The sequence below is a fragment of the Acidaminococcus timonensis genome (assembly GCF_900106585.1).
Classification (GTDB): Bacteria; Bacillota; Negativicutes; order Acidaminococcales; family Acidaminococcaceae; genus Acidaminococcus; species Acidaminococcus timonensis.
The window spans coordinates 1-56,211 of the sequence record NZ_FNWH01000005.1 but is presented as its reverse complement, the minus strand read 5'-3'; the positions used below and the strand labels follow the sequence as shown (position 1 = coordinate 56,211).

General features: G+C 56.2%; 57 protein-coding genes, 2 tRNA genes, 1 other RNA gene and 1 other annotated feature (1 of these 61 only partly in view). Of the genes, 43 read left to right on the top strand and 17 right to left on the bottom strand.

The window, feature by feature from the left end; translation table 11 throughout:
* Window positions 1-1,145, bottom strand: the 5' portion of a protein-coding gene (gene recQ, locus BQ5462_RS02210) for a DNA helicase RecQ (protein WP_143038005.1). It extends 709 nt beyond the left edge of the window; 1,145 of the gene's 1,854 nt are visible here — the first part of the coding sequence; it begins with the start codon at window positions 1,143-1,145; the stop codon falls past the left edge of the window.
* Between the two features lie 213 nt (window positions 1,146-1,358).
* Here recQ and BQ5462_RS02205 point away from each other — a divergent pair, with 213 nt between their 5' ends.
* The gene (locus tag BQ5462_RS02205; RefSeq protein ID WP_071141820.1) at window positions 1,359-2,597 is read left to right on the top strand and encodes a Glu/Leu/Phe/Val family dehydrogenase; all 1,239 of its coding nucleotides are present in this window, start codon (window positions 1,359-1,361) and stop codon (window positions 2,595-2,597) included.
* A gap of 83 nt (window positions 2,598-2,680) precedes the next feature.
* On the opposite strand, the gene BQ5462_RS02200 is transcribed toward BQ5462_RS02205, so the two are convergent.
* Window positions 2,681-3,643 carry an MATE family efflux transporter gene (locus tag BQ5462_RS02200; protein ID WP_205407919.1) on the bottom strand — a complete coding sequence of 321 codons (963 nt, stop codon included), beginning with the start codon at window positions 3,641-3,643 and terminating at the stop codon, window positions 2,681-2,683.
* A gap of 177 nt (window positions 3,644-3,820) precedes the next feature.
* Here BQ5462_RS02200 and BQ5462_RS02195 point away from each other — a divergent pair, with 177 nt between their 5' ends.
* Entirely contained in the window at window positions 3,821-4,342 is a 522-nt protein-coding gene (locus tag BQ5462_RS02195) for a transcription repressor NadR (protein WP_071141819.1), read from the top strand.
* Between the two features lie 169 nt (window positions 4,343-4,511).
* On the opposite strand, the gene murI is transcribed toward BQ5462_RS02195, so the two are convergent.
* Entirely contained in the window at window positions 4,512-5,384 is an 873-nt protein-coding gene (gene murI, locus BQ5462_RS02190; protein ID WP_083378040.1) for a glutamate racemase, read from the bottom strand.
* Window positions 5,385-5,672: 288 nt separating this feature from the next.
* Here murI and BQ5462_RS02185 point away from each other — a divergent pair, with 288 nt between their 5' ends.
* Window positions 5,673-6,017 carry a DUF3870 domain-containing protein gene (locus BQ5462_RS02185; protein ID WP_071141818.1) on the top strand — a complete coding sequence of 115 codons (345 nt, stop codon included), beginning with the start codon at window positions 5,673-5,675 and terminating at the stop codon, window positions 6,015-6,017.
* A 49-nt stretch (window positions 6,018-6,066) separates the two neighbouring features.
* On the opposite strand, the gene BQ5462_RS02180 is transcribed toward BQ5462_RS02185, so the two are convergent.
* A complete protein-coding gene (locus tag BQ5462_RS02180; RefSeq protein ID WP_071141817.1) occupies window positions 6,067-6,903 on the bottom strand; it encodes an EamA family transporter in 837 nt (278 codons plus the stop codon).
* 186 nt (window positions 6,904-7,089) lie between these two features.
* On the opposite strand from BQ5462_RS02180, the gene BQ5462_RS02175 reads away from it, so the two are divergent.
* From BQ5462_RS02175 to BQ5462_RS02165, 3 genes are read left to right on the top strand one after another with little or no spacing between them, the layout of a single operon-like run.
* Entirely contained in the window at window positions 7,090-7,788 is a 699-nt protein-coding gene (locus BQ5462_RS02175; RefSeq protein WP_083378039.1) for a TetR/AcrR family transcriptional regulator, read from the top strand.
* Between the two features lie 35 nt (window positions 7,789-7,823).
* A complete protein-coding gene (locus BQ5462_RS02170; RefSeq protein WP_071141816.1) occupies window positions 7,824-9,233 on the top strand; it encodes a YfcC family protein in 1,410 nt (469 codons plus the stop codon).
* 12 nt (window positions 9,234-9,245) lie between these two features.
* Window positions 9,246-10,727, top strand: a complete 1,482-nt coding sequence (locus BQ5462_RS02165) for an aminoacyl-histidine dipeptidase (protein ID WP_071141815.1) — start codon at window positions 9,246-9,248, stop codon at window positions 10,725-10,727.
* An 83-nt stretch (window positions 10,728-10,810) separates the two neighbouring features.
* Here the strand turns inward: BQ5462_RS02165 and BQ5462_RS02160 are convergent, their stop codons facing one another.
* Window positions 10,811-11,707, bottom strand: a complete 897-nt coding sequence (locus BQ5462_RS02160; RefSeq protein WP_071141814.1) for a hypothetical protein — start codon at window positions 11,705-11,707, stop codon at window positions 10,811-10,813.
* 161 nt (window positions 11,708-11,868) lie between these two features.
* Here BQ5462_RS02160 and BQ5462_RS02155 point away from each other — a divergent pair, with 161 nt between their 5' ends.
* Entirely contained in the window at window positions 11,869-12,405 is a 537-nt protein-coding gene (locus BQ5462_RS02155; RefSeq protein ID WP_071141813.1) for a nitroreductase family protein, read from the top strand.
* Between the two features lie 63 nt (window positions 12,406-12,468).
* Here BQ5462_RS02155 and BQ5462_RS02150 read toward each other — a convergent pair whose 3' ends face one another.
* Complete coding sequence (locus tag BQ5462_RS02150; protein ID WP_071141812.1) at window positions 12,469-13,302, bottom strand: 4Fe-4S binding protein; 834 nt, start codon at window positions 13,300-13,302, stop codon at window positions 12,469-12,471.
* 173 nt (window positions 13,303-13,475) lie between these two features.
* On the opposite strand from BQ5462_RS02150, the gene BQ5462_RS02145 reads away from it, so the two are divergent.
* The 4 genes from BQ5462_RS02145 (at window position 13,476) to BQ5462_RS02130 (ending at window position 16,866) form a co-directional block, all read left to right on the top strand.
* Entirely contained in the window at window positions 13,476-14,048 is a 573-nt protein-coding gene (locus BQ5462_RS02145) for a GNAT family N-acetyltransferase (protein WP_071141811.1), read from the top strand.
* Between the two features lie 10 nt (window positions 14,049-14,058).
* Complete coding sequence (locus BQ5462_RS02140; RefSeq protein WP_071141810.1) at window positions 14,059-14,889, top strand: oxidoreductase; 831 nt, start codon at window positions 14,059-14,061, stop codon at window positions 14,887-14,889.
* A gap of 12 nt (window positions 14,890-14,901) precedes the next feature.
* Window positions 14,902-15,822: an AEC family transporter gene (locus tag BQ5462_RS02135; RefSeq protein WP_071141809.1), complete on the top strand. Its 921-nt coding sequence runs from the start codon at window positions 14,902-14,904 to the stop codon at window positions 15,820-15,822.
* Window positions 15,823-15,921: 99 nt separating this feature from the next.
* Window positions 15,922-16,866, top strand: a complete 945-nt coding sequence (locus BQ5462_RS02130; RefSeq protein WP_071141808.1) for an alpha/beta hydrolase — start codon at window positions 15,922-15,924, stop codon at window positions 16,864-16,866.
* A gap of 125 nt (window positions 16,867-16,991) precedes the next feature.
* On the opposite strand, the gene BQ5462_RS02125 is transcribed toward BQ5462_RS02130, so the two are convergent.
* The 3 genes from BQ5462_RS02125 to BQ5462_RS02115 form a co-directional block, all read right to left on the bottom strand.
* Window positions 16,992-18,554, bottom strand: a complete 1,563-nt coding sequence (locus BQ5462_RS02125; RefSeq protein ID WP_071141807.1) for a nitrite/sulfite reductase — start codon at window positions 18,552-18,554, stop codon at window positions 16,992-16,994.
* 109 nt (window positions 18,555-18,663) lie between these two features.
* Window positions 18,664-18,885, bottom strand: a complete 222-nt coding sequence (locus BQ5462_RS02120; RefSeq protein ID WP_071141806.1) for a hypothetical protein — start codon at window positions 18,883-18,885, stop codon at window positions 18,664-18,666.
* A 50-nt stretch (window positions 18,886-18,935) separates the two neighbouring features.
* Window positions 18,936-20,414 (bottom strand): putative sulfate exporter family transporter, encoded by a 1,479-nt coding sequence (locus tag BQ5462_RS02115; protein ID WP_071141805.1) that lies wholly within the window; start codon window positions 20,412-20,414, stop codon window positions 18,936-18,938.
* Window positions 20,415-20,970: 556 nt separating this feature from the next.
* Here BQ5462_RS02115 and BQ5462_RS02110 point away from each other — a divergent pair.
* Window positions 20,971-21,585: a hypothetical protein gene (locus tag BQ5462_RS02110; RefSeq protein ID WP_071141804.1), complete on the top strand. Its 615-nt coding sequence runs from the start codon at window positions 20,971-20,973 to the stop codon at window positions 21,583-21,585.
* Window positions 21,586-21,966: 381 nt separating this feature from the next.
* Here the strand turns inward: BQ5462_RS02110 and rlmD are convergent, their stop codons facing one another.
* Window positions 21,967-23,346, bottom strand: coding sequence for a 23S rRNA (uracil(1939)-C(5))-methyltransferase RlmD (gene rlmD / locus BQ5462_RS02105; protein WP_071141803.1), 1,380 nt, complete (start codon window positions 23,344-23,346; stop codon window positions 21,967-21,969).
* A gap of 258 nt (window positions 23,347-23,604) precedes the next feature.
* Between rlmD and BQ5462_RS02100 the strand changes: the two genes are divergently transcribed.
* Both BQ5462_RS02100 and BQ5462_RS02095 read left to right on the top strand, forming a co-directional pair.
* Window positions 23,605-23,997, top strand: a complete 393-nt coding sequence (locus BQ5462_RS02100; protein WP_071141802.1) for a fluoride efflux transporter FluC — start codon at window positions 23,605-23,607, stop codon at window positions 23,995-23,997.
* 18 nt (window positions 23,998-24,015) lie between these two features.
* Complete coding sequence (locus BQ5462_RS02095; protein WP_071141801.1) at window positions 24,016-25,101, top strand: metallophosphoesterase; 1,086 nt, start codon at window positions 24,016-24,018, stop codon at window positions 25,099-25,101.
* Window positions 25,102-25,104: 3 nt separating this feature from the next.
* On the opposite strand, the gene BQ5462_RS02090 is transcribed toward BQ5462_RS02095, so the two are convergent.
* Window positions 25,105-25,713 carry a uracil-DNA glycosylase family protein gene (locus BQ5462_RS02090; RefSeq protein ID WP_083378038.1) on the bottom strand — a complete coding sequence of 203 codons (609 nt, stop codon included), beginning with the start codon at window positions 25,711-25,713 and terminating at the stop codon, window positions 25,105-25,107.
* Between the two features lie 206 nt (window positions 25,714-25,919).
* On the opposite strand from BQ5462_RS02090, the gene BQ5462_RS02085 reads away from it, so the two are divergent.
* Together BQ5462_RS02085 and BQ5462_RS02080 are read left to right on the top strand one after the other, a co-directional pair.
* On the top strand, window positions 25,920-26,324 hold the full coding sequence (locus BQ5462_RS02085) for an HTH domain-containing protein (RefSeq protein ID WP_071141606.1): 405 nt from the start codon (window positions 25,920-25,922) through the stop codon (window positions 26,322-26,324).
* 11 nt (window positions 26,325-26,335) lie between these two features.
* Window positions 26,336-27,334 (top strand): IS3 family transposase, encoded by a 999-nt coding sequence (locus BQ5462_RS02080; protein ID WP_071141607.1) that lies wholly within the window; start codon window positions 26,336-26,338, stop codon window positions 27,332-27,334.
* Between the two features lie 282 nt (window positions 27,335-27,616).
* Here BQ5462_RS02080 and BQ5462_RS02075 read toward each other — a convergent pair whose 3' ends face one another.
* Window positions 27,617-28,297 (bottom strand): Crp/Fnr family transcriptional regulator, encoded by a 681-nt coding sequence (locus BQ5462_RS02075; protein ID WP_235819548.1) that lies wholly within the window; start codon window positions 28,295-28,297, stop codon window positions 27,617-27,619.
* Between the two features lie 131 nt (window positions 28,298-28,428).
* Window positions 28,429-28,661: a binding site (T-box leader), on the top strand.
* 44 nt (window positions 28,662-28,705) lie between these two features.
* On the opposite strand from BQ5462_RS02075, the gene BQ5462_RS02070 reads away from it, so the two are divergent.
* The 4 genes from BQ5462_RS02070 to BQ5462_RS02055 all read left to right on the top strand — a co-directional run bounded on the left by BQ5462_RS02070 (window position 28,706) and on the right by BQ5462_RS02055 (window position 31,779).
* Complete coding sequence (locus BQ5462_RS02070) at window positions 28,706-29,629, top strand: homoserine O-succinyltransferase (RefSeq protein ID WP_071141800.1); 924 nt, start codon at window positions 28,706-28,708, stop codon at window positions 29,627-29,629.
* Entirely contained in the window at window positions 29,626-30,096 is a 471-nt protein-coding gene (gene tadA / locus BQ5462_RS02065; RefSeq protein ID WP_071141799.1) for a tRNA adenosine(34) deaminase TadA, read from the top strand. Before BQ5462_RS02070 ends, tadA begins: the two co-directional genes overlap by 4 nt.
* Window positions 30,097-30,121: 25 nt before the next feature.
* Window positions 30,122-30,210 (top strand) — tRNA-Ser (locus BQ5462_RS02060).
* 168 nt (window positions 30,211-30,378) lie between these two features.
* Window positions 30,379-31,779, top strand: coding sequence for an FAD-binding oxidoreductase (locus tag BQ5462_RS02055; protein WP_071142114.1), 1,401 nt, complete (start codon window positions 30,379-30,381; stop codon window positions 31,777-31,779).
* Window positions 31,780-31,865: 86 nt separating this feature from the next.
* Here BQ5462_RS02055 and ffs read toward each other — a convergent pair.
* An RNA gene (gene ffs / locus BQ5462_RS02050) (signal recognition particle sRNA small type) lies at window positions 31,866-31,965 on the bottom strand.
* A gap of 54 nt (window positions 31,966-32,019) precedes the next feature.
* Window positions 32,020-32,109: transfer RNA gene (locus BQ5462_RS02045), tRNA-Ser, on the bottom strand.
* 186 nt (window positions 32,110-32,295) lie between these two features.
* Here BQ5462_RS02045 and dnaX point away from each other — a divergent pair.
* From dnaX to BQ5462_RS02005, 8 genes are all read left to right on the top strand, one after another.
* A complete protein-coding gene (gene dnaX, locus BQ5462_RS02040; protein ID WP_071141798.1) occupies window positions 32,296-34,275 on the top strand; it encodes a DNA polymerase III subunit gamma/tau in 1,980 nt (659 codons plus the stop codon).
* A gap of 31 nt (window positions 34,276-34,306) precedes the next feature.
* Window positions 34,307-34,639: a YbaB/EbfC family nucleoid-associated protein gene (locus tag BQ5462_RS02035; protein ID WP_071141797.1), complete on the top strand. Its 333-nt coding sequence runs from the start codon at window positions 34,307-34,309 to the stop codon at window positions 34,637-34,639.
* A gap of 12 nt (window positions 34,640-34,651) precedes the next feature.
* Window positions 34,652-35,248: a recombination mediator RecR gene (gene recR, locus BQ5462_RS02030; RefSeq protein WP_071141796.1), complete on the top strand. Its 597-nt coding sequence runs from the start codon at window positions 34,652-34,654 to the stop codon at window positions 35,246-35,248.
* A 16-nt stretch (window positions 35,249-35,264) separates the two neighbouring features.
* Window positions 35,265-35,507: a pro-sigmaK processing inhibitor BofA family protein gene (locus tag BQ5462_RS02025; protein ID WP_071141795.1), complete on the top strand. Its 243-nt coding sequence runs from the start codon at window positions 35,265-35,267 to the stop codon at window positions 35,505-35,507.
* A 4-nt stretch (window positions 35,508-35,511) separates the two neighbouring features.
* Complete coding sequence (locus BQ5462_RS02020) at window positions 35,512-35,910, top strand: GtrA family protein (protein WP_071141794.1); 399 nt, start codon at window positions 35,512-35,514, stop codon at window positions 35,908-35,910.
* A gap of 20 nt (window positions 35,911-35,930) precedes the next feature.
* On the top strand, window positions 35,931-36,875 hold the full coding sequence (locus BQ5462_RS02015; protein ID WP_071141793.1) for a diacylglycerol/lipid kinase family protein: 945 nt from the start codon (window positions 35,931-35,933) through the stop codon (window positions 36,873-36,875).
* Between the two features lie 10 nt (window positions 36,876-36,885).
* Entirely contained in the window at window positions 36,886-38,922 is a 2,037-nt protein-coding gene (locus tag BQ5462_RS02010; RefSeq protein WP_071141792.1) for an LTA synthase family protein, read from the top strand.
* A 259-nt stretch (window positions 38,923-39,181) separates the two neighbouring features.
* Entirely contained in the window at window positions 39,182-40,543 is a 1,362-nt protein-coding gene (locus BQ5462_RS02005) for an MATE family efflux transporter (RefSeq protein WP_235819546.1), read from the top strand.
* Between the two features lie 75 nt (window positions 40,544-40,618).
* Here the strand turns inward: BQ5462_RS02005 and BQ5462_RS02000 are convergent, their stop codons facing one another.
* Complete coding sequence (locus BQ5462_RS02000; protein WP_071141791.1) at window positions 40,619-41,563, bottom strand: DMT family transporter; 945 nt, start codon at window positions 41,561-41,563, stop codon at window positions 40,619-40,621.
* A gap of 111 nt (window positions 41,564-41,674) precedes the next feature.
* Here BQ5462_RS02000 and BQ5462_RS01995 point away from each other — a divergent pair, with 111 nt between their 5' ends.
* Entirely contained in the window at window positions 41,675-42,601 is a 927-nt protein-coding gene (locus tag BQ5462_RS01995) for a LysR family transcriptional regulator (RefSeq protein WP_071141790.1), read from the top strand.
* On the opposite strand, the gene BQ5462_RS01990 is transcribed toward BQ5462_RS01995, so the two are convergent.
* Entirely contained in the window at window positions 42,570-43,142 is a 573-nt protein-coding gene (locus tag BQ5462_RS01990) for a chromate transporter (RefSeq protein ID WP_071141789.1), read from the bottom strand. The genes BQ5462_RS01995 and BQ5462_RS01990 overlap by 32 nt on opposite strands.
* Entirely contained in the window at window positions 43,142-43,681 is a 540-nt protein-coding gene (locus BQ5462_RS01985; protein ID WP_143038003.1) for a chromate transporter, read from the bottom strand. The genes BQ5462_RS01990 and BQ5462_RS01985 overlap by 1 nt, the downstream gene beginning before the upstream one ends.
* Window positions 43,682-43,927: 246 nt before the next feature.
* Here BQ5462_RS01985 and BQ5462_RS01980 point away from each other — a divergent pair, with 246 nt between their 5' ends.
* From BQ5462_RS01980 to mreB, 14 genes are all read left to right on the top strand, one after another.
* Window positions 43,928-44,941 (top strand): glycosyltransferase family 4 protein, encoded by a 1,014-nt coding sequence (locus BQ5462_RS01980; protein WP_071141787.1) that lies wholly within the window; start codon window positions 43,928-43,930, stop codon window positions 44,939-44,941.
* A gap of 17 nt (window positions 44,942-44,958) precedes the next feature.
* The gene (gene wecB, locus BQ5462_RS01975) at window positions 44,959-46,125 is read left to right on the top strand and encodes a non-hydrolyzing UDP-N-acetylglucosamine 2-epimerase (RefSeq protein WP_071141786.1); all 1,167 of its coding nucleotides are present in this window, start codon (window positions 44,959-44,961) and stop codon (window positions 46,123-46,125) included.
* Window positions 46,126-46,131: 6 nt separating this feature from the next.
* Window positions 46,132-46,548 (top strand): hypothetical protein, encoded by a 417-nt coding sequence (locus tag BQ5462_RS01970; RefSeq protein WP_071141785.1) that lies wholly within the window; start codon window positions 46,132-46,134, stop codon window positions 46,546-46,548.
* A gap of 51 nt (window positions 46,549-46,599) precedes the next feature.
* Complete coding sequence (atpB, locus tag BQ5462_RS01965) at window positions 46,600-47,307, top strand: F0F1 ATP synthase subunit A (RefSeq protein WP_071141784.1); 708 nt, start codon at window positions 46,600-46,602, stop codon at window positions 47,305-47,307.
* A gap of 26 nt (window positions 47,308-47,333) precedes the next feature.
* The gene (gene atpE, locus BQ5462_RS01960) at window positions 47,334-47,591 is read left to right on the top strand and encodes an ATP synthase F0 subunit C (RefSeq protein ID WP_071141783.1); all 258 of its coding nucleotides are present in this window, start codon (window positions 47,334-47,336) and stop codon (window positions 47,589-47,591) included.
* A 41-nt stretch (window positions 47,592-47,632) separates the two neighbouring features.
* Entirely contained in the window at window positions 47,633-48,130 is a 498-nt protein-coding gene (gene atpF / locus BQ5462_RS01955; protein ID WP_071141782.1) for a F0F1 ATP synthase subunit B, read from the top strand.
* Window positions 48,131-48,177: 47 nt separating this feature from the next.
* On the top strand, window positions 48,178-50,031 hold the full coding sequence (gene atpA, locus BQ5462_RS01950; RefSeq protein WP_071141781.1) for a F0F1 ATP synthase subunit alpha: 1,854 nt from the start codon (window positions 48,178-48,180) through the stop codon (window positions 50,029-50,031).
* Between the two features lie 16 nt (window positions 50,032-50,047).
* Window positions 50,048-50,956 (top strand): ATP synthase F1 subunit gamma, encoded by a 909-nt coding sequence (gene atpG / locus BQ5462_RS01945; RefSeq protein WP_071141780.1) that lies wholly within the window; start codon window positions 50,048-50,050, stop codon window positions 50,954-50,956.
* Between the two features lie 36 nt (window positions 50,957-50,992).
* Window positions 50,993-52,444: a F0F1 ATP synthase subunit beta gene (gene atpD / locus BQ5462_RS01940; protein ID WP_071141779.1), complete on the top strand. Its 1,452-nt coding sequence runs from the start codon at window positions 50,993-50,995 to the stop codon at window positions 52,442-52,444.
* A 4-nt stretch (window positions 52,445-52,448) separates the two neighbouring features.
* Window positions 52,449-52,889, top strand: a complete 441-nt coding sequence (gene atpC, locus BQ5462_RS01935) for an ATP synthase F1 subunit epsilon (RefSeq protein ID WP_071141778.1) — start codon at window positions 52,449-52,451, stop codon at window positions 52,887-52,889.
* 56 nt (window positions 52,890-52,945) lie between these two features.
* Complete coding sequence (locus BQ5462_RS01930) at window positions 52,946-53,137, top strand: hypothetical protein (protein ID WP_071141777.1); 192 nt, start codon at window positions 52,946-52,948, stop codon at window positions 53,135-53,137.
* A gap of 272 nt (window positions 53,138-53,409) precedes the next feature.
* A complete protein-coding gene (locus BQ5462_RS01925) occupies window positions 53,410-53,838 on the top strand; it encodes a hypothetical protein (RefSeq protein WP_071141776.1) in 429 nt (142 codons plus the stop codon).
* 55 nt (window positions 53,839-53,893) lie between these two features.
* Window positions 53,894-55,153 carry a UDP-N-acetylglucosamine 1-carboxyvinyltransferase gene (gene murA, locus BQ5462_RS01920; RefSeq protein ID WP_071142112.1) on the top strand — a complete coding sequence of 420 codons (1,260 nt, stop codon included), beginning with the start codon at window positions 53,894-53,896 and terminating at the stop codon, window positions 55,151-55,153.
* 4 nt (window positions 55,154-55,157) lie between these two features.
* On the top strand, window positions 55,158-56,192 hold the full coding sequence (mreB, locus tag BQ5462_RS01915; RefSeq protein WP_083378036.1) for a rod shape-determining protein: 1,035 nt from the start codon (window positions 55,158-55,160) through the stop codon (window positions 56,190-56,192).
* Window positions 56,193-56,211 lie beyond the last annotated feature (19 nt).

Below are 56,211 nucleotides of genomic sequence, written 5' to 3'. Positions count from 1 at the left end.
ATGGTCATGCGAAGGCAGGCCGTGGTGGTGCAGTACTGCTCCATGGCGCTCAGTTTGCGCCGGTTGTTCTCCTCCACTTCCTCCAGTTCTTCTGTGACCGGCTGGTCCTTGTGCTCCAGCAGGAATTTCTGGATCATCACATCCTGGGCAGCGTAGAGCAGGATGCATTCGGAAGGCTCTCCGTCCCGTCCGGCCCGGCCGGCTTCCTGGTAGTAGTTCTCCAGGCAGGAGGGCATATTGTAATGGAGCACGTAGCGCACATTGGATTTGTCGATGCCCATGCCGAATGCATTGGTGGCGATGATCACCGGAGTCCGGTCGTACAGAAAATCCTCCTGGGCTTTCTGCCGTTCCTCCTGGCTCAGTCCTGCGTGGTACCGGCCTACGGAAAAGTGCTGATCCTGGAGCCAGCTGTACAGTTCGTCCACATTTTTCCGGGTGGAGCAATAGATGATGCCACTGTCTTCCGGATGGCGTTTCAGGTAGGCCAGTACGAATTCATCCTTGCTGCGGGGCCGTTCCACTCCAAAATACAGATTGGCCCGGTCAAAACCGGTGACCAGGCGCTGGGGATCCTGCAGCTGCAGGCTTTCCAGGATGTCCTCCTGGACCTGCTGGGTGGCCGTGGCGGTAAAAGCTCCCACCACCGGCCGCCTGGGCAGGAATTCCAGAAAGTCCAGGATCCGGGTATAGCTGGGACGGAAATCCTGCCCCCACTGGGAGATGCAGTGGGCTTCATCCACTGCCACCAGAGAGATTTCCGCCTCCTGGGCGAAGTTCCGGAACAGTTCCGTCTCCAGCCGTTCCGGAGCCACATAGAGCAGCTTGTAACTCCCTTTCCGGGCGGCATCCAGGGTGGCAAAGAACGCCTGGGGGGACAGGGAACTGTTGATGTAGGCAGCCGGGATGCCTGCCTGTTCCAGCGCCTGCACCTGATCCTGCATCAGGGAGATCAGCGGGGAAATCACCAGGGTGATCCCTGGAAGCAGCAGGGCCGGGATCTGGTAGCAGAGGGATTTGCCGGCGCCGGTGGGCATGACCCCCAGTACATCCCGGCCCTTCAGCAGGGCATCGATGAGAATCTCCTGACCGGGACGGAAACTCTTGTATCCAAAATACTTTTCCAGGGCTGTATATCGGTCCATGGGTGGAATGACCTCCTTCAGGCAGTAAATCAAACTGTTGTTTGTTTCAATCATAACGAAAAAATGGGGAAATTGCAAGGTATAGGGAAATTCATGAATTGTATACAAAATACAAAAAAATAAACAGTTATTTCTGAATCATGCTATAATGTGCTTGTAAGGGTTCAAAGATAAGAGTTTTAGGAAAGTTGAAAATTTTAGGAGGCGTTACAAATGAGTTTGTTTGAAATGGCAAAAATCCCTATGGAAAAAGCTAGCAAGCTGATCAACCTGGATCCCAACGCTGAGGCTGTCATCTCTCAACCTGAACGTACTCTGGAAGTCAGCATCCCTGTGAAGATGGATGATGGTCATGTGCAGGTATTCACCGGCTATCGTTCTCAGAACAGCACCATCCTGGGACCTGCCAAAGGCGGCGTACGGTATCATCAGAACGTTTCCATGGACGAAGTAAAGACCCTGGGCTTCTGGATGACCACGAAATGCGCCATTGCCGGCCTGCCTTACGGCGGTGGTAAAGGCGGCATCATCGTGGATCCCCGGAAAGTTTCCAAGACGGAACTGGAAAAGATCACCCGTGGGTACATCGATAAGATTGCACCGGTAATCGGCGAAAAGAAAGATATCCCGGCACCTGACGTGAACACCAACGCCCAGATCATGGCCTGGATGTGCGATGAATTCTCCAAGATCAACTGCCAGTTCGCTCCTGGTTTCATCACTGGTAAAGCCGTATGCATGGGTGGTTCCCTGGGCCGTACTTCTGCAACGGGCCGTGGCGTGATCACCGCAACCCTGGAACTGCTGAAGAGAGAAGGAATCAAACCGGAAGAAGCAACCCTGGCCATCCAAGGTTTCGGTAACGTAGGTTCTTGGACTGCCAAATGCGCAGCGGACAAAGGCCTGAAGATCGTAGCCCTGAGCGATATCAGCGGCGGCATCTATGATGCAAACGGCTTCGATCCGTACAAAGTGGAAGAATACGCCAAGAACAACGGCGGCGTGATCAAAGGATATCCTGGTGCAAAAGCCATCAGCAACGAAGAAGTCCTGGAACAGGATGTAACGGTACTGATTCCGGCAGCCCTGGAACTGCAGATCACTGCCAAGAACGCCGACAAGATCAAAGCCAAGATGATCGTGGAAGCTGCAAACGGCCCGACCGATGCAGAAGCCGATATCATCCTGGAAAAGAGAGGCATCCCTGTAGTGCCCGATGTGCTGGCCAACGGCGGCGGCGTAACCGTATCCTACTTCGAATGGGTACAGAACCTGTACAGATACTTCTGGACGGAAGAAGAAGTTGTGGACAGACAGGAACAGATGATGGTGAAAGCCTTCGCAAATGTATATGATGCAGCCAAGAAGTACAACACCACCATGCGTGTAGGCGCCTACATCGTAGCCCTGAACGCTCTGGCTGAACCCATGAAACTGAGAGGCATTATCTGATAGAACCCTACAAACGGATTCTGTACCAGGACGGTACAGCAAAAATCCCCGGACAGTGGTTGTCCGGGGATTTTTGTATGCTGTTATATGACGGCTTTCCTCCACACTCCCTGGTGCCAGCGCCAGAAGAATACCAGGCCCCGGCTGCATTCGTCCAGGGCCATGGCAATCCAGATGCCCACCAGGCCCCAGAGCAGATGGATGCCGAAGAACCAGCTTCCCAGCACGGAGACGGACCACATGAAGATGATCCCGATGGTGATGGGGGCCTTTACATCACCAGCTGCATTGAGAGCCATGACCATGCACATATTCACGGCCCGTCCAATTTCCAGGAAAATATCCACAAACAGGATCATTTTGCCCAGGGCATGGACTTCCGGATCCTCTGTGAACAGGGAGAAGATGGCATCACTGTGGAAGTAGACCAGGATGGCCAGGGTACCGGACAGCAGGATGGAAATCAGGATGGTGAACTTTACCCGTTTGTCCACTTCGCTGTTTTCGTCCGCTCCCTTGAAGTATCCTACCAGGATCTGGGTGGCCATGGCCAGGGCCTGGGAATACAGGTAGCTGATCATGGCGATGATATAGGCATAGACTTTGGTGGTGATCACGGCAATCCCGAACAGATTCACAAAGGTCATGATGGTGGTCTGGGAAAGCTGGTAGGAAAAGGTTTCCCCGGCGGAGGGAATCCCCAGATACAGCAGATTCTTCAGGGTTTTCTTCGGGAAGGGGCGCAGGTGGCGGAGAGAAAGCCGCAGGGGTGTTTTCTTCCGCAGCAGGTACATGACCAGCAGCAGCCCCAGGACTTTGGCTGTATTGGTGGAGATGCATACCCCGGCTACCCCCAGGGAGGGAATGGGGCCCAGACCATGGATCAGGATCATGTTGCCGTTTCCCACGGCTGCCACTGCATCCTGGGAATAATGGCTCAGCATGAACTGATCCATATTGGGAACCAGCATCTGCAGACCGATTTCGATGAAGATGGGCAGGGACATGGCAAACACCGACCAGCGGCTTTGGTATTCTTTCGTCACAGCAAGGACCTCCTGTGCAATGTTTCAAGGGATACAAAATCATGACTTTTGTACTATGCTAAAATAGGGAAAGTTCCTTGACAATACGAGAAAAATATTCGGGGAAAGTGGAATTTTATGAAAGCTTCGTTTATAATAGAAATAGATTGAATATTGGGAACCAAGGAGGCAGTTGCCATGGAGAACCAGGAACGGAGAAAAAAAATCCTGGAAATGCTGAAAGAAGCCACCAAACCGGTTACCGGGACGGAAATGGCCCAGGTCTGCCAGGTCAGCCGTCAGATCATTGTGGGAGATATTGCCCTGCTGCGGGCCAGCGGGACGCCGGTGATTTCCACCCCCCGGGGCTACCAGTTGCAGCAGGTCAGTCCCTACGGCGTGCAGGAATCCTTTTTGTGCAAACATGGGCCGGAGAAAGTGGAGGCAGAACTGAATTCCATTGTGGATAACGGGGGAGTTGTCCACAATGTGGTTGTGGAACACGAGGTCTATGGATTCCTGGAAGGAGAACTGAACCTGAAATCCCGCCGGGATGTGCAGCTGTATCTGCAAAAGATGAGAGCCACCCGGGCTCCTCTGCTGTCCAGCATATCGGAGGGTGTCCATACCCATCTGGTGGCGGCTTCCACCCCGGAAGACATGGAAGCGGTACGGAAGGCCCTGGAGACGCTGGGAGTGCTGTACGAAGAAAAAAAGTGAGAAAACCAGGCATGTGGAAACGGGGTGTGAAAAAATGCTTTTTCACACCCCGTCACTAGTCACTAGCCACTAGCCGATGGAAGCCAGCTGACGCTAGCGAAATAAAGGCGCTGTGGATGATTTTTTCACAGCGCCTTTTGATGATGCAGCACTTTTTGTTTTTCCAGGTTCAGACCGTTTGGTTACCAAGAATCCCCTGGGCCTGAGACTTGAGAGGGGAGATGTCACCGGGAAGTCCGGGGTCCTTCTTCAAATCGATCAGGCGGAAATCGCATTTGTTCAGGTCCAGCATACGGGCAGCCAGGCGCTTGCCCCGTTCCAGGTCGGCGGTGAAGCACACTTCGGCCCGGCCGATGCCGGTGGTCAGGGCCAGATGCCGTTTTTGGAGGGATTCCAGGGCGTCCTGGGCCGTCCGTTCCGCCGGATCCAGTACCGTTACAGAGGGACCGAATTCGTCTTCGATCTCTTTCCGCACGAAAGGATAGTGGGTACAGGAGAGCAGCACCGTATCCACATGGTGGGCCTTCAGCTTTTCTGCATATTCATGGATGGCGGCTTTCAGTTCCGGGCTGCCGAATCGTTCTCCTTCGATCAGCGGTACGAATTTGGGACAGCCCTGGCCGAATACCTGGATCTGGGGGCACAGTTTCTGGATTTCCCGTTTGTGGGCTCCGGTAGAAACGGTGAAGTCCGTGGCAAAGAAACCCACCCGGTTGTTCTTCGTGACCAGAGGCACCATGCGGGAACCTTTGGCCATCCCAATCACGTCGAAGGGATAACTGCCCCTGATCGTATCCGTGCCCAGCACCGTAATGGTATTGCAGGCCACCACCAGCTGTTTGATGTTCCGCTTGTTGAGCCAGGCTGTCATATCGGCTACAAAGCGGGTGATTTCTTCCCGGCTGCGGTTGCCGTAGGGGGTACGGGCTGTATCGCCGATGAAGATGAAGTTTTCGTGGGGCATTTTGGCCTGGAGCCATTTAAGGACGGTCAAGCCGCCTACGCCGGAATCGATGACACCAATGGGTTGTGCTGTCTGCATGAGTAAGACCTCCTGTATCAATAAAAATAAGGCCTGAAAAAGACAAACATCCAGGAGAGATGTCTTTATCAGGCCTTATCGATGGGCAGGAACAGGGGGAAATCTGTTCCCAAATCCATAAGGATCTTCAGTTGTATGCTGCCCTTATCGGCAACAAAACCAGTATAGCAGATAAAAACGGATTCTACAAGGAAATTTATGAATTTTTCCTGTTTTCCGTCAAATTTTATTGACCCCTTCGGGTACACTGTGGTACCCTTGCATAAGAGAGAAAAGGAGTCTGATTCTATGGAAAAACACTACCCGTCCGATTCTGTTTTCGTCACCGGGGTGGCCAAAGTATCCCGGGACGATGTGATCAATTCCATGTATGGTGGGACCTTTTCCCTGAGCCTGGTCATCGACCGGAATACAGGGACCATCATCCATTGCAGTGCCAACATGATCATGGCCGATACCATTGCCTTCCTGCAGGATATCCTGATTGGAAAGAACCTGCTGGCCGACATGGAAACAATGGTGCAGGAGCTGCGCCGACGGTTCCTGGCTCTGTCCCAGAAAGCGGTGATTGCCGCCTTGAAGGATGCCCAGAACCATTACCTGAACGTCTATCCAACGGCCGGCAACCAGTGACTGGCAGCTGGTGACGGGGTGTGAAAAGGATTTTCGCACCCCTGTTTTTTTATGTCATTTTTGCATCCAGCAGCATTCCCCCCAGGATGATGGTCAAACCGGTGAGTACCATGGGATTGGGGTACTGGTGCAGGAACAGGGCTACCCAGAGAGGTCCCAGGATCATTTCCCACAGGGCCAGTACCGAAGCTTTCCGGGCCGGGATTTTCTGGACGCCCAGATTATAGAAACTGTAGCCTCCGGCCACCTGGACCACGCCCAAAAGCAGCATCAGGACCCATTCCTGGCCGGTCATGGCGGTCAGTCCCAGCCGGGCGGAAGGGAACAGGCTGAACACCAGGGCTCCGGTGAACAGGTTCCCCAGAGCGGTCAGTCCCAGCACATTTTCTCGGGTGGCCTTCCTGGAGACCAGGCTCATTCCTGCAAAGAAGATCCCCTCTGTGAGAGCGATGGCATTTCCCAGGGAATCCGAATCTCCACTGCCTCCGGAAAGCATGAAGCAGACCACACCGGCCATGATCACCAGTACCGGCAGGAAGGCCCTGGGATTGAAGTAGCCGGTCCGGTACCACAGCAGCAGGAACAGCCAGACGGTGGCCGTGTACTGCATCCCCACCCCGATGGCCGCCGATGTCCGGGAAAGGGAGGCAATCACGCTGAGGCACAGGGCACAGTAACTCAGGCAGTAGGCGATCAGCCACCGGTTCCAGTGGATCCTGCGGGGACGCAGGAAGGGCAGCAGGACCAGCCCGGCAATGACAGAACGCAATCCGCAGATCAAAAAGGGATCCAGGGGAAGGTATTTTACCAGGGGGGAGTTCAGGCTCCAGCAGAGGGCACCCAGGAGAACCAGGATGGAACCGGACTGGGCAGGGAGAGGGAACATGATGGAAGGACTCCTTTCAGAGGAAAAATCGATTCACAGGGCCGGGGAAAAAAGACTTGACGTATAATCACGATTAAAATATAATCATGATTAGAAATTAGCTTTATTATAAAAGTGGCCTGTCAGTTTGTCAACCCGTTGCGGAAAGAAAACACAGGAACGCAGTCAGGAGGTGCCTGGTCAAGGATGAAAAAAACATTGATGGAGGAAATTGGGCAAAAGAGGACGTTATCCCTTCGGCAGAAACGGAATATGGCCTATTTTGTGGAAGCCACAGAAAAAATCCTGCAGAAGGAGGGCCTGGGCGGAGTCACTATCCGCCGGGTGGCTGCGGAGGCAGGGTACAACAGTGCCACCCTCTACAACTATTTTCAGGATCTGGATGATCTGATCCTGTTCGGATCCGTCTGTTATCTGCGGGAATACCTGGTCGATCTGGCCCATGAGCTGCAGCCGGGCATGGATTCTCTGGAACGGTACCGGACCATTTACCGGTGTTTCAACAACCATGCCTTCCAGGCACCGGAGATCTTCTACAACATGTTCTTCGGGAAATACAGCCATCGTCTGGAGGATGTGATCCAGACGTATTACCTGGAACTGTTCCCGGAAGAATTGAAAGAGTTGCCGGAGGATGCCCGCCAGATGGTGCTGCGGGGCAATCTGGCAGAGCGGGATCAGGTGGTCATGCAGCATATGGTGGAAGACGGATTCGTAGAGGGATCCCGGGCGGCTGAAACCCTGGAGATCATTGTGGCCCTCCATGAAAGCTATATCCATAAGGCGTATCTGGCCAATTGCAAAGAAAGCATTGAGACACTGAGGAAAGGGTTCCGGCACATTTTTGAGTATGTGCTGGCACAGGCCCGGCCTGCACAGCCCTGAAGCCAATCAATCAATCGGAAAAGGAGTGTACTGAAATGGCAGAGGAAAAGAAAAGCAAGTTCAAGCTCCACGCACTGAATCCCATGGTGCTCCTGGGAATCATCATGTTCGCCGCTTTCCTGGCATCCTATATCGTCCCTGCGGGGGAATACAGCCGGGTCCTAAATCCTGTTCTCAACAAGGAAGTGGTGGATCCCGCCACTTTCCATTACATTGAGCAGCAGCCCGTTTCCCTTTTCTATCTGTTTGAATCTCTGACCCTGGGGCTCCAGAATGCAGCGGAAATCATTTCCTTTCTGTTCATCATCGGGGGCATGTTCGCCATTATGGATGCCACCGGAGCCATCAATGCCGGGCTGTCCAATGTGGTGGAAAAGATGAAGGGCCGGGAACTGCTGATGATTCCGGTGGTCATGGTGCTTTTCAGCCTGCTGTCCGCGTTTGCCGGCTGCTTTGAAGAATTCCTGGCATTCACCCCCCTGGTGATCGGGGTTTCCGTGGCCATGGGTTTCGATTCCCTCACCGCCATTGCCATTGTATTCTGTGCGGCGCCTGTAGGGTATGCAGGGGCCATGACCAATCCGTTTACCGTAGGGGTAGCCCAGGGTATCTGCGGTCTGCCCATGTTTTCCGGCATGGGGCTCCGGGCAGTGCTGTTTGTGGTCATGAACATCGTGACCATTCCCTATGTAATGTGGTACGCCAATAAAGTTCGTAAGAATCCGGAACTGAGTACGGTCCGGGAAGAAGATCTGCTGTACAACAGCCATCTGAAACTCCAGGAAACTCCGGTGATCACCCTGCGGCACAAACTGGTGCTGATGCTGTTTGTGGGGACCATCGCCGCCGTGGTCCTGGGGGTGCTGAAATTCGACTTTTACATCAACGAAATGGCGGGGCTGTTCCTGGCATGTGGTCTCCTGGCCGGCATCATCGGGGGGCTGTCTTCCGGTGAAATCGCCGATGCGTTCCTGGCCGGCTGCAGCAACATGCTGTTTGCCAACCTGGTCATCGGCATGTGCAACGCAGCCGTGCTGATCATGCAGAATGCGCATATCATGGATACGGTGATCCATTACATGGCCAGCCTGCTCAATGGACTGCCGCCCACCCTCAGCGCCTGCGGCATGTTCATTGTCCAGGATCTGTTCAACGTACTGGTACCTTCCGGCAGCGGCAAGGCAGCCATTACCATGCCTCTGTTCGCACCGCTGGCGGATCTGATCGGGGTGACCCGGCAGACGGCCGTCCTGGCCTTCCAGATGGGGGATGCCTTCACCAACGTATTCGCACCCACCAGCGGGGAAGTGGTGGCCGCCTGTGCCATGGCTCACATTTCCTTTGGGAAATGGTTCCGCTGGCTGGCCCCTCTCTTTGCCATCTGGTGCGTGGTCGCTCTGGCCTTTATGGTCATTGCTGTCCAGATCCACTACGGTCCGTTCTAAGGAGGCAGAACTATGGAAAACCAGAAATTTGAATCGTTGGAACAGCTTTTGCACCATCCGGTATTCCATCATTTTGGGGAATTGTGCCGGATTCCGCACCCTTCTTTCCAGGAGAAGACCATCAGCGCCGCCGTGTACAGCTGGGCCAGGCAGAAGGGCTTCGAGACCTGGCAGGATGACTGGAACAATGTGTTCATCCGCAAACCGGCTTCCCCCGGCTATGAGGAGCGTCCGGCGGTGATGCTCCAGGCCCATCTGGATATGGTTTGTCAGAAGGCCAGGGGAGTGGAACACGATTTTGCCCGGGATCCCATCCATCTGGAGCTGGCTGGAGACCTTCTGTCCACCGGCGGCCGGACCACCCTGGGGGCTGATGACGGCATCGGCGTGGCCCTGGCCATGGCGCTCCTGGAAGATGACAGCCTGCCCCATCCGGAACTGGAAACCCTGTTCACCACCGCAGAGGAAGAAGATATGAGCGGCGCCCAGAACGTGGATGCCAGCGATTTCCACGCCCGCTACCTGGTAAACATCGACAATGCGGCAGAACGCCATTCTGTCACCGGAAGCTGCGGCGGGTTCGGGGTGAAGTTCCATCTGCCGGTCACCTGGGAGGCCGTTCCCGGCCAGGCCCTGTTCTACCATCTGAAGGTGGAGGGGCTCCAGGGTGGCCATTCCGGGGAGGATATCCACCGGGGCCGGGGCAATGCCAACATCTTCCTGATCCGGATGCTGCTGGGGGCCCGGAAGAAGATGCCCCTGCATCTGGCCTCCCTCCACGGAGGGACCTTCCGGCTGGCGATCCCCCGGGATGCGGAGGCGGTGGTTATGGTGCCAGCGGCCCAAAAAGAGGAGTTTCTGGTGGCAGTGGATCAGGTGGTCGAGCACCTGCGGGCCGAATACAAGGCCGTAGCTGCCAATCTGAAGATGACCGTGGAACTGGCGGCAGGGCCGGAAACGGGGCTGGTGGTGTCCCAGGATGTAACGGACAAGTTCATCCAGGTGCTGGTGCTGTCCCCCAACGGGATCTCGGAAATGAATGCGGCCATCCCCACAGTGGTCCAGAGCAGTGACAACCTGGGGGAAATCCGGTTGGAACCGGAGGAGAACCGGCTGGTGGTGGTTTACGAAATCCGCACTTCCTTCCGCTCCAAGGCCGATTACATCTGGGACAAGATCTATCTGCTGGCCCAATTGGTGGGCGGTACCTGCGAAAAATTCGCCGCCTACCCCGGCTGGCCCAACGATCCGGATTCCAAACTGACACCCCAGGTGCAGCAGGTCTACCAGGACCTGTTCGGAGAAACCATGGCGGCCACACCCATCCATTCCGGGTTGGAATGTGGCTGCCTCATGGAAAAGCGTCCCGAACTGGATGCCATTTCACTGGGGCCTGACTGCTGGGATCTCCATTCTCCCCAGGAACGACTGAGCGTCAGCAGCACCCTGCGGATGTATGAGTTTCTGAAGAAACTCCTGGCAGAAATTCAATAAATTTGCATAAAAAAGAAGTGTCGCAAGCGCGGCACTTCTTTTCCTTTGGCTGCAGACTAGTGACTAGAGACTAGTGACTGCTTTTAAGCTTTTTCCACGACCACCTTGGTGTTCCTGACTTCGGCGGGGATGACCACGTCCTTGCCCTTTTCATACCGGAGCAGCACGTTCAGGTTCAGACTGGAACCTTTCAGCATGGCCTTCATCATTTCCAGCTGGTTCCTGTCCAGATTCTTGTCCTGGGTGGCCGCAGCGTCCATGAGCTGGGCCCCTGCAGTCTGCAGCAGCGGGGTCAGATCCCAGGACAGCGCTGTGATCCGGTGGGTCTTCTTATCCACGGCGATGATGTAATTTACGTCCTTCACCTGGCGCAGCAGTTCGGCTACATCCACACCGTTCACCTTCATGGATTTTTTGGCAGTCCTGTCCTGCAGGTCCAGGATCCTGTTCCAGTCACCGGTGACCTTGTAGACTTTTTCCCGGCTGTCTTCCTTGATCATTTCAGCGGAAGAAAGGGTGGCGCGGTACTCCTTCAAGGACTGGGCGAGTTCTTCTTCCGTGGGCATGGAGAAGGGAACGATGGTCTTTCCCCAGCCCTTATCCGTCTTTATGTATTCGGTGAGCTTTTTGCCCTGGGCTTCTGCATAGGCTTCCACCGGGGTGCTCATGGTTTTCTGGCTGCCCAGCACCACCAGTTCGGCGGTACCGTGGGCTTCGGCTCTGGTCACCCGTTCCTGGTTCTTCTTCCTGGGGGTCAGGTCCTCTACGTTCCCGTTCACCAGCAGGTTGCCCACGCCCACCGGGCTGAACAGGGTGCCCTTCAATTCGTATTGTACATAGGCCTGTTTGCTGGTGGCTTCCTGGGCGGCCATCACTTCATCGATGGCCGTCGTCCCGGCATCGGCCATGGCCAGGGGCATGGCCACCAGGCTCAGGGCCAGGGCCATACCGGCCGTGCGGATCTTCGAAAACAGTTTCATGGATACTCCTCCTTGCTTTGCTTCCATAGTCTTATCCTTTAGAATGGCACATCCTGGCCCGATTGTCAAAGAAAATTTCTTTAAACTTTTAAAAGGAAGTGCTTCCCTGGGATAAATATGGTATCATGACAGATGAAATGAGACGCAAAGGAGTGAAATCCATGAGCAATAACAATGAAGTATTGGAAGCCATGCAGCTGCGGCGCAGCATCCGCAGCTATAAAACGGATCCGGTTCCGGAAGCCGACCTGCAGGAAATCATCAAGGCAGGATTGTACGCTGCCAGCGGCCGGGGCAGCCAGGATACCATCATCCTGGCCGTTACCAATCCCGGCATGATCAAGCGTCTGAGCAGGCTGAACTGCGAAATTGGCGGATGGGAACCTTCTTTTGATCCCTTTTACGGGGCTCCGGCAGTCCTGGTGGTGCTGGCCGACAAGAACCGGCCCACGGCGGTATATGATGGATCCCTGGTCATGGGGAATATGATGCTGGCCGCCCATTCCCTGGGCCTGGGAAGCTGCTGGATCCACCGGGCCAAAGAAGAATTTGAACGGCCGGAAGGCAAGGCCCTGCTGAAGTCCCTGGGCATCACCGGTGAATGGGAAGGCATCGGTCACTGCGTGGTGGGCTATGTCAAGGGAGACATTCCCATAGCGCCGCTCCGGCGGGAACACCGGGTTTATTTCCTGAAATAAGCCAATGGAGGCTGTGAAAAAGGGGGCTGTGATTTTTCACAGCCTCCTTTTTGTATGCCGGTTTCAGTAGAAAATCTCCGACAGAGCCGTGCGCTGAAAGGTCTTCTCCAGCATGGCCTTATGGGACAGGAACCGGGGATCGTCGAAGTATTTTGCCCCTTTGGGGCAATACTGGATGCAGGCCTGGCATTTGATGCAGATGCCGGGTACCTGGTCGGTGTCCTCCCGGCTGATGGACCCCATGGGGCATACGGCAGCGCATTTGCCGCAGTGATCGCATTTTGTCAGGTCCGTCTTTGGTTTGGCCTTCAGGAATTTGGCCGGCTGGCCATCCTCTCCTTTGGGGATGTAGTAAGGGCCCACCGGGGCGTTGTCGTTGATGACCACCGTTTCCAGGGGGACTTCCTCCCGCAGTTTCCCTTCCACCTTGTCCAGCAGGGTTTCGAACGCGTTCCTGTCTTCTGCCGTAGGATGTTCCTTTCCGATGGAGGCAAAGGCATGGGCACAGGCGAAAGCGCCGGCGGCGAATACCCGGAAATCCTTCTTTTCCAGTTCGTCCCGCAGTTCCGTCAAGGCGCTGTCGTAAGCCCGGTTACCGAAAGTGACCAGCGCCACCGCCGGGGTCTTCTGCTTTTCCTCACCGGAGAAAAGCTGCTGCACAAAGGGCAGGGCCTTGTTGGGAATCCGTCCGGCGTAGGTGGGGGTGCCGAACACCACCAGGGTATCCGGTCCGTACATATGGTAACTTTGCTGCTCTTCCGGCAGAGTAAAAGACGTGTGATCCACCGTGACCCCCTCTATCTGGAACCGTTTGGCCAGGGCTTCCCCGAACCGGTGTACCAGCTGCTTCGTCTGGCCGGTGGGACTGAATGAAATGGTTGCGATGTGTTTCAACAAAGGTAAGACCTCCCTGCGTTGTTCAGAAATTTCACTTCTTTTTATTGTACTGTATTTCCAGGGGAAAAGCCAGTACTCCACAAAATCAGAACGGTACAATGAAAATTTGCACGTATGCCGGAACTTGCCCTATAATAGAGCCATGAATGTAAATCCATGGAGGGGGGAGTCCCATGAACCATATCATCATCCGGGAAGCCACGGTGGAAGATGCAGCGGCCATTCGGTCCATCTATGCACCCTATGTGGAAACCACGGTGATCACCTTTGAATACACGGTTCCCAGTGTGGAGGAGTTCCGGCGGCGGATCGCACGGACGAAAGAACGGTATCCCTATTTTGTGGCCGTAGATGACGGCAGGGTAGTGGGTTATGCCTACGCCGGTCCCTTTGTGGGGCGGGCGGCCTACGACTGGGCCGCTGAATTGAGCATTTATGTAGATATCCATTTGAAGAAACAGGGGCTGGGGAAAAAATTGTACAGGGCCCTGCTGGACGCCCTGAAGGAGATGGGCGTGCTGGATGCCTATGCCTGCATCGGGCTGCCGGAAAAGGCCGACAAATATCTGGACTGCAACAGCGCGGAATTCCATGCCCATCTGGGGTTTACTCCGGTGGGGCTGTTTAAACAGTGCGGATATAAATTCGGCCGCTGGTACAATATGATCTGGATGGGGCTGAACCTGGGCGAACACAGGAGCCCGCAGCCTCCTGTCATTTCCTATCCCCAGCTGAAGAAACAGTAAGGAGCGTATCATGGAACAGCAAGTCGTCCTGGTCACTGGCGCCAGCAGTGGAATCGGCCGGGAAACGGCCATCCTGCTGGCCAGGACCGGGCATATTGTTTACGGAGCGGCCCGGCGGCTGGACAAACTCCGGGAACTTTCCAAATACGGGGTCATTCCCCTGGTGCTGGATGTGACCAAGGAGTATTCCTGTCAGACCGCTTTGCAGCAGATCCTGGATCAGCAGGGCAGCCTGGACATATTGATCAACAATGCCGGATACGGTTCCTACGGCGCTGTGGAGGATGTGCCTCTCAGCGAAGCCCAGCGGCAGCTGGAAGTGAACGTGTTCGGGGCCATCCGGCTGACCAAACTGGTACTGCCCCTTTTCCGCCGGCAGCACCGGGGCCGCATTGTCATGGTCTCGTCCATTGCCGGACGGCTCACCGGTCCCTTCGGCGGCTGGTACCATGCCAGCAAATATGCCCTGGAGGCCCTCAGCGATGCCCTGCGTATGGAGACGGCCGGGCAGGGGGTGCAGGTAACCATCGTGGAACCGGGCCTGGTGAAGACCCCCTGGGGGCATATTGCGGCGGACCATTTGGAGGCTTCCTCCCGGCGGGGTCACTATGCCAAAGCAGCGGCGAAGATGGCGGCGGGCATTCGCCGTTTATATGGAAAGAAGTGGCTTTCCAGTCCCCGGGACGTGGCCAGGACCATATTCCTGGCGGCCAATGCCACCCAGCCCCAGGTCCGGTACCTGTGCGGCAGGGATGCCTGGCTGCTGCTTCTTGCACACACGATTTTGCCTGCCGGGATCTTCGATATGGCGGCCCGGTGGGTCATGAAGAAACTATCGTAAGGGAGGGGTTCCATGGATATCGTACGGCTGGGGAATCTGCAGCTTTCCCTGTTCCTGATGATCCTCATCGGACTCTATTTGCGCAAAAAGAACATTGTGGACGAATCCGGCAAACGGTGTCTCACCGATCTGGTGGTGAATGTGATCATTCCCTGTAACATCATCAAATCCTGTCTCATGCCTTTTGAGGGGAATATTTTTCTCACCTGCGGCCGGATCCTGGCGGCCGGGGCCATTTTGCAGTTCCTCTTCATGGGATTGAACCATTTTCTGTTCAACCGATATCCAGATACCCGGAAAAAGGTGCTGCAGTATGGCACACTGGTGTCCAACAGCGGCTTTTTGGGGTATCCGGTTGCTGAAGGGGTGTATGGATCCCTGGGCCTGTTCTACGCTTCGGTGTTCCTGATCCCCCTGCGGATGGTCATGTGGTCCGTGGGGACCAGTTATTTCATGGCATCCCATATGAGCCGGCGGCAGGTGCTGAAAAAGGTGCTGACCCATCCCTGCCTGATCGGGGTGTACATCGGCATCCTGATCATGGCGACCCAGGTGCGGCTGCCCGGTTTCCTGACCATGACCATCCAGTACATCGGAAACTGCAATGCGGCTGTCACCATGTTCATCATCGGGACCATCCTGGCAGATGTGCCCCTTTTAACCATTTTCAACCGGGACAGCTTCCTGTACAGTGTGCTGCGGCTGCTGCTGCTTCCGGCCCTGGCCTGGGGTGTCAGTGCGGCGCTGCACCTGGATGCGGTGGCTACGGGGATTGCCGTGCTCATGACCGGGATGCCGGCGGGGGCGACCACGGCCATCTTCGCCGCCCGGTATGGCAGCGATGCTCCCTTTGCCACAAAACTGACCGTATTGTCCACGTTGCTCAGCATGTTCACCATCCTGTTCTGGTGTGCCCTTTTGCCGGAACCATAAGTTCATCTTTTTTTCTCTTTTCTGCCTTGTTTCTGCTTCAAACTCGTACTATGATATATTCTGCTATCTATACGTAAGAAAGGCAGGAAAAAGGCAGGAATGCGCTTCCTCTGGTACTTTTTTAAATATCTGGTGGCCCTGGTGCTGGTCCTGCTGCTGGGGGTGGGGGCCTATGCAGGCAACACCGCCTACCAGCAGCTGTTCAACCGGCCCTGGGATAAACTCCTGGCCATCGAGAACCACCGCAATGACCTGGATACCATCCATATGCTGGAACAGAAATATGGATGGCAGCGGGTCTCCGTCCATTCCGGGGACGGGACCCGGCTGCAGGGCACCTACATCGAAAATCCCTCCGGCAGCCATGATACGGTGATCATCCTTCACGGGCTGTATCAGAACCGGACTATGGACGTACCCTATGCCAGGGTCTATCTGGCCCGGGGCTACAACGTACTCATGCCCGACATCCGGGGCCACGGGGAAAGTGGCGGTGAGACCAATGATTGGGGCATCCATGATGCGGAGGATATGGACAGCTGGGTGGCACTGCTCAAACAGCAGGATCCCCAGGTGCGCATCGGGTTCCATGGTATCTCCCTGGGAGCGGCCATGAGCCTGATCTACGCCGGTACCCCCCAGGGCCGGGCCATGAAGTTTTATGTGGCCGACAGTTCCTATGGCAATGTGCTGGAACTGGGACAGGAAAAATTGATGAACTATACCGACGACAAACGGCTGCTGCTGGGCATGGAGGTGGTGGAACCCTTTTTCCAGGCAGCCATGTACTATCACACCCGCAAGACCCTGCGGGATGTGGATCCGGCTTCCTGTGTGCAGCGGATGACCACACCGGTCCTGTTCCTCCACGGAGATGTGGACCGGCTGATTCCACCCCACATTGCGGAGAACCTGATGAACCGGTGTACCAGTTCCAATAAGAAGCTGGTTTATTTCGAAGGGTCCGGCCATGCCAACGAGATCATGGACAATCCCCGGGGATATGCCCTGGCTGTTGGACAGTTTTTGGATTCCCTGGAATAGACAAAAGGCGCTGTGAAAAAATCATTCACAGCGCCTTAAATTTGCCAGCGTAAGCTGGCTTCCATCGGCTAGAGACTAGTGACGGGGATGTGAAAATCATTTTTTCACATCCCCTTTCAGGTATGTCAGGCAAATTCCCTGGCCAGGGCGAGGAACTGGTCTTTGTGTTCCGGATACCAGCTGGTAAAAGGCTCTCTGGCTTTGAGAAGGGTTTCGTTCAGTGCCAGGAAGAATCGGGGCAGCCGGGCGGTGGGGATCAGAGCCAGGGGCTCGCTGATCCTTTCCTTTCCATAGGCATAGCTGCCATCGGCATAGACCTGGAAGGCACTGGCCCGTTCTCCGTTCACCAGGGTGAAGGCTCCCCGGAAGCCCAGGGGCGCCACACTCTGTACGGTGCAGGTGGAAGGGCAGCCGGAGAAATGGCATTTGGGCAGGTAGTGGGTATCTTCTCCGGATTCCCGCAGGACTCTCACCAGACGGGCCAGGGTACCATGGGAATCACACAGGCCCTGCTGACAGACAGCCGCACCGATGCAGCTTACGGAATGTTCGAAGTCCGTATGGGCAGTGTCGCTGTCAGTGAGAGTTGCGATGGTCCGTGCTTCCTCCGCAGTCAGATTGATGATGTAGCAGGTTTCGTCCGCATTCAGCCGCAGTTCGGCACCCTCCAGGGAACCGGCGGTATCCAGGAGCTTCCGGAATACAGCCATGTCCGGAACGCCGCCCACCGGTTTGTACTCCACATAGTACAGGCCTTCCTGTTTCTGGCCATGGATCCGGGGATTTTCCAGCACACGGTCGTCTTTACCGCGCTTTTCCAGTGCCGGTTCCGGTTCCAGTTCCAGGGCCGGTACTCCGCTGGCCTGGGCCCTTTCGGCAGCGGCCAGTACTTCCCGGCGGAACTGCTCATCTCCCAGCCTGTCACGGATGAAACGGGAACGGGCCGTACCCCGGTGCTGGTAGTCCCCGTACTTCATATACACATCCCGGGCGTATCCTTCGATGTACCAGGACAGGGCTTCTGCCGGAACCTGTTCTTTGATCTTCAGGCCGAAACGGGAGCCATTCACACCGAAACCGCCGCCGGCATAGACGTCGAAGGTGCCATCAGTGCGGGCCACGAAGCCCAGATCCTTGAAAGTGGCATGGCCTTCGTTGTCAATGCCGTTGGAGAAGCTGACCTTGTATTTTCGGGGCAGCTTCAGATCCGGGATCAGATTGGTCAGAAAGTTGGCAGCCGCCTTGATGGCAGGCGTCATGTCAAAAGGTTCCCCTTTTTCCACCCCATGGAGGGGACTGGCCGTCATGTTCCGGGGATTGTCCCCTCCAGCCCCATAGCAGTAGATGCCGGCCTCAAAGCATTCCTGGTACAGAGCCAGTACGGTCTTTTCATCCAGGTGATGGAGCTGGAGGGCTTCCCCGGTGGTGAAGTGGGCCAGCTGCACCTGATATTGCCGGATGACCCGGGCCAGGAACCGCATGTGGTCCGTATCGATGGCTCCGGCCGGGAAGCGCAGCCGCAGCATGCTGGTTCCGGCGCCCCGTTCTCCGTAGGAACCGAATTTGCCGCTGGTGCCTTTATACTTTGCCGGGGGCAGTTCCTTGGCATAGAAAGCTCTGGCCGCTTCCTGGAACACCGGGAACTGTTCCCGGATGGTTTCTTTTGTCTTTTCCGTAATCTGTGTCATGGATGTCCAAACTCCTTTTTCCAATCTTACAATCGATACCATCATACCATATTTTGTACCGGGAGGCAGTCGTTTTTTCTTTTCCGCTTTCTACCCCGGGTGCTGGATGCTACAGCACTTCAAAAAACAAAATGAACACCGCCATGAGTACCAGACCCAGGCCCAGGGAATAGGCGCACAGTTTTTTCTCGATGGGCTGCAGCGGAAAATATTCCTCCGCATCCTGGTCCAGCTGTACTGCATGGACCCTGGCTGTGGTGGGTTTCACCACCTGGCGTTCATAATATTCATCTGCTGCTGAATGTACATTGGTCAAAATATCCCTTTCCATTTGTAGATCCCTCATTTCTTTTCAATCATTGTTCTTTCGTTTTCAGTCGCTTACAACACCGGAGGCAGTACGCCGTGGTAGAAAATGTAGGAAATGCTCAGACCGACCCAGATGATGAAGCCCAGGAGAGTCACAGAATACACCCCGATGACACGGCCCAGGCCGGCGTTCCACAGCTTCCGAACATTGGTCACCAGGCCGATGGAGAAGAAGCACAGTCCGAAGAATACGGCCCGTAGCAGGTTGGCCTGGCCTGCCCCGGCTTTGGCACCGGCCATGATTCCAGGATGGGCCCAGCCGGCCAGGAAGATGCCCACCAACGTGACCACAAAGCCCAGAATGAATTTGGGAAACCGGTTCCAGATTTCCTGCTTGGAAACCTTGCCGCTGCTGCCTGCCGCTTTGGGGTTGTTCAGATGGTAGATGGACCAGACCACAGCCAGGATGAAGGACCATACCCCGATGAAGATGTCGATGAACACCTTGGAAGTGGTGGCAGCCATTAGGATCCAGCCTTCCTGATATTTCACCCCGAACAGTTCCAGGGCCCTGCTGCGGATCAGGCTGTCAGCGATGGCACCGGAGGCCACGGCCCCGCCGTCACTTTTGACCACAAGCCCCAGCCAGGAACCGGCCACCATGGGATCTCCGGGCAGGAAATAGGCCGCTGCAAAGGGCAGGATCAGCAGTTCCACGGCGACGAATACAATGATCACAGAAGCCAGGATGGTGGGGATGATCTGCCGGGCCTTGATGGCACTGCCCGTGGCGATGGCGGCTGCCACCCCGCAGATGGAGATGCCGGAGGCCATGGGAGCAGCCCATTCCGGCGTAAACTTAAAGAACTTCCGGGCTACGAAATACACCACCGGCCAGTAGATCAGGTAGGCTTCCACCACGGCGCACAGTCCCCGCAGGATGACCGTGCTGGCCAGGCCCAGGGCGCTGATGGCCTGGATACCGATGTTGGCCCCCAGGATCACGATGCCCGTCTTGATATACCATTCCGGCTTGGCTGCCGTGGAAAGGAACCGGGCCAGGGTGGGGAAGAAGTTCCCGATGATGAGTCCGGCCACCAGGGCAATCACAAAGCCCAGTTCGCCCAGGCTCAGGGACCAGCCGATGTGGAAGGCAGCCCGCTTGTTGGGGGTGGCTGCCAGGTAGGCGTAGTTGCCCAGGATGTTGGACAGGATGGTGATCCAGTAGATCACCGAAAAACCGGCAGCAAATTTTTTCACGTCGGCCTTCATGAATCGGGCCCCGATGGAGGTTACCCCCAGAGTGAACAGCCAGGTGGCGGTCAGGGCTCCCGGGCTGCCCAGCCAGGCGTAGGCTTTGGAGCTAGTCCCTACTGCTTTTGCCGGGTCGATCCAGACCCCGAAGGTGGCTGCCCAGCCCAGCAGGTCAAGCCCCCAGATCTTGCCCAGGCCCAGCAGGGTGATGAACAGCCCCAGCCATACGGCCCACCAGTCTTCGCTGCCCAGCAGGCCCGTGGGCCGGCTGCTCGTTTGGATATTTTCTTTGCTCATTGTCTTATCACCTCATGGAATGTTTGCTCCGGTGGCACAAAAAAACGCCACCTGCTTGACAGATGGCGTGTGAAAAACCACGGAGTCCGCACACTTCGCTCATCTGCCGGGAGAGTCCCGTTTGTTCGTTGCCGTACCCAAAGACGGCTGCCACAGCTGTGAGGAACGGATCCCGGGCTGTGGAAGATGATCGGTTGTGCAGGTGTTCAGTTGTAGAAAAGCCAGGCGTTACCCCATGCTTTCTGCGTTGTCACTGCACATTCGCTGACAGTGGCAACACATACATACAAAATTGAATCGGTTCTCCATGGTGGATTCTCCTTTTTAGGAAAGAAATTAAAAACATACTATTTCAGTATACATTGCAATGTATGGTGAAATTGTAGTCGACAAAGAGAATTTTGTCAAGGGCATTCTCCCAAAATATTTCACGGGCAGAGGACAGCCCTGTCCAGTGACGGTGGAAAGGGCTGCAGGGTTTGTGACGGGGAGCAGTTGACGGGAATTTTCCAGCATGGTATGGTAGGGATAGTAGAAGAAGAAAGAAGGCATCCTGATGTCGGAAGAACAAGTATCGGTACCGTATCCCATTCCAGAGGAAATCCGGGAGGAATATACCAAGTGGTACCATTTCATGATGGATCATGTGGAATTTGCGTTAAAGATCAGCCCCATCCACACCAAGGCTCATGCCGGACGGGTGCTGCTCTTTGCCCTGCTGATTGCCCAAAAGCGGGGACTGTCCCTGTCTGACTGGAACATCCTGGGGGCGGCGTCCTCCTTCCATGATACTCGGCGGCACGACGATTGTCTGGATGTAGGCCACGGGGCCCGGGGAGCAGCGTATTACCATGCTTACTGCAGAGGCCTGGGGCTTCCTTATTACCGGCTGGCAGCCCGGATCATGCAGTATCACGACCATCCTGATACCCTGGGAAACAAGATCATCGGAGAGGGGTTCGGTCCCCATGGGGTCCTGCTGTATCACATCTTCAAGGATGCAGATGCCCTGGACCGGTTCCGGCTGGGCCCCGGTGGCTTCGATCCCCGGTATCTGCGGACTCCGGAGGGCAAGGGGCTGTATGGATACGCCAGGGACATCTGGGCCCGGGTGATCCAGGCCGATCCCAGCCTGGACAGACATTGGCTGGAAGAGAAGAAGCGGGTGTGAAGAGAAAAAAATAAGGCGCTGTGAAAAAATCATCCACAGCGCCTTTATTTCGCTAGCGTCAGCTGGCTTCCATCGGCTAGTGACTAGAGACTAGTGACTAGTGACGGGGTGTGAAAAAGCATTTTTTCACACCCCCCTTTTTTCAGTGGCTGGTGGGTAGGGAGTAGTGTTTGGGAAAGAATTTTTTGCACGCAGGGCAGGTCGGCAAGGGGTGCCCTGCCCGGCGGCGACAATCAAGCTTTCTTTTCTCCTCGGATACTTCTCCTGTCATACTTGCTGTGGAAAGAAACAAAAAATAAGGGGCTGAGAAGAAATGAATCCTCATTTCTTTTCAGCTCCTTTTCCTGTTTTTGTAAAATCGAGCTTTCATCCGGAGGGAACTTACCGGGTGTACGTCAACAAGGCTACACTCTCCACATGGCTGGTGTGGGGGAACATGTCCACAGGCTGGACCTTGCGCACGACGAAGCCTCTATCCCGCAGGATGGCCGCATCCCTTGCCAGGGAGGCCGGGTTACAGGAAACGTACACCACCCGATGGGGCCGGACTTTCGCAATGGCATCCAGCACCCGTTGCTCGCAGCCTGCCCGGGGAGGATCCAGAACCACCACGTCAGGACGGCTGCCGTTTTTCACCAGCTCCGGCATTTCCCTGGCCGCGTCGCCACAGAGGAAATCCACGTTCTGGATGTGGTTGTCCCGGGCGTTCTGACGGGCGTCCCGGATGGCCGGGGCCACAATCTCGATGCCCAGAGCCCGCCGGGCCTTCCGGGACAGGAACAGGGTGATGGTACCGGTACCACAGTAGGCGTCAATGACATTTTCCTGACCGGTAAGGGCTGCATACTGCAGAGCCGTCTCATACAATTTTTCCGCCTGCAGGGTGTTCACCTGGAAAAAGGACAGGGGAGAGATGGAGAAGGTGAAGTCTCCCAGCCGGTCGTGGATGATCCCGGGTCCGTAGATGATCTTGTTCTTGGGGCCCAGAATGACATTGGTATGCCGGGTGTTCAGGTTCTGGACCAGGGTCACAAACCCGGGTACATCTTTTTTCAGCATGGACACCAGGTCTTTCAGGTGGGGCACCTGGGGCTCGTTGGTCACCAGTACAGCCATGACCTCGCCGGTCCGTACCCCCACCCGGCCCATGATGTGCCGCACAATGCCCCGGCGGGCATCTTCTTCCAGTGCCGGGATCCTGTATTGTTCCATCCAGCGCCGCACCACATGGACAATCTGGTTGTTGGCCTGCTGCTGGATGAGGCAGTCGTCCACGTCGATGATCCGGTGGGTGCCCTGGGCGTAGCAGCCAATGTGCAGGGTATGGTTCCTGCCCTGGGCCGCCGGGACCTGCATCTTGTTCCGGTAATGCCAGGGATCCGGAGCTCCCAGGGTTTCCAGTACCGCCAGGTTCTTGAAATGGCCGATCCGTTCCATGGCGTCCACTACAGTCTGGCGTTTCAGAGCCAGCTGGGCCGGATAGGACAGGTGCTGCAGCTGACAGCCTCCGCACTGGGCATATACAGGGCAGGGAGGGGTTACCCGGTCAGGGGAAGGGACCAGCAGCTTGGACAGCCGGGCCTGGCCGTAATTTTTCTTCAGGACCGTGACCTGGGCCTGGACCCGTTCACCGGGCAGCGCACCCGGCACAAAGAACGTAAAACCGCTGAGTTTGCCCACTCCTTCTCCGGAGCTTCCCAGTCCGGTGATGGTCAGTTCGATATTTTCTTTGGGTTTGAAGGGTATGTTCTTTTCTTTCATAATGTCTCCATTATACCACGGTTTTCAGGGAAAAATCCGACAGGAAAGGATGAATTGCGGGGAAAATGCCGGAAAGGGTAAAAAAAGCCTCAGAATTGACAAAATTACATGTTTTTTATATGATATAGAAAGAAAAGACGATAGAAAAACAAAAGGACGCTGTGGTGAGTTCAGCGCCCATTTTTTCAATACTGGGAAAAGGGTCCGGCTGGGAGGCGCAGGGAGTTCGATTGATTGATTTTATGAGGGGGACAACAAATGGATTGGAAGCATGATTTGCTGCTGCTTTGTTATGTGGCGCTGGGGGGCGCCCTGGGTTCTGTAGCCCGGTTTCTGGTGGCCAAATCCCTGAAGGGGGTATGGGGACATGGCTTTCCCTGGGAAATGGTGTTTGTGAACACCTTTGGCTGTATCCTGGTGGGCCTTTGTGCAGCGTTCCTGTATACGAAGCTGCCCCATCCCCGGTGGGCCATGCTTCTCTATTGGGGGTTCATTGGCGGTTTCACTGCCTTTTCTTCCTTCATCAAGGAAGGTCTGCATTTTTTTCTCCACGGAGAACACATTACCGGTTTCCTGTACATCCTGCTCCAGAATACCCTGGGGATGGTGGCGGCCGGGGTGTCTTTCTGGCTGGGGAAATCTCTCATGTAAAAGGAGAATTGTTCCGATATGAATCCATTTTTCATGACCCTGTTACTGGTGGGACTGGGAGGATCAGCAGCGATGTGGGCGCTGTATCGTACCGGTCTTTCTTTTTTGCGGCCCTGGTGGACCCTGGGCCTTTTTTTGTTTCTGCCCCTGTGTTTCACGGTGAGCAATGTATATCTCCATGCCTTTCCCCGTCCGGTGACCCGGTTGCTGGCCTGGGTGGGCGGTCTGTGGATGGGATTGTTGTATTATGCCGTGCTGGGGGCCGTGCTGGTGCTCCCGGGACTGCTCATTGGCTGGCTGGGCCATGCACCTGCTTTCAGCCTCCGGGTCACCCGGATCGTTGCCGGCGTGGTGCTCCTGCTGGCAGCAGGGGGCTGCTGGTGGGCCACCCATCCAGTGGTTCGGCAGGTGACCTATACCACGGACAAACCCGTCCCCGGACCTTATAAAGTGGTATTTGCCTCCGACCTCCACTTCGGCGGTCTGTTCGGTACGGAGTACGGAAAGGAGCTGGCAGCCCGGATCAATGGCCAGCAGCCGGATCTGATCCTGCTGGGCGGTGATATTGTGGACGGAGACCTGCCCTTCGTGCAGCAGGAGGGCAGCCTGGATACCCTGAAGGAGCTGCGGGCCCGGGATGGGATCTATGCCGTCTATGGCAACCACGACAAGCGTATGGATACGGCCACCATCGAACGGAGCCTGCTGGAAAAGGAGGGCATCCGGTTCCTGGTGGATGAGACGAAGCCGGTGAACGCCTGGCTGTCGCTCACCGGACTGGATGATTACCTGTTTGGGGACAGACGGGCCCGGTTCCAGCCGGAAACAGGCAAATGCAATATCCTGATGGAACACGAACCCCGGCGTCTGGAAAAAGCGGCGGAGGAGGGATACGACCTGTATTTTGCCGGCCATACCCATGCGGGGCAGCTGCTGCCCAACCGGCTGATTACCAGGAAGATGTACCCTCTGGACTACGGTTCCAGATGGTTCGGCACCATGCTGGCCACAACCTCCAGCGGCTACGGCCTGTGGGGTGTACCCATCCGCAGCGGGCCACGGCCGGAGATCGTGGTGGTGACGATCCTACCGAAAAAGGACTGATGCTTACAGCGTCAGTCCTTTTTTGTAGCATTCCGCCTTCTTTTCCAGCTTCATGGGATAGGCCCTGGAGGAAGAGGGGAGACGGGTCAGCTCGTACCGCTTCCCTCCCAGCCGGATGGGCACTGTGGTGTTGGTCCGGGGCAGCTTCGGCGGTTCTGTGCACTGGTGCAGCACGACTTCCGTAGCCTTTTCCCCGGTGGTCACCAGCCGCCGGCAGTGGGGCAGCCGGGACAGCATGGTACCCAGGTCCGCCTCTTCCACGATGTGGAGGAATTTGTCCGAGGCGTTTCCCTTTTCCCGCTGGGCACGCAGCACCGTGGGACCCAGGGCGATGCCGGCCTTTGAGAGAAATGCCCTGATCTTATCCGGGTCGAAGGCTTTTTCCGTGCCCCTGCGGAAATGGTCCGGATCCTGGAAATAGATGATTCCCAGGATCCGCCACATATCATTCTGAAAGTTGGGATAGTAGAAATCCATGGCCCGCTTTCCTTCCGCCGGGGGAAAAGTCCCTAAAACCAGCACTCGGGCATTCTCCGGCAGGAACGGCGGAAACGGGTGTACCTCAATGGGCAGGTCCGGAAGAATGCCCGGCATTGCCTTTGCTTTATCCATAAGATGATTCTCCTTCCTCAGCCACTAGCCACCATATACTGTACCCATAAGTGTGGACACTTTTTAAGAGTAGCACCTGCCCACAAAATTGGACAGGCTACAATTTGAATCCTTTAAAATTGACGTGCTCATTTTGGACCCAACCTATTGAACACAATCATATGTATGTGGTATCCTCAAATCCAATAAAGCCAAGGAGAATCCACATGAGCAGAAAACTTTTTACTGAGGAGCAGATTGCAGCGTTGCGCCAGAACCCTTATGTGTATAGCGTAAGCCGCTCTACCCTGGTCCTGAGGAAGTCCTTTAAAGAAATCTTTTACACCGAATATATGGAAGGAGTCTATCCCAAAGACATCTTCAAAAAATACGGCTTTGACCCTGCTGTGCTGGGCGAAAGACGCATTGGCGGTGCTCTCCAGCATATCAAAGAGGAATATGCCAAATATGGCTGTTTCTATGAAGGCAGGAGACCCGCCGACAGGTCTGACACCGCCGCCAAGGTCAAGCATGAAGATGACATTAAGGCCCTCAGACATGAAGTTGAATACTTGCGGCAGGAAGTGGAATATTTAAAAAAAATTTCCGCGATCAAGAACACAAAAAGGTAGATTCTCTGCTCATGAACGATTCCTCTTGTGTGTTCGAAATCATAGAAAAGACGGTAAGTACCAGCGAGAACAGACTTTCCATCAGCAGTTTATGCAAGATGGCAGGCGTGTCCCGAAGCGGTTATTATGCCTGGGTGAAGGCGGAAGCATTTCGGCAGGCCCAGGAAGAACAGGACCGCAAGGACTTTGAACTGATCCTTGCCGCTTACAAAAGACGAGGGTACAAGAAGGGCGCCCGCAGCATCTATATGGAGCTGCTCCACATGGATCCGCCCGTCATTATGAATGTGAAGAAAATCCGTCGTCTGATGAAAAAGTTCCACCTGCTTTGCCCCATCAGGAAGGCGAATCCCTATCGGCAGCTGGTGAAAGCCCTGAAGACCAATACGGTGGCCGATAACTTGCTGCAGCGCCAGTTTGAGGACTATGGCCCTCGCATGGTACTGCTGACAGATATTACGTACCTTCCTTACAATGGGATCTTTGCTTATCTTTCTACCATATTGGATGCCTATACCAAGCAGATTCTGGCGTATGTCCTCAGCAATTCTTTGGAGATGGATTTCGTGGTAGAAACGGTGAACAACCTGATTCGAGATCACGGCGTCTCACTGCATGCTGAAACCATCGTGCATTCTGACCAGGGTTGCCATTATACGAGTCACAGCTTCATTGATATCCTCCATGACAAGGATCTCAGACAATCCATGTCACGGCGGGGGAATTGCTGGGACAATGCGCCGCAGGAAAGCTTCTTCGGCCGTATGAAAGACCATGTGAAAAAGAAAATTGCAGCAGCAGTGAGCTTTGGGGAGGTGAAGGCCATCGTAGATGATTACATGGATTATTACAACAACGATCGCTACCAGTGGGAACTGGCGAAACTGTCGCCAAACGAGTTCTACCAATTTGTAACAACAGGGGTTTATCCGCTCGATATTCCCAAGATGCCCGAGGTTCCTACATTGAAGCGGAGAGCCTGTGAGCTGGGGAACCAGCTCACCTCATAAAATGGCAAAAGCAGCCATTTTATGAGTAAGGAGCCAGTACATGAGATTTGGATGGTTAGGGGCCTTCTGATAGACAATTACCAGACGTCCATTTTAAAGGTACCAAGATTGTTGAACTGTCTAAAACAAGGGGTCCTACTTTTATAAACTGTCCTTGACAAGGGGTACGGTTTACCAGCCACTAACCACTAACCACTAACCACTAACCACTAACCACTAACCACTAACCACTAACCACTAACCACTAACCACTAACCACTAACCACTAACCACTAACCCCACTTACTCCTCCGGATTTTTCAGCAGCTTGAAGCTTTCCTTGTGGTATTCCAGGATGCCTTCTTTCTGCATCTTGCTCAGTTCGTTGCTCAGGGCGCTCCGGTCCACGCTCAGGTAGTCGGCCATCTGCTGCCGGTTGTAGGGAACGGTGATGATCTTCTTTTTCTGCTGGGCTGCCAGGAAGGACAGGTAGGACAGGACACGTCCCCGGATGGACTTGGAGGAGGTATGCAGGATCCGCCGGGCCAGGGCCAGGTTCTTCCGGGCCAGGATGTGCAGCAGGTTGTCACTGATCTGCTGGTGCTGGGGGCAGCTGCGGGAACAAGTGTGGAACACCTTCCGCAGGTCCATCATGAGCACCGTGGTGTCGGTGACAGCCTGGACGTTGATCAGCAGGGGTTCGTTTTCCGCACAGGCATAGGCTTCGGCGAACAGTTCCCCGGGGCCCATGGTTCCCAGCAGGTTTCGATTGCCCCACAGGTCGTCGTTTTCGATGATGACCCGGCCGCTCAGGACCATGCTCACCGTGTGGACGATATCCCCGGCATAGTGGATATAGGATCCTTTGGGAAAGGAACGGATCACGCCGCCCAGGCAGTGCATCCGCAGTTCGATTTCCTGGGGAGGTACATTCTTGAACAGGGCCGTTTGGGCCAGAAATGCAGTATCCATAGCAGATTCCATAACGCATTCTCCTTGTTGTTTTGACAACATTTAACTTTTTTCCAGTATACGTCGAAAGGGGAAGAAAAGCAAGAGGGGGGACCCCTTGACGAAGTCCTGTTTCTGTGTTACAGTGAGACTAATTTCAAATCAATGTTGCAATGAAAAGAAGAGTACCTTCGGCGCACGGCACAGAGAGCTTCCGACCGGTGAAAGGGAGAGCGGGCCAAGAAGGGAATATGGCCTTGGAGCAGATGATTGAAACCAAGTAGGTCGTCCGGGTGTGCCCGTTACAGCACTGGAGCATCCGAACGCGGTTCGCGTGCTCGAGAGGCCTGGTTCGCCAGGCGAAGCCGGGTGGTACCACGATGCTTTCGTCCCTGCAGGGACGGAAGCTTTTTTTATGTATTGTACGAAGGAGTGATTCATATGCCAATCAAGATCGATTCCCATCTTTCCGCCAAGGAAAAACTGAGAGAGGAAAATATTGTCACCATCGATAACGACCGGGCCATGACCCAGGATATCCGTCCCCTGAAGATCCTGATCCTGAACCTGATGCCACTGAAGAAACCGACAGAAGTGCAGCTGCTGCGCCTCTTGGGGAATACCCCTCTGCAGCTGGAAATCGATTTCTGCCGTCCGGTGACCCGGGTGGGCACCCATACGGATAACTCCTACCTGGAATCTGCCTATCTGGAATTCAGGGATGTGGCTGACAAGTACTACGATGGGCTGATTGTCACCGGAGCTCCGGTGGAAAAGCTGGAGTATGAGGACGTGGAATACTGGGGCGAAATCGAGGAATACCTGGAATGGGCCCGCACCCATGTTTATTCCGTCCTCCATTACTGTTGGGGCGCCCAGGCCGGCCTGTACTACTACTACGACATCCCCAAAGTGATGCTGCCCCAGAAACTGTGCGGCATCTATCCCTACGGGCTTACCGTGCGGAACCATCCCCTGCTGCGGGGGTTCGATGACCGGTATTTCATCCCCCAGAGCCGGTACACCAAGGTGGACGATGCCATGGTGGACAGCAACCCACAGCTGCAGGTGCTGAGCCGCAGTGTGGAAAATGGCATCAATATTGTGGCCACCGAAGATATGCGCCGGGTGTTTGTCATGGGCCATTTCGAATACGACCGGATGACCCTGCGGGACGAATACGTGCGGGATCGGGACAAGGGGCTGGATCCGGCTCTGCCCAAACATTACTATCCCACCGATGACACCACCCAGGAACCTCTGTTCAAGTGGTGCAGCTATGCCCATCTGTTCTATCTGAACTGGCTGAACATGGTGTATCAGGATACCCCGTACGATCTGACCAAACTGACGAAGAAGGAATGATGGGAACGGGTGTAGCTTCGACCCAGGACCTTATGTTCATGGATCTGGCCCTGGAAGAGGCCCGGCAGGCGGCCCGGGAGGGAGAAATTCCCGTGGGGGCCGTGCTGGTGCGGAAGGGGCAGGTGGTGGCCCGGGCCCACAACCGCCGGGAACAGGACCGGGACGCCACAGCCCATGCCGAACTGCTGGCCATCCGCCGGGCCTGTGAAAAACTGGGACGCTGGCGGCTCACGGACTGTACCTTGTATGTAACCCTGGAACCCTGTCCTATGTGTGCCGGAGCCATCTGGAACGCCCGGATCGGCCGTCTGGTGTACGGAGCCTGGGACAGTGCCGCCGGGGCCTGCGGTTCCCAGTTCAACCTGCCCGTCCATCCGTCCCTGAACCACCGGACGGAGGTGACGGCCGGGATACGGGAAAAAGAAAGCCGGGAAATTTTGCGGGATTTTTTGAAAGCCAGACGATAAATATGGTATAATAGAAAAATCTCATGGATGGGTGTCCGAGCGGTTGAAGGTGCTTGACTCGAAATCAAGTGTGCCCAAAAGGTACCGAGGGTTCGAATCCCTCCCCATCCGCCATATAGGATTGGTGAAAATGGATTTTCACCAACCGTCACTAGTCACTGGCCACTGGTCACTAGCGAAAGGAAGCCAGCATGGCTGGCAAAAGTAAAGGAGCCGTGAGAAATACCGCCTGCATTGCTGGTATTTTTCATGGCTTTTTTCAGTAGAAAGGTAGGAAAGATGATGAAAACGTATCAGCCCATCACCGAAGGAATCGCAGAAAAGTTGAAGGCGATCGTGGGTGAAAAGTTCGTTTGGACCGATGAGGACCATCTGGAACAGTACAAGACCGACGAGGAAACGGATCCCCGGAAATTCCACCGGCCGGAGGCAGTGGTGGCACCGGCTTCCACAGAAGAAATCGCTTCCATCATGAAACTGGCCAATGCAGAACATTTTCCGGTGACGCCCCGCAGCGGCGGTACCAGTGTGTCCGATGGGGCCATCCCCGTGTGCGGCGGTCTGGTGCTGCTTATGGAACGGCTGGATAAGATCCTGGAAGTGAGTCCGGAAGGGATGTACCTGCGGGCCCAGGCCGGTGCCCGTACCGGAGATGTGCAGCAGGCCGCCCGAGAAAAAGGCCTGTTCTATGCCGGGGATCCCTGCAGTGCCGACAGCTGCCTGATCGGAGGCAACCTGGCCACCAATGCCGGCGGTGATAAGGCGGTGCGATACGGGACCACCCGCAACCAGGTCCATGCCATCGAAGTGGTACTGCCCAACGGGCAGATTGCCCACCTGGGGACCCGCTGCAAGAAAAACTCCACAGGGTACTGCCTGGACCAGCTGGTGATCGGCAGCGAAGGGACCCTGGGGATCATCACGGAAGTGACGCTGAAGCTGCTGCCCCAGGCTCCCTGTAAAGCCGATGTACTGGCCATCTTCACGGACCAGGACAAGGCCACAGGCATTGTTCCGGTGCTTCTGCGGGAAGGTCTCGATCCCACCAGCGTGGAATTCATGGACAATGCCTTTGTGCGTGCCTCCAGTGAGTATTCCAAACTGGATCTGGGCCATTACGAGGACGGTTCCTATGTGATCCTGACCCTGGAAACCTTTGATGAAGAAGAGTTGGACCGGAAGCTGCTGAAGCTGGATGAACTGTGCCGCAGCCATGGAGCTGTGGAGGTGGGGATGGCGGATGACCGGGTGTGGACCCTGCGGAAGAATTGCCTGGAATCCACCCGGGTATTGAGCAGGGTCATGACCAGCGATGATTTCGTGGTTCCCCTGGACAAAATTGCCCGGACCATCAGTCAACTTTCCCGGGAAGCCCGGAAGTATCCGTTCCGGGTTTTCACCCTGGCCCATGCCGGTGATGGCAACCTGCATTTTTCCATTTTAAAAGGGGACCTGAGCGACGAAGCATGGGAACAGGCCCTGGATGCCTTCCACGCCAAAGCCTATGGATATGTATATGCCATGGGTGGCAGGCTCAGTGGGGAACACGGTATCGGTGCCAAGAAAGTGAAACAGCTGGCCGCCCTGGCTGACCCGGGCGAACTCTACATGATGCAGACCATCAAACAGGCCCTGGACCCTCAGGACATCCTGAACCCGGGAAAGGTACTGGCGGTCTACTGAAAAGGGAAGGGACGTGGCCTTTTGGCCAACAAAAATAGGCTGTCGCAAATGCGACAGCCTATTTCCTTTATTTTCCCGGCGGGCTGCAAGGGCAGGCACCCCTGCGGCACATGGGGGTATCCGCTTATTGCTGCTTCCTTCCGGACCTGACAAGATTCACAGGCCTCCATTGCGCAGGACCCACTCTTGCAGTCCGCCGGAAAAATAAAAGCCGCAGAATGCGGCTGATGGACTAAAAAATGGCGGAGAGTGAGGGATTCGAACCCTCGATACGGTTTCCCGTATACACGCTTTCCAGGCGTGCTCCTTCAACCACTCGGACAACTCTCCAGGTTGAATTGCTGATTGACAGCTATTCAGTTTTTATGATTGCAATCACGACAATCACGAGTTACAGTATAACGAATTTACCCTCCCTTGTCAAGGTATTTTTTTGAAAAAAACAAGAATCTAGTTGAAGTCCCTGCTGGAAAAAAGGTATAATAGCAAAGTAGCACTACAGAAAGGATGGGAGACATGGCATACGTAGCATTGTACCGTACCTGGCGTCCCCAGGATTTCGACGACCTGGTGGGACAGGAACCCATCAAGAAGGCCCTGACCAATGCGCTGGAAACGGGCCGGATTTCCCATGCCTATCTGTTTGCCGGGCCCCGGGGTACCGGCAAGACCAGTACCGCCCGGATCCTGGCCAAAGCCCTGAACTGCGAGAAGGGCCCTACAGCCCATCCCTGCAACCACTGTACCAACTGTCGGGAAATCACAGAAGGAACCTCCAGTGACGTGGTGGAAATCGATGCCGCTTCCAACCGGGGCATTGACGAGATCCGGAAACTGCGGGAGCAGGTGTACTTTGCGCCTGTGTCCAGCCGGTACAAGGTCTACATCATCGACGAAGTGCACATGATCACCACCGATGCCTTCAATGCGCTGCTGAAAACCCTGGAGGAACCGCCGGACCATGTGGTGTTCATCCTGGCCACCACCGAGCCCCAGAAGATCCTGAACACCATCCTGTCCCGCTGCCAGCGGTTCGATTTCCATCGGGCCACGGTGGACGAAATTGCCCGGCACCTGGCCAGAGTGGCGGCAGGCAGCCACATCGAGGCAACTCCCCAGGCCCTGCGCCTGATGGCCATCCAGGCTGATGGGGGGCTGAGGGATGCCCTGAGCCTCTTGGATCAGTGCAGCGTGATGGCCAGCCCGGTGACGGAAGAGACCGTCCGTCAGGTATTGGGCCTGGTGGGCCGGGAAAAGCTGCGTCAGCTGGTCACCCAGATCGGCCGGCGGGACCTTTCCGGGGCTCTGGATTCCCTGAACCAGTTGCTGGAACAGGGCAGGGAGATGGAACAGATCCTGGCGGAGCTGATGGAATACTTCCGGGCTCTGCTGCTGTTTCAGGCAGACAGGGAATACCAGGAAATCTACCTAACCGATACCCGGGAAGCCCTGGAGCAGGCGGCAGGCCTTTTTACCAGGGACCAGATCGTGGCCCATGTGGAACGGATCCATGAGGCAGTGAAGGAAAGCCGGTATTCCCTGCGGAAGAAGATCGTAGGGGAACTGTGCCTGTTCGATCTGTGCAAAGAACGGGGAAATTCGGAGGCGGCCCTTCTGGCCCGGATCGAGACCCTGGAACAGCAGGTGGCGGCCCTGACTGCGGGGGGCATCCCGGCGGCACCGGTCCGTCCGGCGGTGACGGCATCTGTGGATGCAGCCCCGGCCTCGGCCACGCCGGTACCGCCGGTTCCTGCACCTGCAGCGACTCAGTCGGTCAGCAGACCCCGGGCCCGGCAGGTATTCGCAAAAATGGCGGCGGCCCAGCAGGCGGAACGTCCGGCAGTTCCGGCGGTTGCCGCTCCGGAAGGAACCTCTGCAGCACCGGTCGCCCCTGTGGGTCCTGTGTCGGCGGTTCCCTCCCGGGCTCCGGAGGAGGTGCAGTTCAACGGCAGCGGACGGGCCCAGGCCCAGCAGCTGTGGCAGCTGGTGCTCCAGGGCCTGAAGCGGCGCCGGAAACGGACGTTCATGATCTATGCGGAAATGGCCAAAGTGGCTGACTTTCAGGGACAGACCCTGCTCCTTACCGTAAGCACCGATTTCGGCAAGGAAAAGATGGAGGAACCTTCCTTTAAGAATTTGATCCAGGAAATCCTGAAGGAAGCCACGGGCCAGGCTCTCAGGCTGGAAGTCATCCAGTCGGAGGGAGAAATCACGTTGAACAAGCCGGCCGCAGGTCCTGCCTCCGCACCGGTACCGCAGGCCTCTGATCCGATTCCGGCTTCCCCGGCACCGGAAACAGCACCCCTGCCTCCGGAACCGGAGGCCCCGGAGAATTCTCCACAATCGGCACCGGCCCCTGGGGCCGTTACCACGCCTCCCACGGCCCGGGAGGCTGCGCAATCAGCAATCCCCGCCACCCCTGTGAAACCTTCGGAACTCCCGGACGGAGTGAAAAAGGCCATACAGGTCTTTGGCGGTGAAGTGTATAAAGAATAAATCCCTGAGTGGATATGTAGGAGGAAATGAAATGTTTAAAGGCGGAATGGCAATGAATGGCATGCAGGGCATGTTGAAGAAAGTCCAGAAGATGCAGAGCCAGATGAGCAAACTGCAGGAAGAACTGAAAGAACGGGAAGTGGAAGGCACTGCCGGTGGTGAAGCTGTCAAAGTGGTGGTGAACGGCAACAAAAATCTGCTGAAACTCACCATTTCTCCCGATGCCGTGGATCCGGACGATGTGGAAATGCTCCAGGACCTGATTGTGACCGCTGTCAATGATGCCATGAAGAAAGTGGATGACATGACGGAAAGCGAACTGGGCAAGGTCACTGGCGGGCTGAAACTCCCCGGGATGTTTTGATCCGGTTTTATCATGCGAATGGTAAAACCCCTGGCACGGCTCCATGAACAGCTGCGCAAACTGCCGGGCATCGGCAGCAAGAGTGCGCTGCGGCTGGCGTACCATGTGCTGGATATGAAACGGGAGGATGTGGAAGCCCTGGCCCAGTCCCTGCTGGACGTAAAGGACAAGGTCCATCTCTGCCGCCAGTGCTTCGATCTGTGCGAAGGGGACCTGTGCGAGATCTGCCAGGATGAGACCCGGGACCGGAGCCTGGTGTGCGTGGTGGAACAGCCCCAGGACGTGGCCGCCATGGAGCGGACCCGTGGGTACCAGGGCCTGTACCACGTGCTCCACGGGGTGCTTTCGCCCCTGGATGGAGTGGGGCCCGACCAGCTGAAGATCCGGGAACTGCTGCTGCGGCTCCAGAAGGGCACCATCAAAGAAGTGATCATCGCCACCAATTCCGATGTGGAGGGGGAGGCCACGGCCAATTACCTGGCCGGGCTGATCCGTCCCACCGGCATCAAGGTCAGCCGCATCGCCCATGGTCTGCCTGTCGGTGGGGACCTGGAGTATGCCGATGAACTGACTTTGTATAAAGCGCTGGAAAACCGGCGAGAAATCTGAAAGGCAGGTCGTAACCATGGAAATGTGGCTTGCGGCGGGGGCAGCGCTCGTTGTGCTGTTCTTCGTCATCAATATGTTCTCTCTGTCGCTGAAACTGCTGTGGAATGGCATCTGCGGAGTCATCCTGCTGTGGCTGTTCAATCTGGTGGGCGGAATCTTCGGGGTGACCATCCCCATCCATTTCATCTCGGCACTGGTGGCCGGGTTCTTTGGCGTCCCCGGTGTCATCGTCATGCTGCTGATGCAGGTCATGGGCTGATGCCATGCTGCACAAATCGTCCAATGAAAAAGTCCGTGTCCTCTGCTATCTGATCATCGGGGGCACGGCTGCTTTGTTTGAATGGAGCCTGGTATACCTGTTCAACCTGCGCTGGGGCTGGAACTACCTGGTGGCTACAGCGGCCGCCTACCTGTGCTCTACAGTGTGTCATTATATCGCTACCAACATCTGGGTGTTCACCAGCGGAGTCCGGTACAGCAGAAAGAAAGAATTTTCCCTGGTGCTGGTGGTTTCCACCCTGGGCCTTCTGTTCAACGTGCTGCTCATGCGGATTTTCGTAGGCGGAATGGGCCTGCCGGTGATGGTTTCCAAGATCATCGCTTCGGCCCTTGTGACCATCTGGAACTATTTTTCCAGGAAAAAATGGATTTACGTAGAATGAAGAAAAAGTAGGGGATCAAGATGCTGCGTCATAAAGTCGATATTGAAGCGTTCCAGAAAGTGCTGCTGATCCACAATCGAAATTCTGGGAAACAGAATTTCTTCAGCGGGATCCACAGCAATGTGGAAAGCATTGCCCGGCAGCTGATGCGGATGTACGGACCGGAACGGTTCCAGTACGTCACAGTGGGGACCTTTGGGGAGACCCAGGCCGCCGGGAAGAAAATCTGCGAGGAGAAGATCCAGTGGGTGATCGTGGCCGGGGGCGACGGTACCCTGCGGACCCTGGTGGAAGAATGTGTGGACAAGGATTACTGGCCCTACATCAGCATCTATCCAGCTGGTACCGTGAACCTGGTAGCCAAGGAACTGATGCAGAAGACCGATGTGCACAACTGGATGTACCGGGTCTCCAAGGGCGTCACCACCCCGGTGTGCCTGGGAAAGGCCAACGACAGGATTTTCCTTACCGTGGCCGGGATTGGCGTGGATTCCATGGTGGTGAAGCAGGTGACACCCAGGGAAAAGAAGTACCTTTCCACCCTGGCCTATGTGCGCCAGAGCGGCCGGGTGCTGGGCAACGAAATGCTGCTCCACAACTGGAAGTATCGCTTCCAGGTCATGATCAACGACGACGGAACCTGGCATCAGGCCAGTTCCGTCATCGTGACCAAGAGCCGCTATTATGCGGGGCGGTTCTCTCTGGTCAACGGAGGGTCCCTGTCGAAACCCACCATGCATGTGTGCCTGTTCACAAAGGGACGCTGCGTGGACTTTTTGCGATATACGGCCCTGATCGCGGCTGATATGCTGAACCTGGACAAAAGCGTGGAAATCTATCCGGCTACCCAGGTGGATATCCGCTGCAATGTGAAGAAGTTTGCGGCCGAACTGGACGGGGATGCAGTGGTGGATTCGCCGCTGTCCATCATTCTGCTGCCCAAACCGCTGCAATTCATTTCCTGAGGGGGCTGCTGTGAAAAAGAAACTCGCATACATCCTGTTCCTGGTCATTTGCTTCATGGCAGAGGCCGGGTATCGCTGGAACTTTTTGAAGGAGATCACGCCCTTTCCCTGGGCGGAATTCTGGTACCATACCCTGAACTATTTTCTGCGGGATGTGCTCCTTTCTCTGGTGGCACTGCTGCTGTATGCCCGCCGGAAACGGATCCCGGACCGGATCCACCGGTATTTTCCGGTGGCTGTGACAGGGGCGTTGTATCTGCTGGACGCTCTGTTCATGGTCACGTATCTGGAACTGGATCCGGGCTTTATGACCACCCTGTCGGTACTGGCCGGACTGTTCAACAACATCGTGCTGGTGCTGCTGGCGGCCATGATTTATCACCACTGGCCCAATAGGCTGTGGAAGGCCATCTATTTCCTGGTCTTTTATGTGACCTGCGTGCTGATCCTGGGGGACGGGATCTATTTCTGGAATACGTCCATGCACGTGGAGAGCGTCTTGTTCGACAACCTGAATGTGTACGCCGCCAAGGGCATCCTGGCCACCACGGAGAACTGGCAGCTGGGACTGCTCGGAGTGATCCTTCTGCTGTTCATTCCCCTGTTCCGGGTCAGCACGCCCCGGCGGCACAAACCCAACCTGCCCTGGTCCCTGCTCCTGGTGGCGTTGCTTACCATGGTACTGAACGGCGGCTACTGGCTGCTGGCCGAGGGTGTGTACCTGGCTATCGACAATACAAACGGCCTGGATATCGAAGTGGATATGGAAAAGAGCCGCCGCCCCACCCGGACCATGGTGGCCTATCCCATCAATGTGAACTTCTTCCAGAAGGCGTTCTTCAAGACCGATAAGGTGGTGCAGGATCCCTGGAAGTTCCAGGAACGGGAGCTGACGGACAAAGATGTGGCGGAACTTACCCGGCTGGGCATCCTGCCGAAAGGGAAACCGGTACCCCTGGAGAAACCGGCCTACGACCGGGTGGTTATGCTGATCCTGGAAAGCGTCCATCGGGACTATCTCCATTACTACAATCCCAATATACCGGCTGATGCCACCCCGTATCTGGATTCCCTGGTGAAGAAGTATCCCCACATCGATCATTATTATTCCTCGGCTGTGCCCACCACCCAGGGATTGAACGCCACGTTCCGATCCCAGCTGATCTATGATAAGGACCTGCCGGGGCAGAAGCAGCCGTCCCTGTTCCGCAGTGTGCAGCAGGCCGGGTATAGCGGCTATTTCGTCAACGCCTCCAGCCGGTACTATGCCAATGAATACCGGGAATATCCGGCCCAGTTCGGCATGGAGCATTACCTGGCCAAAGAGGATCTGGGCAACCTGGGATACAAGGGCGCCAGCGGCTGGGGCTTCCACAATGATGTGATGTATGACTTCACCCTGAAGACCCTGGCTGAACACAGGAATGAAAAAATGCTTCTGGTCTGCAAGACCCTGGATATGCACCAGCCCTATCCGTACTACGGCTATACCTACGCGGAGATGCCGGAGGATGTGCGGGATAACGGAACGGCCACGGTCTGCGGCATGTACTGGGTGGACAAGACCATCCAGCATTTCTTCGAAGAAGCGGAGAAAGAGGGCCTTATGGACGACCGGACCCTGTTCATCGTTACCGCAGACCACAATCCCCATTCCGGCGGTGAGTACAAGAAACTGGTGGAAAATCCCCAGGATAAACAGAGTGTGGCACCCATCCCGGTGATCTTCATCTCGAAGAACCTGCAGCCGTTGAAGGATCTGGACGAGAGCATCTATGCCAGCCAGCAGGATATGGCTCCCACCCTGCTGAGTCTGCTGGCTCTTCCCACACCGGATGAATTCATGGGCCGGAACCTGCTGCAGCCCGGCAATGAACGGTCCTATGCCCTGGGGTATTTCGGAGGCAAGGCCTACTATTATTCCCAGCCGGAATATGTGGTGGCTACCCTGGATGAGGAACATCCGGACACGGAAGCCAAGGATGCCATTGCCAATTACCTGATGTGCGGGTACGTGAAGCGTCATCTGGAGTTTTTACAGAAATAGAAAACACGGACCTGGGAACGGGAGTCCCTCATGGGCCGCCCCTACACATGGAAACACACAATCCGATGTGTTCCGTAGGGACTACCCGTAAGGGGAGTCCGTCCCCGGGTCGCCCGGAGGGCTATATTTTATTGCCAGCGAAGCTGGCTTCCATCGGCTAGTGACTGTTGACTAGTGACTAGTGACACAGGGGGCGAAAGCCACCCGTTAGCCAAAAGGCTGCCATTTTCGGCAGCCTTTTTTAAAAGGAGTTGATTTGTTGTTTACGGAAAGCCCTGCTACAGGAACTTTTCAAAGCCGGCTGCGGCGGATCCTGGGGGTCATGATCCCCATCCTGATCACCCAGCTGTGTATTACGGGGATGAGTCTGTTCGATACAGTCATGAGCGGCCATGCAGGGACAAGGGAATTGGCCGGGGTGGCCATCGGCAGCAACATCTGGATGCCGGTGTTCACGGGCCTGAACGGCATTCTTCAGGCACTGACACCCATTGTGGCCAACTACCGGGGTGCCCGCCAGTTCGAAAAAATCTCCGGGGCCGTGTTCAGCGGCCTGACCCTGGCGGCGGCCCTGGCCTTCGGCATCATTGCCGCAGGCAGCCAGCTGCTGCCGAAGATCCTGGATACCATGAGCCTGGAACCGGCAGTGCGGCAGGTGGCCTTCCGCTACCTGGGCTTTGTGGCCTGGGGCATCCTGCCGCTGTTTTCTGCCAGCATCCTCCGGTGCTTTGTGGACAGCCTGGGGTATACCCAGGTGACCATGCGGCTGTTCCTTCTGACCATGCCCATCAACGCCTGTATGAACTACATCTTCATCTTTGGAAAATTGGGCATGCCTGCCCTGGGCGGCCCGGGTGCCGGGGTAGGCACGGCCATTACTTGCTGGCTGCTGCTTATGGCCTTTGTCCTGGTGGTGCTGCGGCTGAAGGTGTTCCGGGAATTCCACGTGTTCCGGCGGAGCGGATTCTCCTTCCACCATGTACGGGAACATCTGCGGGTCGGCATTCCCATGGGACTGGCCATTTTCCTGGAAACCAGCTTCTTCGGTGTGGAATGTCTGCTGGTTTCCCGGTTCGGTACCGTTGTGGTGGCAGCCAACCAGGCCGCCATGAGCTTCTGCAACATGCTATACATGGTGCCCCTGAGCTTCTCCCTGTCCCTGACCATCCTGGTGGGAGCGTATGTGGGGGCCCGGGATTTTGCCCAGGCCAAAGCCTATGCAGATACGGGGAGGATCTCCAACATCCTGATCGGAGCCTGTTTCGGGCTGTGCCTGTTCCTGGGCAGGGGGCTTATTGCAACCCTGTACACCGAGGATGCAGCGTTGCTGGCACCCATCATGCACTTTTTGACCTTTGCGGTGGCGTTCCAGTTCTTCGACAGCACGGCAGCTCCCATCCAGGGAGTGCTGCGGGGCTACAAGGACGTGAAGGCCACGTTCTATTCGGCCCTGGCTGCTTACTGGGGCATTGCTCTGCCCTTTGGGCTGCTGCTGGACCATGTGTGGGGAAAGGGGCCGGACAGTTACTGGATCGGACTGATCACGGGGATCTTCTTTTCGGCGGCCTTCCTGAGCCTGCGGCTGCGGCACATAGAAAAGACCAGAGTCTCCGGAATTTGATCTCAAGAGGAAGAAAAGGCGCTGTGAAAAAATCATCTACAGCGCCTTTATTTCGCTAGCGGCAGCTGGCTTCCATCACTGATTTGCAACCAGAGTCCGGGAACGATGGCAGCCGGCCAGCTGCTGTGCAGGAGCTGCCTTTTCAGGCAGCCCCTGCATTTTTTTCGGCCAATTGACGAATGCCAGTCCTGTCAAAATGTATACGGCCCCTAAAATGGCTGTGGGACCAAAGGCTTCTCCGAATACCCAATGGCCCAGCAGCGAGGCAAACAGGGGATTGATGGCACAGAACATGCCCGTTTCTTCGGCACTGATGGACTGCTGGGCTACGGGCTGGAAGGTGAAGCCGAAGCAGCTGCACACCAGGATCTGGAAAAGGAGAGATTCCCAGGTGAGAGCCCTGACAGGCAGGAAGATGCCCCCTTCCAGCACCAGCGCGGCGGCAAAACTCAGGAGTCCCATGAAGCCCATCTGCAGGATGCCCAGGGCTTTGGCATCACTGGATGCAGCCAGTTTTCCAGTGGCAATGATGTACAGTGCATAGAACAGGGCAGCCATAAGCGCCCATCCTTCCCCGCCGGCAAGGGTGAATCCGCTGTTTCCAATGGTGAGAGCGGCAACCCCCAGCAGGATGAAACCGGCACCCTGGAGGATCCGGTCCTGGGGCAGCCGGCGGTACCACAGAGCCAGGAACAGGGGAACCAGGGCCAGGGACAGGTTTTCCAGAAAGGCCACCGTATGGACTTCTGCGGTGCGCAGACTCTCCATTTCACATCCCATGATACAGAACAGCAGGAATCCCAGCAGGCAGCTTTTTCTGGCCAGGGATCTGTCTTCGCTGAGCGCCCGGGCAATGTGCCGGTACAGCACAGCCCCCATCAGCAGACAGGCCAGGGTGAACCGGAACCCCAGGGCCTGGAAGGGGGAGAGCTCCTCCATGGCAAACTTGGAAAAGATAAACGCGCTGCTGCGGGTCAGGATCACCATTGCCATCAGCAGTTTGGCAGCATTCTTGTTCATGACGATTCCTCCTTTGTGGTCCTTTTTCACATCCAACATTCTTTGTCTGTCATTATAGAGAGAAACCCATCTTGCGAGAAGCGCAAAAAATACATTATAATATTGCATAAAATGCAATACGAAAAGAGGCGGGTCTATACGGAAACCAACAAATACAAGGCCCTGCTCCAGGCCATAGAGCAGGGAAGCATCACGGCTGCGGCACGGGAACTGGAATATTCTCCTTCCGGTCTTACCCGGGTACTGGACGGACTGGAAAGGGAACTGGGACTGCCCCTGCTCCAGCGCAGTCCCCAGGGCGTAGAGCTGACCCTGGAAGGACAGGACCTGCTGCCTGCCATCCGGGAGCTGCTGTACTGGGCCGGCCAGATCCAGGAACGCAGTGCCAGTCTGCAGGGCCTGGAACAGGGGGAGCTGGCCATCGGCAGCTACTACAGCATCGCTTCCTGCTGGCTGCCTGCCATATTGCGGGATTTCCAGCGGGATTTCCCCCATATCCGGATCCATGTGCAGGAAGCCGGTAATCGGACCCTGCTGCAGGGACTCCGGGACCGGAAACTGAGCTGCTGCCTGTTCAACAGGAATGCCGGGTATCAGGGGGACTGGATCCCCCTCTATCAGGACCGGCTGGTGGCCTGGATCCCGGAATCCCATCCCCTGGCAGCGAAAAAGGCCATCCGTCCAGAAGATCTGGACGGACAGCCTTTCATCGATCCGCTGCCCCATCAGGGGACGGATACGGCCCTTTTTTTGAAAAAATATCATGTGCAGCCGGACATCCGTTTTACCACCAGCAATATGTATACCTGCTGGACCATGGTGGAAGCAGGTCTTGGGCTGTCCATGGACAACGCTCTGAGCAGCCGCGGATGGAGCGGCGCTGTGCGGGTATTGCCCTTCGATACCCCTGACCGGCTGGAACTGGGGATTGCCCTGCCTTCCAAAAAGGAGGCGTCTCCGGCTTTGAAAAAATTCATCCAGTACGTGAAACGTACGGTGGGGGAACTTACCCGGCAAAGTGGAATACCATTCCGATGACGGCGGATGCTGCCAGGAAGGCCACTGGGTGGACCTTCTTGTATCGATGGGTCAGGACCAGCAGGAGCACGGCCAGCAGAATGGAACGGATATTGAACAGCCCGCTCCAGTTGCCGGTTTTCCAGGCTTCCGGATGGAGCATGGTCACTTTGGTCACCAGAAGACCTGCTGCGGCGATCAGGCCGGCGGAGGCGGCCCGCAGCCCGTACATGACGGCCTTCACGTATTTGCTGTCTCCGAATTTTTTCAGGAACTGGGAAACGATCAGGATGACGATGACAGAAGGGGTGACCAGCCCGAACGTGGCCACCAGGGCACCGGGGATGCCGGCGATGTGATAGCCCACGTAGGTGGCAGTATTGACTCCAATGGGGCCGGGGGTGGATTCGGATACGGCGATCATGTTCAGCAGATCCGTGGTGGTGAACCAGCCTGTGGCTTCTGCCAGTTTGGCCAGGAAGGGGATGGTGGCCATGCCGCCGCCTACGGCGAACAGGCCGATCTTGAAGAATTCATAGAACATCTGGAAAAGCAGTCCCATCACAGTTCACCTCTCTGTTTCCTGGCCGTGAGGCCAATGATGCCGGCTGCGACCACCAGCCAGGCCGGAGAAATGTCCGAAAGCAGGTTCACAGCCATGATGACCAGGAACAGGAGCCAGGTGAGCCTGTCCACCAGGGCTCCTTTGATCAGCTTCTTGACGGCGTTGAAGATCAGGACGCAGACGCATACCCGGATGCCGGCAAAAGCATCCTTCACCGCCTGGAACTGGGCGAAATTGGCCAGACAGGCAGCAATCACCGTGATGATGATGATGGAGGGGGTGATGACCCCCAGGGTGGCCACGATGCCGCCGATGGTGCCTTTCCGTTTGACCCCGATAAAGGTGGCCGTGTTGACGGCGATCACCCCGGGGGTACACTGTCCGATGGCGAAGTAGTCGGCCAGTTCGGCTTCTTCCGCCCAGTGATATTTTTCCACCACTTCGGCCTGCAGGATGGGCAGCATGGCATAGCCGCCACCGAAGGTCACTGCGCCGATGCGGGCGAATACAGTAAACAATTTGATGAGTTCATCCAATGGGAACACCTCCGATTCTTTTAAGTGTAACATGGTGGCAACAAGGTGTAAACGGGAAAAACAGAGGATGCACCTTTTGACTGCTCAATTTCTTACAAAATCGGCAACTTTATAAATTGTAGATTTTATAAAACTGTACTATAATAAATCTGTATGGGCAAAAGATGAAAGAACCAATACAGAGAATCAAAACAGGGGAGGGAAGCTTCCCTTTCCTGGGCGGGACACCGCAGAAAGGCTTGTTTTGTGAAAACGTACTTACTGGCATTGAGTATATCGCTGATCATCAGCTGGATCCTGACACCCTTCGTCAAGAAACTGGCGTTCAAGATCGGTGCTGTGGACCGACCCAACGCACGGAAAGTCCATCACCGGATCATGCCCCGGATGGGCGGGCTGGCCATTTACATCGGGTTCATGGCGGCGGCCGTGACCTGCATGGAACTGACCCGTGACGTGGTGGGGATCCTGCTGGGCGGCACCGTCATTGCCATCGTGGGGATCCTGGACGATATGTTCCAGCTGGCAGCCAGGGTGAAACTGGTGGGGCAGATCATTGCTGCTCTGGTGCCGGTGTGCTTTGGGGTCCGGATCGAATGGCTGAACAATCCCTGGGGAGGCTACTTCTATTTGAATTACCTTTCCATTCCTTTTACGGTATTCTGGATCGTCAGCTTCACCAACGTGGTGAACCTGATCGACGGGCTGGACGGACTGGCTGCCGGGGTATCCGCCATCGCCTCGGTGACGGTGATCATGGTGGCCCTGCAGCAGGGTCTGTATCCGGTGGCGGTGATCACCGCGGCACTGGCCGGCGGCATCATCGGATTCATCCGGTACAACTTCAACCCGGCCACCATCTTCATGGGTGATACGGGAAGCCTGTTCCTGGGCTATATGCTGGCTGCCATTTCCATTTTTGGGGCTGTGAAGAGCGCGGCCACCATTGCCCTGCTGGTTCCGGCCATTGCCCTGGGCCTTCCCATCATGGACACGGCCTTTGCCATCGTCCGCCGGTATAAGAATGGCCGGCCCATTTTCAGCCCGGACAAGGGACATATCCATCATCGCCTGCTGGCCATGGGCTTCAGCCAGCGGCAGGCTGTGATTTTCATGTATTTGATCAGTGCAGGGCTCTGCCTGACGGCAGTCCTGCTTACAGAAATGGAGGGGATCTATGCCATTGCGCTGCTGGTATTCCTGCTGGCGGTGATTTTCATTGGTGCACGGAAAATCGGGATTTTACAGGACAGATCATGAAATAGGGGCGAAGAACAATGGAAAAATTAAAAGTCATGACGATTTTCGGTACCCGTCCGGAGGCCATCAAGATGTGCCCCCTGGTACTGGAAATGAAAAAATATCCGGATATGCTGGAACCCATCGTGGCAGTGACGGCCCAGCACCGGGAAATGCTGGACCAGGTCCTGGATCTGTTCCAGATCAGGCCGGACTATGATTTGAACATCATGACCGCCGGCCAGACACTGTATGATGTGACCAGCCGGGCCCTCATGGGGCTGAAAGATGTGCTGGAGGAAGCGAAACCGGACCTGGTACTGGTCCATGGGGACACCACCACCACCTTCGTGGGGGCTCTTGCTGCCTTCTATAAGCAGATCCCGGTAGGCCACGTGGAAGCCGGGCTGCGGACCGGAAACAAATACTCTCCCTTTCCGGAAGAGATGAACCGGAAACTGACCGCGGACATCACGGATTTCCATTTTGCACCCACCAGCAACGCCAGGGCCAACCTGCTGAAGGAAAACATCAAGGAAGATGATATTTACGTGACCGGCAATACGGTGATCGATGCCCTGCAGGCTACGGTGAAGAAGGAATTTGATTTCCACAATCCCAAACTGGAAGAGGCCATCCGCAGCGACCACAAGCTGATCCTCATGACCACCCACCGGCGGGAGAACCTGGGGGCACCCATGCGCCATGTATACCAGGCCCTGAAGGAAGTCCTGAAGGACAATCCCAATGCGGAAGCCATCTTCCCCATGCATAAGAATCCCAAAGTGCGGGAAGTGGCGGAAGCCGTCCTGGGCAAGATGGATCGTGTCCATCTGCTGGAACCCATGGAATATGAACCTTTCGCCAATCTGATGGCCCGGGTGGACATTGTCCTCACCGATTCCGGCGGAATCCAGGAGGAAGCGCCGGCCCTGGGCAAACCGGTCCTGGTGCTGCGCAACACCACGGAACGGCCGGAGGCTGTTACCGCCGGGACGGTCAAACTGATCGGCACCGGCAAGGAAGACGTGTACGCCGCCACCAGCCGTCTGCTGAATGATGAAAAGTATTATCGGTCCATGGCTGAGGCCGTCAACCCTTACGGGGATGGCCGGGCTGCCCAACGGATTGTGACCTATCTGCTCCATACCCATGGGTATCCTGTTGAAGTGATGCCGGAATTCCATGGGGGAGAGAAACGGTAAGCCACCATGGATGCCCTGCAGAAAGAGCCCCCGGGTACTCCGGAGGCTCCTTCCGGTATGAAGAAACAGGCGACGCGGATTGTTCTGGGACAACTGGTGCTGCTGGGTCTTCTGGCCCTGGTGGCCCTGGGCGCCGGAGCCGTTCCTCTGGGAGTGTTCCTGGGGGTGCTGGCCGGTCTGGGGGATACCCTGCTGGTCCTCTGGGGCATCCTCAGCGGAATGGGCAAACCGCCCCGGCAGGCGGCCCTTTCCATGCATCGTCTGATGTTCCTGCGCATTGGAGTGCTGTTACTGTGGACCGTGGCTGCGCTGAAACTGAAGTGCCAGCCGGTGCTGGTGCTGCTTGGCTTTGTCTGTTTGAATGTTGGTTTGGTGATGCAGATGGTCCGCTGCCATCTTGGAGATAAAAAACAGCAGCCTTAGGGCGCTGGCTCCTTACACATCAGAAATTTTTGAAAAGGAAGTGATACGGATATGGGAATTGCAGAAGCTGCAAGCTCGGAAGTCATCCATTACGGGACCACGGAAGTCCTTCCCGGAGTCGCCTTGAATATGCAGACCATCTATATGTCCTGGCTGACCATGATCATTGTGGCTGTACTGGTTTTTGCCGCCACCCGGCAGGTCCATGAAATTCCCCATGGAATCCAGAACCTGGTGGAAATGATCGTCGAATGGCTGGAAAAACTGATGGACGCCAACATGGGCGTGGAAGGCAGAAGGGTGACGATTCCCTTCGTCCTGACCCTGTTTCTGTACATCTTTGTGGGGAACGAACTGGGCCTGATGCCGTCCCTGGGCGTGCATCTCTCTTCTCCCACCAATGACATCAACGTGGCCCTGGGCCTTTCCATTACGGTGGCCATCGCTACCTACATCATTGGGGTCATCCAGCAGGGTCCCTCGTATTTTAAACATCTGGTGACTCCTTTTGCCCTGATGCTTCCGCTGAACATCATCGAAGAACTGGCCAAACCTCTGACCATGGCTCTGCGTCTGTTCGGGAACATCCTGGCAGGAGAAATCCTGCTGGCGGTGCTGTACATGCTGGTCCCCTGGGTGGTTCCCAACCTGTGGATCGGCTTCAGCCTGATCATCGGCTTTCTCCAGGCTTTCATCTTCACCATGCTGACGGTGATTGCGCTGGCACCTATCTTTAAACAGATCCATTCCAGCAAATGAGCTGGAGAACAGAAAGGATGTAAAAAATGATCGACAACAATACTTTGATTATCGTCGCTTCCGTCCTGGCCGCTGCCATCATCGGCGTAGGCGCTTCCATTGCGGCTACCCGGGGCGATTCCACGGTGGCTTCCAAAGCTCTGGAATGTATGGCCCGCCAGCCGGAACAGGCCGGGAGCTTCCAGGTGAACATGCTGATCGGTATCGGTCTGGTTGAATCCATCCCCATCATTGCTTCCGTCATTGCCATTGTGCTGGTATTCGCCAATCCCTTCGTGAAATAACCGGACGGATGACCCCTCGGGGAGAAAGGAAGCGATAGGGAATGGTAAGTATCAACTATACGTTGATTGCACAGATCGTCAACTTCATCATTCTGCTGTGGGTATTGGCAAAATTTGCCTACAAGCCCCTGTTGAAGGCCATGGATGATCGCCGGGCCAAAATCGTAAAAGATATGGACCAGGCTGACCATGCACGGAAAGATGCAGAAGCGTTGAAGGAACAATATGCGGAACAACTGCAAAGTGCCAGGAAAGAGGCCAATGATATTGTCTCCAGAGCCAATACCATGGCCCAGCAGCTCCATGATGAAGCCCTGGCCAATGCCCAGAAGGAACGGGCTGAACTGCTGGCCAGCGGACGCCAGACCGTGGAAATGGAAAAACGGAAAGCCCTGCTGGAAGTACGGGAGCAGATCATTGCGTTAAGTACGGAAATCGCCGGCCGGGTACTGCAGGCCAAACTGGATTCTGCCGAAGACCAGGCACTGGTGGCCAAAATCACCGATGCCACCCTGGCAGAACAGCAGCAGAAAAAATGAGATTGGAAAGATCCCGGTAAGCGGGATCGTGGAGGCAGGATCAACCGATGAATAGTAAAAACAAGGAAGCTCTGTGGAAACAGATCCTGGATCGTGTGACCCTTACAGAGGATGACCAGGCCCTGTTCGCCGGACAGGAGCTTTTGCCTGTCACGGTGACGACGGCCCGGCCTCTGGACGCGGAGGAAGCCACCCTGCTGGAAAAACTGCTGATGGAGAAATTCCGGAAGCCGGTGCAGATCCAGCAGCAGAAAGTGGATCCCAAAGTGGTGGGTGGCGTGCTGGTCCAGTACGGAGACCATGTGTTCGATGCCACCATGCAGCGGCAGCTGGAGAAAATGGATGCCCTGATGAAGGCAATCCATCTCCAGGATCAGGACCTGGAAAAACCGGGCAATATGACGGAAGCCCTGAGCCAGGGCGTGAAAAACTTCCAGAACCAGGTGGATCTGGAAGAAATCGGCGTGGTAGAAAAAGTCGGCGATGGGATCTGTACCGCCAGCGGGCTGGGCGGAGCCATGAGCGGTGAGCTGGTGGCCCTGCACGACGGCGTCTACGGCATGGTGCAGAACCTGCGGGAAAATGAAGTGGGGATCGTTCTGCTGGGCGGCGCCACAGAAATAAAAGAAGGGGATATGGTCCGCCGTACCGGCGAAATCATGGAAATCCCTGTTGGGGAAGAAATGCTGGGTCGGATCGTCAACCCGCTGGGGCAGCCTCTGGACGGGAAGGGCGCCATCAAGACCCAGGCCAAATATCCCATCGAGCACCAGGCCCCGGGGATTGCTGCCCGTCAGCCGGTGGATGTGCCCCTGCAGACCGGGCTGAAGGCTGTGGATGCCCTGGTACCCATCGGCCGGGGTCAGAGAGAACTGATCATCGGTGACCGTGGGACCGGCAAGACAGCCATTGCCGTCGACACCATCCTGAATCAGAAGGGGAAAGGTGTGATCTGCATTTATGTAGCCATCGGGCAGAAAGCTTCTTCCGTGGCCCGCCTGGCTCATACCTTTGAAGAGTACGGCGCAGCGGATTACACCATGATCGTAGCCGCCACCGCTGCGGATACGGCACCTCTGCAGTATCTGGCACCCTATGCCGGTGCGGCTGTGGGTGAATACTTCATGGATCAGGGAAAGGATGTGCTGATCGTCTACGATGATCTGAGCAAGCACGCCGTGGCATACCGTGCCATGAGTCTGCTGCTCCGTCGTCCGCCCGGACGGGAAGCCTACCCCGGGGATGTATTCTATCTGCATTCCCGTCTGCTGGAACGGGCCTGCCGGCGGAATGCCAGACACGGCGGCGGCTCCATGACGGCCCTGCCCATCATCGAGACCCAGGCCGGAGACGTGAGCGGGTATATCCCCACCAACGTGATTTCCATTACCGATGGGCAGATTTACCTGGAAACCGACCTGTTCAATTCCGGTGTGCGGCCGGCCCTGAACTCCGGGCTGTCCGTCTCCCGTGTAGGGGGCGCGGCCCAGACCAAGGCCATGAAGAGCGTGGCCGGTACCCTGCGTCTGGCCCTGGCCCAGTACCGGGAACTGGCGGCTTTCGCCCAGTTCGGTTCCGATCTGGACAAAGAGACCAGGGCCCAGCTGGACCGTGGTGCCCGGGTGACGGAAATCCTGAAACAGGGGCAGTACCAGCCTCTTTCCATGGCCCAGGAAGTGATTTCCCTGTATGCGGTGAATAACGGCTTTGTGGATAATGTACCGGTGGCCGATGTGACCCGGTACGCCTATGAGATGCTGACGTACTTGGACAACCACTGCTCCATCATCCTCACGTCTCTGGAGAAAGAACAGAAATTGACGGATGACATCAGGCAACAGCTGGACGACGCACTGGATGATTTTGGCAAGCTGTTTGCGCCCGGCGGCGCGCAGGCGTAAAGGCGGGTGAGCGAAGATGGCCAATACCAGCGGGATCCGTGCCCACATGAAAACTGTGGGCAGCATCAGTAAAATCACCGGGGCCATGCAGATGGTGGCCTCGGCCCGGATGCATCAGGCCCAGCAGCGGGCCGAATCCAGCCTGCCCTATGCCGACAAACTGCGGGAAATCCTGCAGGAAGCCGTCAGCGATCCTTCCGTCATGGCCCATCTGGACCTGAAGAAGAATCCGTTGCTGGAAAAGCGTCCCGTGTACAAGACGGCTTATATTGTCATGGGTTCCGACAAGGGACTGGCCGGACCCTACAACAACAACGTGGTGAAATACACCAGCGTGGAACTGCGGGGGAAGGAAGATTCTCCCCTGCTGGCCGTAGGCAGGCAGATCCGGATCGGCCTGAACCATTGGGGCTACCACATCGATAAGAGCTGGACGGGATTTTCCGAAAAGCCAACGTTCGAAGCGGCGGAGGAAATCGCCGATTATGTGGAATCCATGTTCATCCACGGAGAAGTGGACGAGGTGGATATCATCTATACCTACTTCAAATCCGCCATGGTGCAGATTCCCAGGACTGTGCCCATCCTTCCGGTGCAGCCCAAGGCCAAAGATTCCCTGGAGGTACAGGGGGAGAAAGTCTGGGAGGCGGATGATCCTACGGATTATTCCACCCTGATCTTCGAACCGGAACCGGCGGAGATGCTGTCCTATCTGGCCCGGTATTACCTGCGCAGCCAGATCTTTACAGCACTCATCCAGAGCTCGGCCTGTGAGCTGGCTTCCCGGATGACGGCCATGAGCACGGCCACGGACAATGCCCAGAACCTGCTGGGCAAGCTGCAGGTGTATTACCAGAAAGTGAGACAGGCCAGCATCACCACGGAAATCAATGAAATCGTCAGCGGTGCTGAAGCTTTGAAATAAGGGGGCACAATCGTGTCGCAAGAAGAAAAGAAACAAATGGACCGGGCCGTGGCCCAGGTCTCTGCCAAGGCCAGAGGCCATATCGGCCATGTGGTCCAGGTCATGGGGCCGGTCATCGATATCCGGTTTCCGGATAAAGAACTGCCGGCCATCTATAACGCCATCCGTATCGATGCCCAGGCTGCCAGGAACATCCATGTGCATCTGACAGCGGAAGTGGTGCAGCACATTGGCAACGATGTGGTACGGGCCGTAGCCATGAGCTCCACCGACGGTCTGACCCGGAATATGGAAGCTGTGGATACAGGCAGCCCCATCACCGTACCGGTGGGCAAAGGGTGCCTGGGACGGGTGTTCAATGTGCTGGGCGAAACGGTGGACGATGACCCTGCACCGGTGCAGGCCTCTGATTACTGGCCCATCCACCGTCCGGCTCCGGCCCTGGAAGACCAGTCCACGGAAACCAAGATCATGGAAACAGGCATCAAGGTCGTGGATCTGATCGCACCCTATTCCCTGGGCGGCAAGATCGGGCTGTTCGGCGGTGCCGGTGTGGGCAAGACCGTGTTGATCATGGAACTGATCCACAACATCGCCACCAACCACGGGGGCTATTCCGTATTCTCCGGTGTGGGAGAACGGACCCGTGAGGGGAATGACCTGTGGGGCGAAATGAAGGAATCCGGGGTCATCGACAAGACGGCCCTGGTGTACGGACAGATGAACGAACCCCCTGGAGCCCGTATGCGGGTGGGCCTCACCGGGCTGACCATGGCAGAATACTTCCGGGATGTGGCCGGGCAGGATGTACTGCTGTTCATCGATAACATCTTCCGGTTCATCCAGGCCGGATCTGAAGTGTCCGCTCTGCTGGGGCGCATGCCTTCGGCCGTAGGGTACCAGCCCACCCTGGCCAATGAAATGGGTGCCCTGGAAGAACGGATCACTTCTACCCGCAGCGGATCCATCACTTCCGTACAGGCAGTCTATGTGCCCGCCGATGACCTGACTGACCCGGCGCCGGCGGCCACCTTCGCCCATCTGGACGCAACGACGGTCCTGTCCCGTGAAATCGTGGAACTGGGCATTTACCCGGCTGTGGATCCCCTGGCCTCCACCAGCCGGATCCTGGATCCGCTGGTAATCGGGAGAGAACACTATGAGGTGGCACGGGGGGTGCAGAAGATCCTGCAACGCTATAAGGAACTGCAGGACATCATCGCCATCCTGGGCATGGAAGAATTGAACGAAGAGGATAAGCTTACCGTATCCCGGGCACGGAAAGTACAACGGTTCCTGAGCCAGCCTTTCTTCGTGGCCCAGCAGTTCACCGGCCAGGAAGGGAGATACGTCCCCCTGTCCGATACCATCCGGGGTTTCAAGGAAATCCTGGAAGGCAAGCACGATGATCTGCCGGAAAATGCCTTCTATATGGTGGGCAGCATCGATGAAGCGGTGGCCAAGGGCAGGAAACTGAAGGGCGAATGAGATCATGGCCAATGTAATGAGTCTGGAAGTCCTGACACCGGAAAAACTTCTGGTAAAAAGGAAGGATATTTCCTATGTCTTGTTGAATACAGTAAATGGGGGTGTCGGCATCCTGGCCAACCATGGACCCTTGATCGCTGTTTTGGGGGAGGGGCCCCTGAAATTGCAGGATAAGGACAACCATGTGATTTTGGTCTACGTGGAGGGCGGCTTTGCAGAAGTCAAGGATAACAAAGTCATCATCCTGACCCCCCGGGCGGAACGGGCAGAAAAAATCGACGTGGCCCGGTACGAAAAGGTCCGGGCAGAAGCCCAGGCCCGGCTGGACCACCCTGACAATCTGACCGATATCGAACATACAGAAAAAATCCTGCGTCGTGCCGAAGCTCGTCTGAAGACAGCTTCCCTGGTGGGGAAAGCAGCACCGTTTACCCTGGGGTCCTGAGAAAATCCCGGGCAGAGGGCGCAAGTTCGTTACAGCAGGTAGAGAGGGGGACCGCTGTGGACTTTATCAGCAAGATGGCAGCCAGCAAGATGGGGCAGCTGCGCCTGGAGCTGGTCGAACTGGAAGAACTTCTGGAAGAGGCAAAAACGGAAGAACAGATCCGCAAACTGAAAAAAACCATTCAGGAAAAACAGGTCTATTACAACATCCTGGCGGACCGGCTGCGGACCCATACAAGACATTTTTAAAAAAGAGTGTCGCGCTTGCGGCACTCTTTTTCTTTGCCCGCTGGGCGACCTGGGTTCAGACGTCCCTTATGGGCCGTCCCTACGCATCCATCGGCGAAAGCTCCTGCCTTTCGTAGGGGCTACCCATAAGGGGAGCCCGTTCCCAGGTATGGTGGTTTGGTTCCATTCCTATTTCCCTATGGCAATCAGGACGAGATATGGTATAATAGTTTAGTTATCAAAATTGGCATTGGATTGGAAGTCCCGAAGACATAGAGGGGGTGCCGTACGGATTGTCCAACATGGTGTTTTTGGTGGTATGCTGCCTGGTGACCTGGGTCATCTTTCTGGACAGCCACAGCATCGGGATGCGTCATAAAAATGTATGGGTCATCGGGACATTTCTGCTGATGCCACTGGTGGTCCCTCTTTATTTGATACGGCGGGCCCAGTTCCTGAATGCACACAATCTGACGCCCCGGCAGAAACTGGAGGCCAGGGCCCGGGAAGAATCCCGGAAACGACGTCAGAAGGCGGAAAAAGCCAAACTGGAGTGGGAAATTGCCCAGCGCAGAAAAATAAAGGATGATCCGGCCGGAACCGCGGCTGTCCGGGCAGAAAAGTACCGGGAACAGCACGAAATGCGGCAGGCCCTGGATCAGGAACTCAGTGAACAGCAAAAACGACACAAACAACGGTGGGGTATTCATTCGAAATCGTAATGAGCGAGGGGGAAGCATCGCTTCTCTTCTGGAAAAGAAAGGTGTGGAATCAGGCGTGGAGAAACTGGTAGTAAAGGGTGGTCACCGGCTGCAGGGGACTGTTCGGGTCAGCGGGGCCAAGAATGCAGTATTGCCCATTATTGCAGCTTCTGTATTGGGAACGGAAGGAAGTACCATTCTGGAAGTGCCGGAATTGGAGGATGTGAGCACCATCTGCAAGGTGCTGGAATGTCTGGGGCTGAAAGTGGATCATTCCCAGCCCCATGCGTTGAAAATCGACAGTCGGGAAGTGACCGGCTGGGAAGCCCCCTATGATCTGGTGAGTACCATGCGGGCTTCGTTCCTGGTCATGGGGTCCCTGCTGGCGCGGATCGGCCGGGCCAAGATTTCCCTGCCCGGGGGCTGTGCCATTGGCACCCGTCCCATCGATATCCACTTGAAGGGCTTCGAGGCCCTGGGTGCCACCATCGAACAGGGACACGGATATATCGAAGCCTTTGCCCCTCACGGTCTGACCGGGACCACCATCTATCTGGATTTCCCCAGCGTGGGTGCCACGGAAAACCTGATGATGGCTGCCTCCATGGCCAAAGGGACCACCATCATTGAAAATGCGGCCGAGGAACCGGAAATCGTGGATCTGGCCAACTACATCAACGTCATGGGCGGCAAGGTCCGGGGTGCCGGCACCACCACCATCCGCATCGATGGGGTGGAAAGCATGAAGGGCGGAGAACATACGGTGATCCCCGACCGGATCGAAGCCGGAACCTTTATGGTGGCCGGTGCCATGACCCATGGGGATATCGTGGTGGAAAACGTGCTGTGCGAACACATGAAGCCGCTGATCGCCAAACTGCGGGAAGCTGGTGCCATTGTGGAGGAAGCCATCAATTCCGTCCATGTGGTGGGGCCGGAACAGCTGAAGGCCATTACCATCAAGACGTTGCCCTATCCCGGTTTTCCCACGGATATGCAGGCCCAGGTCATGGCGATGATGTGCATTTCCAAGGGCCAGAGTTCCGTTCTGGAAACGGTGTTCGAGAACCGGTTCATGCATGTGGATGAACTGCTGCGCATGGGAGCCAATATCCATACCAACGGCGGCCGGGCGGCCATCGTGGAAGGAGTCCCCAAGCTGTATGGCTGCCAGGTACGGGCTACGGACCTGCGGGCCGGAGCAGCTATGGTACTGGCAGGCCTGGTGGCGGACGGGACCACGGAAATCACTGACATCTACCATATCGATCGGGGCTATGAGAACCTGGTGGCCAAACTGACCGGCCTGGGAGCCGACATCCAGCGGATCGGCTGAGCCCATGAAACGGACGGAAAAGAGGAGCCTGTTTTCCCGGCTGTTCAATCCGGTGGATGTGGGCATCGATATGGGGACCACCACCACCCGGGTTTTCATGAAGAACCGGGGCATCGTGCTCCAGGAGCCTTCAGTGGTGGCTGTGGAACCCAGTATCGGCAAGGTGGGAGCCATCGGTTCCAAGGCCCGGGAAATGACCGGAAAGGGCCAGTGGGAAGTGGTCTGGCCCCTGGAAAATGGGGTCATCGCTGACTTTGACGGGGCTGTGGGGCTTCTGGAAACCATCCTGGATCGGGTGGTGGGCAGGAATCTGTTCTTCAAGCCCCGGGTTATGCTCTGTGTCCCCACCGGAGTGACCGGTGTGGAACGCCGGGCGGTGACAGAAGCGGCCCTTCTGGCCGGGGCGGCAAAAACCTATCTGATCGAGGAACCGGTGGCAGCGGCGCTGGGCGCCGGACTGCCCATCCAGGAACCCAAAGGGCATCTGGTGATGAACATCGGCAGCGGGACCACCAGTGTGGCACTGCTGAGCATGGGGCGGATCATCCATTCTGCATCCCTCCGGATGGGGGGAGAGGCATTCAACGGGGCCGTGGACCGGTATTTGAAAGACCATCTTCATCTGCAGGTGGAAAGCAGTCAGCTGGAGGAGATCAAGCTGGACATTGGAACGGTGAGTCCCAGGGGTCGCCGGGGCAACCGGATCATCCGGGGCCGGGATACCATTACGGGCCTGCCTACCACAGTACGGCTGGGAGCCCAGGAACTGCGGCGGGGTCTGGAGGAACCGGTGGTTTCCCTGCTGACCTGTTTGCACAGTGTGCTGGAAAAGACACCCCCGGAACTGGCGGCGGACCTGCTGGATACGGGAATTGTCCTGACCGGTGGCGGAAGCCTGCTGGAAGGGCTGGATGAATGTATCCAGGCCGGGACCCATGTGCGGACCCGGGTGGCCTCCAATCCCCAGGAATGTGTGGCCAGGGGCGCCGGTATGGCGCTGGATGACCCGGCGTTGCTGGAATTGATGGAAAGAAAATAAAACAAAAGGGGTGTGAAAC

Coding starts and splice junctions, on each gene's coding strand:
- rlmD (WP_071141803.1), bottom strand. CDS start 23,346: ATGAAAGAAAAGAACATACCCTTCAAACCCAAAGAAAATATCGAACTG.
- BQ5462_RS02165 (WP_071141815.1), top strand. CDS start 9,246: ATGGAAAACCAGAAATTTGAATCGTTGGAACAGCTTTTGCACCATCCG.
- BQ5462_RS02170 (WP_071141816.1), top strand. CDS start 7,824: ATGGCAGAGGAAAAGAAAAGCAAGTTCAAGCTCCACGCACTGAATCCC.
- mreB (WP_083378036.1), top strand. CDS start 55,158: ATGAAACGGACGGAAAAGAGGAGCCTGTTTTCCCGGCTGTTCAATCCG.
- atpG (WP_071141780.1), top strand. CDS start 50,048: ATGGCCAATACCAGCGGGATCCGTGCCCACATGAAAACTGTGGGCAGC.
- murI (WP_083378040.1), bottom strand. CDS start 5,384: ATGCAGACAGCACAACCCATTGGTGTCATCGATTCCGGCGTAGGCGGC.
- BQ5462_RS02110 (WP_071141804.1), top strand. CDS start 20,971: ATGTCGGAAGAACAAGTATCGGTACCGTATCCCATTCCAGAGGAAATC.
- BQ5462_RS02195 (WP_071141819.1), top strand. CDS start 3,821: ATGGAGAACCAGGAACGGAGAAAAAAAATCCTGGAAATGCTGAAAGAA.
- atpD (WP_071141779.1), top strand. CDS start 50,993: ATGGACCGGGCCGTGGCCCAGGTCTCTGCCAAGGCCAGAGGCCATATC.
- BQ5462_RS02145 (WP_071141811.1), top strand. CDS start 13,476: ATGAACCATATCATCATCCGGGAAGCCACGGTGGAAGATGCAGCGGCC.
- BQ5462_RS02140 (WP_071141810.1), top strand. CDS start 14,059: ATGGAACAGCAAGTCGTCCTGGTCACTGGCGCCAGCAGTGGAATCGGC.
- atpA (WP_071141781.1), top strand. CDS start 48,178: ATGAATAGTAAAAACAAGGAAGCTCTGTGGAAACAGATCCTGGATCGT.
- BQ5462_RS02025 (WP_071141795.1), top strand. CDS start 35,265: ATGGAAATGTGGCTTGCGGCGGGGGCAGCGCTCGTTGTGCTGTTCTTC.
- atpC (WP_071141778.1), top strand. CDS start 52,449: ATGGCCAATGTAATGAGTCTGGAAGTCCTGACACCGGAAAAACTTCTG.
- BQ5462_RS02080 (WP_071141607.1), top strand. CDS start 26,336: ATGAACGATTCCTCTTGTGTGTTCGAAATCATAGAAAAGACGGTAAGT.
- BQ5462_RS02000 (WP_071141791.1), bottom strand. CDS start 41,563: ATGAACAAGAATGCTGCCAAACTGCTGATGGCAATGGTGATCCTGACC.
- BQ5462_RS02160 (WP_071141814.1), bottom strand. CDS start 11,707: ATGAAACTGTTTTCGAAGATCCGCACGGCCGGTATGGCCCTGGCCCTG.
- atpF (WP_071141782.1), top strand. CDS start 47,633: ATGGTAAGTATCAACTATACGTTGATTGCACAGATCGTCAACTTCATC.
- dnaX (WP_071141798.1), top strand. CDS start 32,296: ATGGCATACGTAGCATTGTACCGTACCTGGCGTCCCCAGGATTTCGAC.
- BQ5462_RS02020 (WP_071141794.1), top strand. CDS start 35,512: ATGCTGCACAAATCGTCCAATGAAAAAGTCCGTGTCCTCTGCTATCTG.
- BQ5462_RS02055 (WP_071142114.1), top strand. CDS start 30,379: ATGAAAACGTATCAGCCCATCACCGAAGGAATCGCAGAAAAGTTGAAG.
- atpE (WP_071141783.1), top strand. CDS start 47,334: ATGATCGACAACAATACTTTGATTATCGTCGCTTCCGTCCTGGCCGCT.
- BQ5462_RS02070 (WP_071141800.1), top strand. CDS start 28,706: ATGCCAATCAAGATCGATTCCCATCTTTCCGCCAAGGAAAAACTGAGA.
- recR (WP_071141796.1), top strand. CDS start 34,652: ATGCGAATGGTAAAACCCCTGGCACGGCTCCATGAACAGCTGCGCAAA.
- BQ5462_RS02115 (WP_071141805.1), bottom strand. CDS start 20,414: ATGAGCAAAGAAAATATCCAAACGAGCAGCCGGCCCACGGGCCTGCTG.
- tadA (WP_071141799.1), top strand. CDS start 29,626: ATGATGGGAACGGGTGTAGCTTCGACCCAGGACCTTATGTTCATGGAT.
- BQ5462_RS01990 (WP_071141789.1), bottom strand. CDS start 43,142: ATGGGACTGCTTTTCCAGATGTTCTATGAATTCTTCAAGATCGGCCTG.
- wecB (WP_071141786.1), top strand. CDS start 44,959: ATGGAAAAATTAAAAGTCATGACGATTTTCGGTACCCGTCCGGAGGCC.
- BQ5462_RS01970 (WP_071141785.1), top strand. CDS start 46,132: ATGGATGCCCTGCAGAAAGAGCCCCCGGGTACTCCGGAGGCTCCTTCC.
- BQ5462_RS02135 (WP_071141809.1), top strand. CDS start 14,902: ATGGATATCGTACGGCTGGGGAATCTGCAGCTTTCCCTGTTCCTGATG.
- BQ5462_RS02155 (WP_071141813.1), top strand. CDS start 11,869: ATGAGCAATAACAATGAAGTATTGGAAGCCATGCAGCTGCGGCGCAGC.
- BQ5462_RS02130 (WP_071141808.1), top strand. CDS start 15,922: ATGCGCTTCCTCTGGTACTTTTTTAAATATCTGGTGGCCCTGGTGCTG.
- BQ5462_RS02095 (WP_071141801.1), top strand. CDS start 24,016: ATGAATCCATTTTTCATGACCCTGTTACTGGTGGGACTGGGAGGATCA.
- BQ5462_RS02015 (WP_071141793.1), top strand. CDS start 35,931: ATGCTGCGTCATAAAGTCGATATTGAAGCGTTCCAGAAAGTGCTGCTG.
- BQ5462_RS02205 (WP_071141820.1), top strand. CDS start 1,359: ATGAGTTTGTTTGAAATGGCAAAAATCCCTATGGAAAAAGCTAGCAAG.
- BQ5462_RS02185 (WP_071141818.1), top strand. CDS start 5,673: ATGGAAAAACACTACCCGTCCGATTCTGTTTTCGTCACCGGGGTGGCC.
- BQ5462_RS02120 (WP_071141806.1), bottom strand. CDS start 18,885: ATGGAAAGGGATATTTTGACCAATGTACATTCAGCAGCAGATGAATAT.
- BQ5462_RS01995 (WP_071141790.1), top strand. CDS start 41,675: ATGCAATACGAAAAGAGGCGGGTCTATACGGAAACCAACAAATACAAG.
- atpB (WP_071141784.1), top strand. CDS start 46,600: ATGGGAATTGCAGAAGCTGCAAGCTCGGAAGTCATCCATTACGGGACC.
- BQ5462_RS02100 (WP_071141802.1), top strand. CDS start 23,605: ATGGATTGGAAGCATGATTTGCTGCTGCTTTGTTATGTGGCGCTGGGG.
- BQ5462_RS02085 (WP_071141606.1), top strand. CDS start 25,920: ATGAGCAGAAAACTTTTTACTGAGGAGCAGATTGCAGCGTTGCGCCAG.
- BQ5462_RS02125 (WP_071141807.1), bottom strand. CDS start 18,554: ATGACACAGATTACGGAAAAGACAAAAGAAACCATCCGGGAACAGTTC.
- BQ5462_RS02090 (WP_083378038.1), bottom strand. CDS start 25,713: ATGGATAAAGCAAAGGCAATGCCGGGCATTCTTCCGGACCTGCCCATT.
- BQ5462_RS02175 (WP_083378039.1), top strand. CDS start 7,090: ATGAAAAAAACATTGATGGAGGAAATTGGGCAAAAGAGGACGTTATCC.
- BQ5462_RS02075 (WP_235819548.1), bottom strand. CDS start 28,297: ATGGAATCTGCTATGGATACTGCATTTCTGGCCCAAACGGCCCTGTTC.
- BQ5462_RS02035 (WP_071141797.1), top strand. CDS start 34,307: ATGTTTAAAGGCGGAATGGCAATGAATGGCATGCAGGGCATGTTGAAG.
- BQ5462_RS02180 (WP_071141817.1), bottom strand. CDS start 6,903: ATGTTCCCTCTCCCTGCCCAGTCCGGTTCCATCCTGGTTCTCCTGGGT.